Raw genomic sequence first — 56412 nt, 5'->3', positions numbered from 1 at the left:
GTCGACCGGGGGCCGCTGGTCGAACTCGTCCTCACTGAACAATGCGGCCTTGAGAGCGAGGTACGCGGCCCCCTCTCGTGGGCTCGCCGGAGCCTCCGGGAGCGGCACCCCCATCGACATACCCGCCGGGGCCTCCCAGGGCGTCCCCGTGGCTCCCGGGGGCATCGTCGGGGCCTCCGGGACGGGTGCCCACCAGGACGGACCGTCGAAGCCCCCGGGCCCCGGCCACAGGTCGGGGTGGTTGGCGAGCCGCCCCGCCGTCTTCGGGTACCACGACTCAGCCCGCAGCTTGTCCAGCTCCACCCGCTGCTCTCCCTCGTCCATGTCCTCGAACCCGGGCACCCAGCAGCCGAGCCACACCCGCTCGCCGGGGGTCGTGTCGTCCAGCCAGCAGAGCGGCTGCTGGCACCAGCAGACCGGGCCCTCGCAGTGGTGGCAGTCGGGGCAGTTCTCCGGGTCACTGCATCCCTGGCAGCCCGCGAAGGTGAAGACGTATTCGGTCCAGTGGGCTCCGACCTCGGTATCGGCGGTCGGCCGACTGGTCTCAGTGGTAAGGCTCATGATTGGCTGGCTCCTGTCTGATCCGCCCCTGCTCAGGGCTTTTGGTTGGGCGTCGGGCCCGGGTTGCCTCCCCGGGCCCGACGCATACCCGGGCTACTTCGGCTGTTGGCTGGCCGCCATCGCTTGTCGGACGAGGGCCAGCAGGGCGGCCACACTCGCCCGCACCTCGGCCATCCGCCGTTCGGCCCGGGTCACTGCTTGATCCGCAGTTCGGTCGCGAGCCGGTACCGGTTCAACAGCAGCCCGTCGGGCGTCCGGTAGTGCTCGACGCTGAGGTGGCCCTCGTCGGCGAGCCGCCCGAGTTCACGCTCGAACTCGGCCTGGCTGACACCGCTTCGGCGCATCGCCCCCCGCAGCGGGTGGTAGTCGATCAGCCCATCCGCCCGGACCATCCCGGCGTCGGCGAGCATGTGCACCAGGACGATCCGGGCATGGCTACTCCTGCGGACGCTCAACACCAACGGGCCCTTGCCCCGCCCGGTGCCCCGTTTGGTCCTCGGCTTGGTCCGCATCACGACACCCCCTCGACCAGCCGCCGGTAGTAGCTCTCGCTGACCCCAACCACCGAGACGATCCGGTCGGTGTCGAGCTGCTTGAACGGCACCCGGACGACCCGCAGGGGCTTCGCCTCGGGCTGGGCCTCGACCGCCTCGCTGGCTGCCGATTCGGGGTACTGGTCGGTCGGGATGGCGATCACCCCTCCGGCTTCCAGGACGAGGCGGCAGCGGTCGGCGAGGTCCTCGCAGAGGCAGAACACGCCGTGGTCGTTCTGGTCATGCCCGAGGAACGCGACCACCCGGTTGGCGGACAGAGCCCCGGGGACGAGGAATTCGACCGCGCACGCCTGGTAGAGGTCCCCGAGCCAGTTCGCCGGGGTGGCGACTCGGCGAATGTGCTGGCAGCTCACTCGGCACCACCCTCGGGCAGCGTGGCCGCCTTCCAACCCCCGTCGCCGTCCTCCGGCTCGGAGTCGTAGTCGTGGTGCGGGTCGAGGATCGCGAGGGCCCCGGGCTCGCCGACGACCGGGTACCAGCCGTCACCGTGCGGAGTGCCGACGATCGCGGCGAGGGTCGTCCCGTGCTCGTTCGGTCGGGTGAGTCGGGCGACCAGCTCGGGCGGCAGGTGGCAGGGGTCGACGACCAGCAGCCGACCGGAGTCGACCGGGACTCGCCCGAGGTCTTCGGCGCTCATGCGGCCACCCCCGCCGGGGTGATGCCGACGGCCGGAAGCAGTCGACGGATCCGCTCGACCTGCTCGGCGGTCGGGGCGGGGGCGGAGTTGATCAGGTCCTCAAGTGCCAGCTCGGCGCGGACGACCCGGACTTCGGTCCTGGCCGCCTGCGTCTCCGGCGCATCGGGTCCGAAGTGGGCGATCCGACTGCCGACGGTGGCCCCGGCCTTGGTGTGCCGGGCGTCACTGGTCCACGGGATCGAGCTTCTGGGCTTCGCCATCTCGACGGAAATCCTTCGTTCGAACGAATAGGATTTCCGCAGGGGTGTGGATGGCCCGGGGTGTCCCCCGTACCCCTCTAGTGGATCACACGGTTTATGCGCGGTGCCAGTTGATCCGGGCGAGCACCCGGTGAACACATGTCGGCTTGCGGCACTCGTCGCACCACCGGTTCGTCGTCACCTTGCCCACCCGAAGCTGCCCGACCAGGTCCGGCGACAGCACCTCCCGGGCGACCGCTCGACGGGCCGACATCGGGGCCGCCTCCAGCCGCTCCCGGATGTCGCCCCCGGCGTTGAGGAAGGCGGCCAGCGCGGGCGGGGTGGACAGCTCCCGCTCCTGCCGTACGAGCTGCTCCTCTTCGGCCATCCACTTTCGTTCGGCTGCGCCGGCCGCCTTGATGGTGATTCGTTCGGCTGCGAGGTCCGCCTCAAGCTCGACCAGGTTCCGCCGGACCTCCGCCAGCCGTGCCCGCACCCGTTCAAGCTCCGGACTGCCGCCCCGGCTGCGGGTCAACTCCTCGTAAACGTCGGGCCTGCTGAGGTACCCGACGATGACGTCAAACGCGATCCGGTCGAGCAGCTCCTCACTCACCTGAATCCCGCAGTTCGCGTGGCACCGGTAGTGCCAGGGCTCGCCCCCGCGCTGGGAGGTCGTCATCGGGGCAACGCACCGGTCACACATCGCGATCATGGACAGGAAATGCCGCCCCTGCCCGTCGCGGTTCGTCCTGCGGGCCGGGTTGTTCAGGATGCTCTGTACGGCGTCGAACTGCTCCGGCTTGACGATCGCTGGCCATGCGGCCTCGTAGACCTGGCCGCCCCTGCCGTTCGCAGCCCGGGTCGAGTGCCGACGGCGACCGGCGTAGGTGTCCCGGGTCGCCATGCCTCGGACGACCTGCTCGGACAGCGGGCGGCCAGCACGGGACCGCACCCCGGCGTCTCGCAGGTCGATCGTGACCGAGCGCAGGGTGTGCCCCGCCTCCAGCCGGTCGAAGATGTCCCGGATGACCTTCGCCTCGTCGGGGACGATGACCTGCCGCAGCAGCTTGCCCGTCTCGGGGTCGTACTCGCGGCGGTAGCCGTACGGGGCCTGCCCGTGCATCCACCCGGCTCGGGCCTTCTGGCGTACGGTCCGCTTGACCCGTCGGCTGGTTTGGGCCGACTCGTACTCGGCCCGCACTGCCCCGGTGAGCAGGGTCGCCCGGTCGTCGGGGTCGGCCGGGTCGTACATCTTCCCGACGTCGGATACCCAGACTCGCACGCTGGCCGCCTCCAGCAGCCGCAGGGCCGGGGCCCACTCATCGACCTGGCGGCTGAACCGGGACAGCTCCCACAGCCCGAGGATCGACGCGCCGAACGTGCCTGCCCGCAGGTCCGCCAGCAGCTTGGTGAAGTCGCCCCGGACTTTCTCGGCGTACTGGCTGGCCGAGATCCCGTCGTCGGCGTAGGGCTCGCCGAGCTGCCAGGCCCGCTCGCTCGCGTCCTCGTCCAGCTCGGCTAGCTGCTCCTTGACGGACTCGGACTGGCCACGTTTGTTGTCGCTGACTCGCAGGTAAGGCCGCATTACCTCGTCGGTAGGCATGATCGAATCTCATCACGGCGCTTAGCGGCTCTGGAAGACCCCCACCACGGGCGAAGCGCCGGAGTGCCGTCGCTGGTCGGCGGGGGCTCTGGGCTCGCCCGCCCGGGCGCGGTGTCGCTGGCCCATCGCGGGGTGCTGTTCCTCGACGAGGCACCGGAGTTCAGCAAGGGCGCCCTGGAGGCGCTGCGCCAGCCGCTGGAGCACGGCCGGGTCCAACTCGCGCGCAGCCGGGGCGGCACCGAGTACCCGGCACTGACACAACTGGTGCTGGCCGCCAACCCCTGCCCGTGCGCGAAGCCCGCCGGCGACGCGTACTGCGAGTGCAGCCCGCTCGCCCGACGGCGGTACCTCGGCCGGCTCTCCGGGCCGCTGCTGGACCGGATCGACGTCCAGGTGCAACTGCCGGCGGTACGGGCCGCCGAGCTGATGGCTGGTGAGGGAGACCGGGAGTCGTCGGCGGCGGTGGCACGCCGCGTGGCGACGGCCCGAGACGCGGCCGCCGAGCGGTGGGCCGGGCTCGGCCACCGACTCAACGGGCAGGTCCCCGGGCCGGACCTGCGCCGGCCACCGTGGCGGCTACCCGGGTCCGACACGGCGGAGTTGCGCGCCCGACTGGACTCCGGCTCGCTCTCGGCGCGGGGCTTCGACCGGGTCATCCGGCTGGCCTGGACCATCGCGGACCTCGACGGGCGCTCCCGGCCGGTCCGGGACGACGTGCTCGAGGCCATTCAACTGCGGACGGGAGATGCGACATGAGGGCGCAGATATTCGAGCCCGGTGCGGACGTGCCTGATGCCGGCACGCCGCGGATCGGAGTGCCGGCATGAGCGAGCGAATCATCGAGCTCGGTGCGGACCTGCGTCGTGCCGGCACGGCAGCTGAGCGTGGTGCCGGCACGAGCGAACGGGAGGAACGGACGCTGGCCCGGATCGCGCTGGCCTGGCTCACCGAGCCGGGCACCCGGTCGGTGTGTCAACTGGTGGAAGAGCTCGGCCCGGTGGCCGCGCTGGAGTTGCTTCTCGACGGTGGTGCGCCGGACCGGAAGCTGCGCGCCACGGTGGCCGCCCGGGTTGCCGGGGGCGACCCGCGCGCCGTCGCGGCCGAGGCGGTGCGACGCACGGAGCGACTCGGCGCGCGCATCGTCACGCCGGAGGACGAGGAGTGGCCGGCCCGCCTGGTCGATCTGCACCGCCTCCACCTGACCGAAGCCCAGCGCCGGGTGGACACGGAGACGGCGCCGCCGCTCTGCTTCTGGGTACGAGGCTCGTGGCCGCTGGCCGAGGCGCTGGATCGTTCGGTGGCGGTGGTAGGTGCCCGGGCCGCCACCGGCTACGGCACCCACGTCGCCACCGAGCTCGGCTACGGATTGGCGGACCGGGACTGGACGGTGGTCTCCGGTGGCGCGTTCGGTATCGACGCCGCCGCGCACCGGGGTGCGCTCAACGCCGGCGGCCTCACCGTGGCGGTGCTCGCCTGCGGCGTGGACCGGCCGTACCCGATGGGCAACGCGGCGCTCTTCGAGCGGATCGCCGACACCGGACTGTTGGTGAGCGAGTGGGCACCGGGTTCCGATCCGTTGCGGCCCCGGTTCCTCATCCGCAATCGGGTCATCGCCGCCGGGACGGTCGGGACGGTGGTCGTGGAGGCGTCGGCGCGCAGTGGCGCGACCCAGACCGCGCACCGGGCTCTCGCCATCGATCGGCCGACCATGGCGGTGCCGGGCCCGGTGACGTCGGCGATGTCCGTCGGCGCCCACGAGCTGCTGCGGGATCACCCGAAGACGCGCCTGGTCACCGGCGTGGCGCACGTGCTGGAGGAGGTGGGTCGGATCGGCGTGGACCTGGCTCCTCCGGCACGCGGGCCGGACCGCCCCATCGACACGCTCGACGACGACGCCGGGTCGGTGCTGGAGGCGATGCCCCGCCGCGGCACGGTCGGCGTGGAGCGGCTGGCGGCTCGGGCCGGCGTGGACGTCCGGACGGCGATGCGGAAGCTGTCCCTGCTCGAGGAGCTCGCCATGGTGGTCCGCCGCGATGACGGCTATGCGCTGGCTCGTCCGCTCCGGCCGACGGCTGACCGCCCCGCGGGCCCGTAGGCTGTGCGCCATGCCAGCCGACGATCGGCCCGCACCGAACGGTGGTGCCCCGCGCCGAGGTGGTGCGGCGGCGCAGAGCCGTGCGGCACGAGGCACCCGGGCGATCCATCAGGCGCTGCCGCCTCCGCTGCGGGACGCCGTCGACGAGTTCGCCGATCACCTGGCCCGGGTCCGTAACCGCTCCGCGCACACCGTGCGGGCGTACGTCACCGACGTGGTGTCGCTCCTCGACCACGCTGCGCGGATGGGTTGCGTCGACGTCGCGACCGTGGACCTGGCCGTGCTGCGCAGTTGGTTGGCGCGGCTCCGGACGGCCGGCGCGGCCCGCACCTCGCTGGCACGGCGGGCCGCCTCGGCCCGGGTGTTCAGCGCCTGGGCACACCGGTCCGGCCTGCTGCCGGCCGACGTGGGCGCCATGCTGGCCAGCCCGCGGGCGCACCGGGAGCTGCCCGGCGTGCTCCGCGCCGATCAGGCGGCCGCGCTGGTCGAGGCCCCCGGGCGACTCACCGGCGGTGACGGCGTCGATGATCCTCTGCTGTCGCGGGACCGGGCGCTGCTGGAGCTGCTCTACGGCACCGGCGTACGGGTCAGCGAGGCGTGCGGGCTGAACCTCGCCGACATCGACCACGGGCGCCGGGTGATCCGGGTGCTCGGCAAGGGCGGCCGGGAGCGGGCCGTGCCGTACGGGGTGCCGGCTCAACAGGCGCTCGACGACTGGGTACGCCACGGCCGCCCGACGCTGGCCGCACCACACTCGCAGGACGCGCTCTTCCTCGGCGCGCGCGGCGGTCGGCTCAACCCGACGACGGCCCGCCGGATCGTCGGCGGCTACGCGGAGGCGGCCGACCTTCCCCGGACCAGTCCGCACGGGCTGCGCCACTCGGCCGCCACCCATCTGCTGGAGGGCGGCGCGGACCTGCGTGCGGTGCAGGAGCTGCTTGGTCACTCCTCGCTGGCCAGCACACAGATCTACACGCACGTCTCGGTGGAGCGGCTGCGTTCCGCCTACCGCCAGGCCCACCCCCGCGCCTGACCGATCGTCGCCGTCGATGATCCACCCACCGTTACCATCACGGGGTGAGCGTCCCGCAGCCACCGGAGCCGATTCCGGGTGCCCGCCTGCTCTTCTCCCTGGATCCGGCGGTCAGTCACCTCAACCACGGCTCGTTCGGTGCGGTACCGATCAGCGTGCAACGCGCCCAGCAACGGCTGCGCGACGAGATGGAAGCCAACCCGCTGCGCTTCTTCACCCAGGGACTCGTCGATCGGGTGGCGCACACCCGCCGACACCTGGCCACCTTCATCGGCGCGGACCCCGACGGCACGGCGCTGGTCAGCAACGCCACCACCGGCGTCGCCGTGGTGCTCCAGTCGCTCGGGCTACGCCCCGACGACGAGATCCTGAGCACCGACCACGGCTACGGGGCTGTCGCGCTCTCCATCCAGCGGGAGTGCCGGCGTACCGGGGCGACGAGCCGGGTGCTGCCGGTTCCGCTGGCCGCGACGAACGAGGAGGTCGTCCAGGCCGTGCGGGACGCTCTGCGCCCCGGCCGGACGCGCCTGCTCGTCATCGACCAGCTCACCTCGTCGACCGCCCGGCTCTTTCCGGCCGCCGCGATCGTCGCGGTCGCGCACGAGCACGGGGTGCCGGTGCTGGTGGACGCGGCGCACGTGCCCGGGATGCTGCCCACTACCGTGACGAGCATCGGCGCCGACTTCTGGGTGGGCAACCTGCACAAGTGGGCGTTCGCGCCACGCGCCTCCGCCGTGCTGGTCGTGGCGCCTCAGTGGCGGGACCGGATCGAGCCGCTGGTGGTCTCCTGGGAGCAGGAGGCCGGCTTCCCGGACCGGTTGGAGTGGCAGGCGACGCAGGACTACACCGCGTGGCTGGCCGCCCCGGTGGGCGTATTCACGTTGCGTAGTCTCGGCGTCGAGCGGGTACGCGCCCACAACGCCCGGTTGGCGGCGTACGGCCAGCGGGTGGTCGGGGACGCCCTCGGGGTGGCGCCGGAGCTGCTGCCGGAGCCCGGCGGACCCGAGGTCGCCATGCGGCTCATCCCGCTGCCGCCCGCCCTGGCCACCACCATCGACGCGGCGCGGGCGCTGCAGCAGCACATCGCCGAGCGGCTCGCCACCGAGGTGGCGGTGATGTCCTGGAACGGCCGGGGCTGGCTGCGCCTCTGCGGGCAGGTGTACAACCGGGCCGACGAGTACGAGCGTCTGGCCGTCCGGCTACCACCGCTGCTCGCCCAGCGCTGAGGGCGTCCGCCGGCCACGTGCCGGTCGGCGGTCGTGCCAGTCGTGCCGGTCGTGCCGGTCGTGCCGGTCGTGCCGGTCGTGCCGGTCGGCGATCGTGACTCGTCGAGCGGAAGCAGCCGGACCGGCCCGAGGCCGAGCAACGCGAGCGGGTCGAGGTACTCCTCGCCGCGGCGCAGCCCCCAGTGCAGGCAGGCCGCAGCCGGACAACCTGCGTGACCGGCCTGCACGACGCCGAGCGGCGCACCGGCGCGGACCGGATCGCCGGCGGTGACCGTCGGCCGTACCGGCTCGTAGGTGGTCCGCAACCCGTCGGTGTGCCCGACGGTGACCACCGGTCGCCCGGCCACCATCCCGGCGAACAGCACGGTGCCGGGACCAGCGGCGCGCACCGGCGCACCCACCGCGACAGCGAGGTCGACGCCGCGATGCCCCGGCAGCCACGGCTGGGGCGGTGGGTCGAAACGCCGCACCGGCCGGGGTGGCCCGTCGACGGGCCACCCGAACCCGCCCGCCGCCGGCACCGGCGAACGGCTCGCCCGGACCGATCCGCCGCCCGGCGGGCCGTCGCGACCGGCGGACGGGGCGGCCGCGACCGGCGGCGTGACCAGGAGGAGCACGACGCTCACCGGTACCAGCAGCCAGCGTCGCGCGGTGGGGCCCCGCCGGCGGGGACGGCGCTGCGCCGGGTCCGCATGACCCGGCGGGGCGGTGCGGGGACCCACGGCGGTACGGGGCGGCGGAGGCGGTCGCATGGGTCGCAGCCTGCCCCACTGCCGGCGAGCAGCGCTTGCGCTCGTGCCTCCGCTGTGGACAACCGGACGTCCTGTGGACAGTGCCCGATCGTGTGGTCGCTGTGCTAGGTTTCGCGCTCGCCAAGGCTGGCGCGGTGACTCGGGACTGGTACGGCTGGCACGACGACTACGACCGACCCGGTTCGGCCCTCGCCCGGTGACTGACCGAGGCACGACGGCAGGTCCGCGACGCGCTGGACCAGGCCCCCGCCGGCCCGCCGCGCGCCGTCGGGCTCTCCGCCGGCCAGGGCGGGGACCTGATCCCCGTGCTCGCCGCCCGTCCACGCCGGGACGACGTGACGGCCCGCCTGGTCGAGCTGGATCCCCGCGACGCCGAGATCGCCGCCGCTGCGGCGCGGGCCGCCGGCCTGACCGGGCCGCAGGTGGTGGTGGACGACGCCGCGGCGCGAACGGGAGACGCGGCGGCCGGCACGGTTGTGTCGTCCACCACGCCCCGCACTGCTGCGGGTGTACTGCCGGGCGGCGACCCGTCCTAAGCTGGGGCGGGCACGGTGGAGCAGCCGCCGTGGGGACGGGGGTATCACCGTGACGGCCGTTGACGACCTGGATCTGCCGGCTGCGACCGAGGTCAGCGGTCCTTCCCGGCTCTCCGAACCCGGCGCGGGGATCAGCGCCGAGGAGCTGCAGCTGGCGGCCCGCAACCACGGCATCCCGCTGGAGGCGTTGCGCTACGACGTCACTCCGGCCGGGCTGCACTACCTGCTGATCCACTACGACATCCCGGAGCTGGATCCGGCGACGCACGCGCTCACCGTCGACGGCGCGGTGGACCGGCCGCTGACCGTGACCCTGGCCGAGCTGCGCGAGCGTCCCCGGGTCACCCGGCGGGTCACCCTGGAGTGCGCCGGCAACGGCCGGGCGTTGCTCGAGCCCCGGCCGGTGAGCCAGCCCTGGTTGGTGGAGGCGGTCGGCAACGCGGAATGGACCGGCACGCCGCTGGCTCCGCTGCTGCGCGAGGCGGGCGTCGCCGCGAACGCGGTCGACGTGGTGTTCACCGGCGCGGACCACGGCATCGAGCGCGGTGTCGAGCAGGATTTCCAGCGGGCGCTCCCGGTCGCGGACGCGCTGCGTGAGGAGGTGCTGCTGGCGTACGAGATGAACGGCGCTCCGCTGCTGCCGCAGCACGGCGCCCCGCTGCGGCTGATCGTGCCCGGCTGGTACGGGATGGCGCACGTCAAGTGGCTCCGTTCGATCAGCGTGGTGACCGAACCGTTCCAGGGTTACCAGAACGCGCAGGCGTACCGGCTGCGGCAGGACCCGGACGACCCGGGGGTGCCGGTGACCCGGATCGAGCCGCGCGCTCTGGTGCGCCCGCCCGGTTTCCCCGATTTCATGTCCCGCACCCGGGTGGTCCGGCCGGGACCGTGCACGGTGGACGGCCGGGCCTGGTCCGGTCACGCGCCGGTGGTGTCGGTCGAGGTGAGCACGGACGACGGTGCGACCTGGGCACCGGCCATTCTGGACGAGTCGACCGACGGGGATTTCGCCTGGCGGCGTTGGCACTACGAGTGGTCGCCGCAGCCGGGCCGGTACGTCCTGAGCGCGCGGGCGACGGACGCGTCGGGGCGTACCCAGCCGGTGGAGCAGCCGTGGAACCGGGGCGGCTTCGCCAACAACATGGTTCAGCGCGTCGAGGTGGCGGTAATTCCGGAGTAACCGCCCCCGACCGTCGATACGGTCGGCGGCGACCGGGTCCAACGGGGGCGGCCGTGGATCTGGCAGGCCGGCGGTGCCAGGCGAGATCGTCGGTCCGGCGTACGCGGCGGCGGGTGGGGACTCCGACGCTACGATGCCCGGCGGCGACCGTCGGTAGGGAACCCGCGGGTCAGCCGCCGAAGCCCGAGTCGGCGGGGAGCGAGATGTCCGGCTTCTCGAGCTCCTCGACGTTCACATCCTTGAACGTCATAACCCGCACGTTCTTGACAAACCGAGCGGGGCGGTACATGTCCCACACCCACGCGTCGTGCATCTCGACCTCGAAGTAGACCTCGCCGTCGGAGTTGCGCACGTGCAGGTCGACCTGGTTCGCCAGGTAGAAGCGGCGCTCGGTCTCCACGACGTAGGAAAACTGGCGGACAATGTCGCGGTACTCCCGGTAGAGCTGCAGCTCCATCTCGGTTTCGTACTTCTCGAGATCTTCCGCGCTCATCGCTCTCCGCCTTCCATGACCACATCTTCCCCCACCGGCGCCGACGGTCGAGGCCGCTCGCCCAACGCCACGCCGACGGTACTCCCTGCCGGGCAGGCGCGCTCCATCGGCTCGTCCGCCCCGTCGAGGAGCGCGGCCGGTCCCTCGCCTGAAGGTGCTCCCGAATCGTCGCCCAAAAGCGCTCGCGGCGCCTCCCGGAACACCACCGCGCCATCGCCGAGGAGCGGGCCCCCGCCGTCGCCGAAGAGTGTCTCGGGAGCTTCGCCGGTGGGCGCGCGGCGGCCGGCCGCCACCGGGCGACGGGCCCGTGGGGGGCTCCCGTCCCGACCCGACACGCTCGCCACGTTCACGTACGAGAAGCGGTGCTCGCGGCACGGGCCGTGTTCGCGCAGCGCGGCGGTGTGCTCCGGCGTGATGTAACCCTTGTGCTCCGCGAAGCCGTACGCCGGGTACGTCCCGCCCAACTCCACCATGATCCGGTCCCGGGTGACCTTCGCGAGCACGCTTGCCGCTGCCACGCAGGCCGCCACCCGGTCACCCTTCCAGACCGCCAGGCCCGGCACGTCCAGCCCGTCCACCCCGAACCCGTCGGTCAGCACGTACTCAGGTCGGGTGGTGAGCGACGCGAGCGCCCGGCGCATGGCGGCGACGTTGCACACGTGCAGCCCCCGGGCGTCGACCTCCTCGGCCGGGATGATCACCACGGCGTACGCGAGCGCCCGGGCGACCACCTCGTCGTAGACCCGCTCCCGGCTCGCCGGGGTGAGCAGCTTCGAGTCGGCCAGACCCTCGATCTCGCCACGCCGCCCCTCCGGAAGGATCGCCGCGGCGGCGACCAGCGGGCCGGCGCAGGCCCCCCGGCCGGCCTCGTCGGCTCCGGCCACGTGCTGGAAGCCACGCCGCTGCAGCGCCCGCTCCAACGCGTACAGCCCGGCCTCCCGGCGCACTATCGTGCGCGGCGGGGTCAGCATGGCGCGCCGTCCACCGGTCCGGCTGCGGAGGCCGCGCCCTCGGCGGTCGGGCTCGCCGGCTCGTCCGGGGTCCCGAGTACGCGGGACAGGATGGCGACCAGGTCCACCGGGTAGTACAGCTCGTCGCTCGCCGCCAGCTCGGCGGCCGACCACCAGCGGTGCCCGGTGACGCTGGCCTGCTCGACGTCGTCGAAGCCCGCCGTGTCCACCTCCCACGACGGCACCCGGACCAGGAAGAACTCCTGCTCCTGGCGGTACCAGACCCCGTCGAAGGGGTACTCGATCTCGTCCTGCCAGACCGGCTCACCCAGCTCGGCCGGGGTCAGCCGGAGCCCGGTCTCCTCGGCCAGCTCGCGCGCCGCGCCGGCGGCCGGGGGCTCGTCCGAGTCGAGCCCGCCGCCCGGGGTGAACCAGTACCGGTGCTCGGGGCGAGCCGGATCGAAGCCGGCGAAGAGCAGCACCCGGTCGTCCGCGTTGACCAGAAGCACCCGGGCCGCACGTCGAGGGGTGTAGACGGTCACCGCCCCAGCCTGCCAGACCGGCCGCCCATCGCCCACGCCCGCCCGGGGCTCAGGAGTTCGGGATCGAGTCGTACTGTTCCGGCACGCTCAACCACCTGGCCCGGTTGACGGGCCAGAAGATGGTGAAGGCCCGCCCGACGACCTCGTCCTCGTCGATGGTGGCCGCGGTGATGTCCTGGCCGGACTGCTGCCAGTGTTCGAGCGAATCGCCCGAGGCCGACCGGTGGTCGCCCATCACCCAGAGCCGGCCCTCGGGCACGGTGATGTCGAACTCCTGGTCCGCCGGCCTGTCCTGCTGCCCGTCCTTGGAGAAGATGTACGGCTCGACCAGCGAGTGGCCGTTGATCACCAGATGGTCCTGTTCGTCGCAGCAGACGACGTGGTCGCCGCCGACGCCGATGACCCGCTTGATGAAGTCCTCACCCTCCCGGCCGCTCCACTCGACCGGCGCCTTGAAGACCACGACCTCGCCGCGGTGCGGCGACCGGAAGTCGTACACCAGCTTGTTGACCAGCACCCGATCATCGATCTGGAGTGTGTTCTCCATGGACTGGGAGGGGATGAAGAAGGTCTGCAGCACGAAGAAGCGCACCAGCACCGCGACCAGGATGGCCACACCCAGCAGAATCGGCAGTTCCTTCCAGAAGGAGCTGCGCGGCTTGTCGGTCTGCTCGTCAATCACGCCAAGGAGCCTACGTCCCCCGGCTGAACGGCACCGACCGGAACGCGCGAGAACGGCCCAGCGCGACCGTGAGCGGCAGGATCAGCAGCACGCCACCGTCGGGGGTCGGCCGTACCGGAGGCGGACCGGACGGGGATGCGACAGCCGGGCCCGAGACGTCGCCGAACGTCGCCGGGACGGGAAGCGTGCTCCACCGCGACGACGGCCAGACCACCAGGAAGGCCCGCCCGATGACGTTGTCGATCGGCACCGGCCCCTGGCAGCGGGCGTCCTGGGACACCAGTCGGTGGTCGCCCATCACGAAGATCTGGCCCGGCGGGACCACCACCTCGTCGAAGCGCCGCGACCGGCACTCCTTGGGGTTGGGCGGGACGTCCAGCGGAGAATCCCGGATGACGTACGTCTCGTCCAGCGGCGTGCCGTTCACCGTGACCCGGCCCTGCTCGTCGCAGCACCTCACCCGGTCCCCCGGCACGCCGATGACCCGTTTGATGAAGTCCTTCTCGCCGGGGCGGCTCACCCCGACCAGGTCACCCACGGTGCGGCCGAGCTTGTCCACGAAGCCGATCTGCTGCTCCCCGTCGACCTGCGGCGCCCAGCGGTCGGTACCCCGGAAGACCACCACCTCGCCGCGCACCGGGTCGCGTACGTCGTAGACGACCTTGTTGACCAGCACCCGGTCGCCGACGAGCAGCGTGTCCTCCATGGAGCCGGAGGGGATGAAGAAGGCCTGGAGCAGGAAGGTGCGGATCAGCACCGCGAGGCAGAACGCGACGACGAGCAGCAGCGGCAACTCCTGCCAGAGCGGCATCTGGCGGCGGGTACGGCGGACCCGGCGGCGCCAGGGGTCGACCGTGCCGTCCTCGTCAATCGACTGCGCCACGCCACTCCCCAGTCCCCAGAAACGACACCACCGCCCGGGAGCCTCGGTGAGGCTCCCGGGCGGCAGTGAACGACTCCCCGCTGAGTCGCGGGGCGATGGCCTCGCTGCGCCCGCGCCGCCCAGGGTAGTGCGATGGGTCCGGCGTGGCATAGGTGCAGCTCAGGCGTGGCGAGCGGGAAGTCAGCTCGGCTGCTTCTCCCGCTTCTCCTTGATCTTGGCCTTCTTGCCCCGCAGCTCACGGAGGTAGTAGAGCTTGGCCCGGCGGACGTCACCGCGGGTCACGATCTCGATCCGGTCGATCGCCGGGCTGTTCAGCGGGTAGGTCCGCTCGACCCCGACGCCGAAGCTGATCTTGCGGACCGAGAAGGTCTCGCGCAGTCCGTCACCCTGGCGGCGGATGACCACGCCCTGGAAGATCTGGACACGGGACCGGTTACCCTCGACGACCCGCGCGTGCACCTTCACGGTGTCACCGGCGCGAAAGTCGGGAAGGTCGACCCGCTTCGACTGGGCGTCAAGGGCGTCCAGGATGTTCATCGCTGCGTCCTCGTAAGGCTCACGGCGCACCGTCAGTCGGTGCGCGAATGGGTGATTCTGATCCCCGGATGGCGGTCATGGAGCCGACCCCGGTCGAGGATCCTCGCAGCCGTCCGCGGCGCGGGCGACTGCGGCAACCCCTCTACTTTGCCACATCCCCCGGTGGCAGCTGAAATCCGGCCCGATCCAACGCGGCGCGGTCCCGTTTGTCCAGGTTCTCCGGGTCGATCGCGTCGAGCATGTCCGGACGGCGCGTGGCGGTACGCAGTAGCCCCTCCTCGCGCCGCCAGCGGGCGATCCGGCCGTGGTCGCCGGAGCGGAGCACCTCGGGCACGTCGTGCCCCCGCCAGCTCGGCGGCTTCGTGTAGACCGGCGCCTCCAGCAGCCCGTGGGCGTGCGACTCCTCGTCCAGCGACCCCGCGTTGCCGAGCACCCCGGGCAGCAGCCGGGTCACCGCCTCCAGGATCACCAGCACCGCGACCTCACCACCGAAGAGCACGTAGTCGCCGAGGGAGACCTCGGTGACCGGCATCCGCGTCGCCGCGTGGTCGAGTACCCGCTGGTCGATGCCCTCGTACCGCCCGCAGGCGAAGAGCAGGTGTTCCTCGGCGGCCAGTTCGTGCGCCATCGCCTGGGTGAAGGGTGCGCCGGCGGGCGAGGGCACCAGGAGCCGGGGCGGGGTCGCCTCCGGCGGCACGAGGGCGTCCAGCGCCTCGCCCCACGGTTCCGGTCGCATCACCATGCCCGGTCCGCCGCCGTACGGCGTGTCGTCGACCGTGCGGTGCACGTCGTGGGTCCAGGTGCGCAGGTCGTGCACGGCCAGCCGCAGCGTGCCGTTGGCCCGGGCCCTCCCGATGAGCGACAGCTCCAGCGGCGAGAAGTACTCCGGGAAGATCGACACGATGTCGACGCGCATGACGGGGTGCTCCAGCGGGTCCAGGGCCGGCTTCACGGCCCTTACAGGTCGAGCAGGCCGCCGGGCGGGTCGACGACGACGCGCCCCCCGGCGAGATCGACCTGGGGGACGATCGCCTTGACGAACGGGATGAGCGCCGTCTTCCCCTCGGGGCGACGCAGCACCAGCAGGTCGGAGGCGGGGGCATGGTCGATCCGGGCCACCTCGCCCAGCCGCTCGCCGGTCGGCGTTACCACGCTCAGCCCCACGAGCTGGTGGTCGTGGAACTCCTCCGGGTCCTCCGGCGGAGCGACCTCGGAACTCTCCACCCCGACGAGAGTGCCGCGCAGCGCCTCGGCGACATCACGGTCGAGCACACCCTCGAAGGCGACCAGGAGCCGCCCCTGGTGCCAACGCACCGACTCGACGACCAGCTCGGCCGGGACCCGGTACGGCACGCCCGGGCCGGATCCGGCCGGCGGACGGGGCGTCGCCCCAGGCTCGGTGCGCAGCACCGCACCTGGGGCGAACCGCGCATCCGGTTCGTCGGTCCGCACCTCCACGGTGACCTCACCGCGGATCCCGTGCGGCTTACCGATCCTGCCGACGATGAGCAGCATCAGTACGAGTCGACGATGTCGACGCGTACGCCGCGCCCGCCGATGGAGCCGATGACCTGGCGCAGCGCCTTGGCCGTCCGGCCGGACCGCCCGATCACCGTGCCGAGGTCCTCAGGGTGCACGCGGACCTCGAGCCGCTTACCCCGACGAGAGTCGACCAGCCGGACGCGCACGTCGTCCGGGTGGTCGACGATCCCCTTGACGAGGTGCTCCAACGCGGGACGCAGTGCCACGTCAGGCCTGCTCGCCGGAGTCCGCACCGGCCTGCTCCTCGGTCTGGGCCGGCGCCTCGGCGGCCTTGGCCGCCTTCTTCGCCGGCTTCGCCTCGGTCGTGCCCAGCCCGGCCGCGGCCTTCGCCTCAGCCTCGTAGGCCGCCGTCCGGTCAGCCTTCTCGGCGGCCACCTTCAGCGGCGGCGGCGCGGGGAGGCCCTTGAACTTCTGCCAGTCACCGGTCAGCTCCAGCAGCCGCTGCACCGCCTCGCTCGGCTGGGCGCCGACGGACAGCCAGTACTGGACCCGGTCCGACTTGACCTCGATCACCGAAGGGTCTTCCTTCGGCTGGTAGATCCCGACGAACTCGATCGCCCGCCCGTCACGCTTGGTGCGCGAGTCGGCGACGACGATGCGGTACTGCGGGTTGCGGATCTTGCCCATCCGCAGAAGCCGGATCTTTACGGCCACGGTTGTTTCGCTCCTGTTGCGATCTCACCGGCCCCGGTGGGGCGGTGTGCACGGGTGAGCGCCGACCGGCACAGTGGGGTTGGGCCGGAGACTACTCGGTGGACTGGCGACACGCCCGGGTTAGAGGGCGCCGGAGCGCGCGCCGGATACCAGCGTCCCATTCTGCCAGATCCGACGCCGATCTCTCACACCGGAGGCGTCACCGGCCCGCTCGCGCCGCCGGAGGGGGTGAGCCAAACCACGGTCAGCGCACCGGAGGCCGGTCCCAGCCGGCCGGCAGCGCGTCCGGCGCGACCCACTCGGCCGGCGGGCTGAAGTCGCACCACGTACCGTCGAACGGGAACTCCCCGGCCTCGGCGATGGCGATCACGCGCTTACCCTCGGCGCGCACTGCCGCCTCGTCGGCCACCCAGTAGTCGTCCGGATAGGCGAGCCGCTCGACGAACTCGTCCTCGTCCTTCCACTGCCAGCTGCGATCCGGGCGGACTACCACGTCCAGGTCCTGGTCGACCACGTCCACCCCGGCAACGGCGCCATCGTCCCAGCGCACGCCCGGTTCCTCCAGATTCACGTACCAATGGGCGAACTGGCCGTGCGCGTCCGAGAACCACCAGACCGAGTGGGCGGCACCGGCGGGCAGGAACTTCAGCAGCCCGGGACCGTTCCACCGGCCGAGCTTGAGCCGGTACGACGAGGTGATCCACTCGGCGAACGGCATCGCCCGCATGCCGCGCCCCGCCTCGGTGACCTCGTGGGCCACCGGCGAGTCCGGGGCGATCCAGACCAGCAGGCCCCGTTCGTCGTCGCTGACCACCCGTCCCGGTCGCACCCAGCCGATCCGGCCCCGTCGCACACTGCGGTGCATGATCAGCCGCCCGGTCTCGAAACGCACGTCGTCCAACCCCCGGCATTGACAGGGGCCCCTCCCGCCGCCGCAGGCGTCGGGAGGGGCCCTCGGTGAAACCTCAGTAGGAGCGGGCGAGGATGGCCACGAGGTCGGGCTCGTCCTGCGTGTCGGGAACCGAGCCGTCGGCCCGCAGCAGGCAGCGCACGGTGACGCCCTGACCGTTCGCCTCGGCCTCACCCTCGACGCCCACCGCGGACCAGGGCACCCGGGCCCAGCCGGTGCCGGCCGCCTCGATCGCCTCGGCGAGGGTGTTCACCTCGGTGGTGTGCGACTCCCGGAACGCCAGCGCCTGGTCGTGCAGCGCCTGCTGGTCGGCCGCGAGCGCGGCCAGCACCGCGGCGACCACGTCGGCGAGCGGCGTCGGCGCCTTCGAGCCGTCGGTACGGCGGACCACCACCGCGTTGCCCGCGGCCAGGTCGCGCGGGCCGACCTCGACGCGTACCGGGTAGCCGCGCAGCTCGGCATCCACGGCGCGGCGGCCGAACGGGGTGTCGGTGCGGTCGTCCAGCGCCACCCGGACGCCGGCGTCACGCAGCGCGTCGCGCAGCTTGGCCGCCGCTTCACCCACGCCCTCGCCGTCCTTGACCACCATGACGTACGCCTGCACCGGAGCCAGCTTCGGCGGCACCCGCAGTCCGTTGTCGTCGCCGTGGGCCATGATCAGGCCGCCGAGCATCCGGGTGGAGGTGCCCCAGGACGTCGTCCAGGCGTGCTCCCGGCCGCCCTCGGCGGAGGAGTAGCTGATGTCGAAGGCCTTGGCGAAGTTCTGCCCCAGCTCGTGGCTGGTGCCCATCTGGAGGGCCTTGCCGTCACCCATCATGCCTTCGCAGGTGTAGGTGGCGATCGCCCCGGCGAACCGCTCCCGGGTGGTCTTGAGCCCGACGACGACCGGGATGCCCAGCACGTTGACCATCAGATCCTCGTACGCCTCGTGCAGGATCCGCCGGGCGTAGGCGCGCGCGTCCTCCCGCGTCGCGTGCGCGGTGTGGCCCTCCTGCCAGAGGAACTCGCTGGTGCGCAGGAAGATCCGGGGGCGCAGCTCCCAGCGGACCACGTTGGCCCACTGGTTGAGCAGCAGCGGCAGGTCCCGGTACGAGTCGACCCACTTGGCCATGAACTCGCCGATCACGGTCTCGCTGGTGGGGCGCACTACCACCGGCTCGGCGAGCTGCTTGCCGCCACCGTGGGTGACCACCGCCAGCTCCGGCGAGAAGCCCTCGACGTGCTCGGCCTCGCGCTTGAGGTAGTTCTCCGGGATGAAGAGAGGGAAGTACGCGTTCTCCGCGCCGGCCGCCTTGATCCGGGCGTCCATCTCGTCCTGCATCCGCTCCCAGATGGCGTAGCCGGCCGGTCGGATCACCATGGTCCCCCGGACCGGGCCGTTGTCGGCCAGCTTCGCCTTGGCGATCAGGTCCTGGTACCAGCGGGGAAAGTCCTCCGCACGGGGAGTGAGCACGCGTGCCATGACCGCACATCCTATGCGCCACCGGCCGCGCCACCGCCCCCGGGAGCCCCACCACCCATTCGCGTCGTCCCCCGCCCCAGCCCACGCGATCAAGAGGTTTGCGTCGCCGTGGCAGCGATTCCTGACGCAAATCTCTTGATCAACGCAGCGGTCCCCGGGGTGGGGGGTCAGCGGAGGATGTGGCCGCGGAGGATGATGCGGGCGGGGGTACGGACGATGCGCAGGTCGCGGCGGGGGTCTTCGGGATAGACGGTCAGGTCGGCGAGGCCGCCCTCGACCAGGCCGGGGAAGCCCAGCCACTCCCGGGCGCGCCAGCTCGCGGCGGCGAGCACGTCCACGGGCGCCAGGCCGGCCTGCTCGTGCAGGAGCAGCATCTCCTCGGCGGCCAGCCCGTGGTCGATGCCGCCGCCCGCGTCGGTGCCCACGTAGATCGGCACGCCCGCCTCGTACGCCGACCGGACCACCTCCGGGAACCGGTCGCGCAGCGCGAGCATGTGGTCGGCGTAGCCGGGAAACTTGGCGCGCGCCTGGTCGGCGATCCCACCGAAGGTCCGAATGTTGATCATCGTGGGCACCAGCGCGGTCCCCTGCCGGGCCATCAGGTCGATCAGGTCGAGGCTGAGGCCGGTGCCGTGCTCGACCGAGTCCACCCCGGCCCGCACCATGATCTCCACGGCCGATTCGGAGAAGGTGTGCACGGCGGCGCGCGCGCCGGCGGCGTGGGCCGCCTCGACCGCGGCGGTCATCGTCTCCTCGTCCCAGGCCGGGGCGAGATCACCGATCCCCCGGTCGATCCAGTCGCCAACCAGCTTGACCCAGCCGTTGCCGGCGCCGGCCTGCTCGGCCACCGTGGCGGCCACCTCGCCGGCGCCGACCTCCACGCCGATGTCGCGCAGGTAGCGCTTGGGCGGGGCGACGTGCCGGCCGGCGCGGGCCAGTCGCGGCAGGTCCGGCTCGTCGTCGAGTTCCGGGTACGGGTACGGGGAGCCGGCGTCGCGGATGGCCAGCACCCCGGCGTCGCGGTCGACGCGGGCGAGCTCCCGGGCCTGGTCGAGCGAGGTGATCGGGGCCCCGCCCCGGGCGATGCCGATGTGGCAGTGCGCGTCGGTGAGCCCGGGCAGGACGAACCCGCCGTCGACCACGGTCTCCGCGCCGTGCACCGGCTCGAAGGTCACCCGGTCACCGACCAGCCAGAGATCCCGGACCTCGTCGTCGGGAAGGAGCACACCGCGCACATGCAGAGCCATGTGCACAGTCCTACCGGATCGCCGCGCAATACGCCTCACCGCACCCGCCCTGCCGCAGCGCCGGCCCGGCTCGTCGCGCCTCGAAACGCGGGCGCGTCACCGGCTCCGGCACGGACGGGACTACTCCTCCTCGGCGGCCCGCAGGCCGTTGCGCCGGGACGTCAGGGCCGGCAGGTCGACGGAGACCTTCCACGGCCGCTCGGTGACGAACAGATCCTCGGTGTGGGCGACCTGCTCGTACTCGCGGTTGGCGCCGAGCGCGTACTCGGTCAGCGTGATCCGCTCCGGTAGCGGATCCAGCACCCAGTAGGAGCGGACTCCGGCGTGCGCGTAGACCCTCGCCTTGTCGTACAGGTCGCGGAAGGTGGAGGTCGGCGAGACCACCTCGACGGCGAGCAGCGCGTCCTCGACCGGCACGGGCGACCGGTCGGCGTGCCGACGGCGGATGACCACCACGTCCGGGCGCGGCTCGTTGTGCCGGTCGACCCGCATCGACAGGTCGATGCTGACCAGGTACTCCGGTGCGCAGTTGACCCGTAGAGCCAGCAGGAGTTCCACACACAGTTCTTGGTGCACGGCAGTCGGCGACGGCACGATCAACCTTCCGTTGATCAGTTCGTACGGAAGGTCCTTCGGCAGTTCGCCGAGGTCGTCGACCGTCCACTCATGCCGTTCCGGCAAGATCGGTGCCGCGGTCATGACATCTCCTTCCAGGGGGCGACATCACCCTAAGCAGCGGTGCGGTCGCCGCCCGTCACCGACACGCGCTCAACCGCGCTTGTCCCCCTTGCCGAGCTTGTTGAAGTCGATCTTCGGCAGCTTGAAGCCGGGCGGGAGTCCCTGGCCGGCCAGGTCGTTCGGGTCCATCCCGGCCGGCAGCTGCGGCATGCCGCCCGGGAAGCCACCGGGCAGCCCGGCCCCGGCACGGGGACGCCCGCCGCCCTTCGTGCCCTTGCGCTTGTTCTTCGGGGACTTGGTCGCCTTGCGGCGGCCGCCGGGCAGGCCCATCATGCCGCCCATCTGCTTCATCATCTTCTGCGCGTCGGCGAAGCGGTTGAGCAGCTGGTTGACGTCCATCACCGTGACCCCGGAGCCGTTGGCGATACGCGCCCGGCGCGAGCCGTTGATGATCTTCGGGTTGGTGCGCTCGGACGGGGTCATCGACCGAATGATCGCGGTGACCCGGTCGAAGTGCTTGTCGTCCAGCTCGGCGAGCTGGTCCTTCATCTGCCCCATGCCGGGCATCATGGCCAGCACGTTGGCGATCGGGCCCATCCGGCGGACCGCGATGAGCTGGTCGAGGAAGTCCTCCAGGGTGAACTGCTCGCCGCCCATCAGCTTGGCGGTCATCTTCTCCTTCTGATCGGCGTCGAAGGCCTGTTCGGCCTGCTCGATCAGAGTGAGGACGTCGCCCATGCCGAGGATCCGGCTGGCCATCCGGTCCGGGTAGAAGATGTCGAAGTCTTCCAGCTTCTCGCCGGTGGAGGCGAAGAGGATCGGCTGGCCGGTGACCTCGCGGACGGAGAGGGCCGCGCCACCGCGGGCGTCACCGTCGAGCTTCGACAGGACGACACCGGTGATGCCCACACCGTCGCGGAACGCCTCGGCGGTACGCACGGCGTCCTGACCGACCATCGCGTCGATGACGAAGATGACCTCGTCGGGGTCGACCGCGTCGCGGATGTCGGCGGCCTGCTGCATCATCTCGGCGTCGATACCGAGCCGGCCGGCGGTGTCGACGATGACGATGTCCCGGGCCGCCCGCCGGGCGTGCTCGATCGAGTCCCGGGCCACCTGGACCGGGTTGCCGACGCCGTTGCCGGGCTCCGGGGCGTACACCTCGACGCCGGCGCGACCACCGAGCACCTGGAGCTGCCCCACGGCGTTGGGACGCTGGAGGTCGGCGGCCACGAGCAGCGGCTGATGCCCCTGGGCCTTGAGCCAGCGGGCCAGCTTGCCCGCGAGGGTGGTCTTACCGGAACCCTGGAGGCCGGCCAGCATGATCACGGTCGGCGGCTGCTTGGCGAACTGGAGCCGCCGCCCCTCGCCACCGAGGACGCTGATCAGCTCCTCGTTGACGATCTTGACGATCTGCTGGGCGGGGTTGAGGGCCTGCGAGACCTCCGCGCCGCGGGCCCGCTCCTTGACGTTGGCGATGAAGCCCTTGACGACCGGCAGCGCGACGTCCGCCTCCAGCAGCGCGAGACGGATCTCGCGCGCGGTGGCGTCGATGTCGGCGTCGGTGAGCCGACCCTTGCCGCGGAGCTTGGTGAAGATCCCGGAGAGGCGGTCACTCAAGGTGTCAAACACGCGAACATCCCGTTTGTCAGTGTTCCGGCGGGCACATGGCGGCCGACACGCACAAGGCCGGCCACCGCAAGGGTAACCGTCCCACCTCCCGGGTGCTTCCCACCGGCCCAGCCCCGCGCTCCGCGCCCCGCGCCGCGCGCCCCGCGCCTGCGCCGCGCGCCAAGATCGTGCTGTTTCCTGGAAGTAGTGGCATCCATCGCCCGGCGAGGCCACTACATCCAGGTTCGAGCGCGATCTCGGCGGATGGAGCAACGGTCGACGATCACGACTGCACCAGGCCCGACTGGTACGCGAAGACGACCAGCTGGGCACGGTCTCGCGCCGATAGCTTGACCATCGCCCGGCTCACGTGGGTACGCGCCGTGGCCGGGCTGACCACCAGCCGCCCGGCGATCTCCTCGTTGCTCAACCCCTCACCGACCAGCCCCACCACCTCACGTTCCCGGTCGGTGAGCGTGCCGAGCCGAGGGTGCGGGCGGGGCACCCGCGACGGCCGGGTGGCGAACTCCTGCACCACCCGCCGGGTCACCGAGGGCGAGAGCAGGGCCTCCCCCTCGGCCACCAGCCGGATCGCCCGGAGCAACTCGGCCGGCCGGGTGTCCTTGGTGAGGAACCCGCTCGCCCCGTGGCGCAACGCGTCGAAGACGTACTCGTCCAGCTCGAAGGTGGTCAGCACGATCACCCGGGTGCCGGACAGCTCCGGGTCGGCCACGATCCGGCGGGTCGCCTCGATGCCGTCCACCCCGGGCATCCGGACGTCCATCAGCACCACGTCGGGGCGCTCCCGCCGGGCGACCTCCACGGCGGCCAGCCCGTCCGCGGCCTCCCCCACGAGGGTCAGGCCCTCCTCGCTCTCCACCAGGGCCTGCAGCCCGAGCCGCACCAGGTCCTGGTCGTCGGCGATCAACACCTTGATCATGGGCGCTCCTCCAGCGGCAGCCTCGCGTGGACCCGGAACCCACCGCCGGCGGCGGGACCGGACGCGAACGACCCGCCCAGCACGGTGACCCGCTCCCGCATGCCGGCCAGCCCGGAACCGATGGTGGCACGCCCGGCCTCGGCGACGCCACGACCCGTGTCGGTCACCTCCACCTCCACCTCGGTCGGGGCGTAACGGATCCGCACCGCGGCGGTCGCCGGGCCGGCATGCCGCAGCACATTGGTCAACGACTCCTGGACGACCCGGTACGCGGCCAGGTCCACCGCGACCGGCAGCGCGACCGGCTCCCCGTCGATCCGCACGGTGACCGGCAGCCCCGCGCCGGCCAGCCGGTCCCGCAGCGCCGGCACCTGGCCCAGGCCCGGCGCCGGCGCCCGCTCGGCCGGGCCGTCACCCCGGCGGACCACCGCCAATGTGACCCGCAGCTCGTCGAGCGCGGCCTTGCTGGTGCCGCTGATGGCGGCGAGCGCGGTCTGCGCCTGTTCGGGCCGCTTCTCCAGCAGGTGCAGCGCGATCTCGGCCTGCATGTGGATGGCGGCCAGGCCGTGCCCCACCACGTCGTGCACCTCCTGGGCCACCCGCAGTCGTTCCCCGTCGGCCACCCGGCGGGCCTCCTCGGCCCGGTTGCGGGCGGCAGCGTCCCGGGTGAGTCGCACGGTGGTCCCGACCGCGAAGGGCACCACCACCCACGCCGCGGCGGGCATCAGCCCGAGCAGGCCCGGCGGCCGGACACCGACGAAGACGTGCGCCGTCAGCAGCACGAGCACGGCGGCGCCGCCGGTGGCCGCCGGCCACAGGGTGCGGTGCGCGGCGACCGTGTAGACCGCGACGAGGAGCGTCAGCAGGATCGGCCCGTACGGGTAGCCGAGCATCAGGTACGCGGTCGCGGCCACGGCGGTCAACGCCAGCGTGACGAACGGCCACCGGCGCCGGACCGCCAGCGCCAGGGCGGCGACCGACATCAGCGCGTAGGCCCGCCCGTCGGCGGTGACACCCCGCTGCTCGGCGGACGGCCCGGTGCCGGCGATCCCGAGGCCGAGCAGCGCGAGGGCGAGGACGCCGTCGCCGACGGTCCTCCGCCACCCCGGCCGTTGCCGGTCCACGCCGTCCCTACCGTCGCTTCCCACCGTGTCCGCTCCGTCAGCTGATGTCCCGGCGGCGCAGCAGCACCGCGCCCGCCGCCGCGAACGCGACCAGGTAGGCCGCGACGACCAGGGCGCCCTGCCCACCACCGACCGTCGACAACACCCCGGGCGTGTCCGAGGAGGCGCCGAGTGCGGCGGCCAGCGAGCCGGCATTGGGACCGGGCAATCCCTTCTGGACCTGCGCCACCCAGTCCAGCAGGGGCGCGGCGATGGCGGTGAGCAGATTCTGCACCGCGAGCATCCACACCAGCCCCAACCCGACCGGCAGGGCCACGGCACGCAGCGCGACGGCCAACATGACACCGAGCATCGCCCACATCGTGGCGATGAGCCACCCCGCCCCGATCCCGATGAGCAGGTCGCCGAGCCCGGGCCAGTGCACCGGTTGCGCCTCGGCGGCCGCGATGAGCGCGCTGCTCAGCGCCCCGACGCCGAACACCGCCAGCACGACGACCAGGGCGGCCACGGCCAGCGTCAGCAGCTTGCCGGCGTAGACCGCGAGCCGGTACGGCCCCTGCGACAGCACCGTCTTCCAGGTGCCCCAGCCGTACTCGCCGCCGACCACCAGCACGCCGAGGATCAGCACGATCGCGCCGAGGAAGACCGGGAGTCCGCCCAGCGCGTTGCCCACCAACCGGTCGGGCAGCAACGCCGGCAGCCCCCGGCCGGTGTTCGGGCCGGCCGTGCCGGCGGCATAGCCGGCGTACGGGAAGACGTACGTGAAGAGCACCGCGAGCACCAGCGTGATGGCGAGCAGCAGCCACGCCGCCGGCCGCCGCACCAGTTTGACCAGCTCCGCCTGGAAGCTACCGGACATCAGCCGTCTCCTTCCCGATCAGCTCGAAGAACACCTGCTCCAGGTCCCGTTCCCGCGGGCGCAGCTCCCGCACCGCCACCCCGGCCCGGACGAGTTCGGTGTTCAGCCAGGCCGCCCGGTCCGGCTCGACGGCGAGCTCCAGCGCCCCGTCGACCACCCGCACCCGGTCCGCACCCACCAGCTCACGGGCCCGTTCGGCCGCCCCGTCCAGCGGCTCGGCCAGCACCCGCAGGCCGACGGTGCCGCGCAGGTCCGCCACGCTGCCCTCGGCGACCAGCCGGCCCTGGGACACCACCCCGACCCGGTCACAGACCTGCTCCACCTCGCCGAGCAGATGGCTGGAGAGCAGCAGCACCGTGCAGCCGGCGGCCCCCAGCCGGCGGATCAGCCGCCGCATGTCGGCCGTGCCGGACGGGTCCAGGCCGTTGGTGGGTTCGTCGAGGATGAGCAGGCGGGGGTCCTTGAGCAGGGCAGCGGCCACCCCGAGCCGCTGCTTCATGCCGAGCGAGTATCCGGCGTACCGATCGCCGGCACGGCCCGCCAGGTCGACCAGGTCGAGCACGAGCGGCACCCGCTCGGCCGGGGCGCCGGCGTAGCGCGCCAGCACCCGCAGGTTCTCGCGCCCGGAGAGGTACGGATAGAAGGCCGGTCCCTCGATCAGCGCGCCGACCTCGGCCAGCTGCCCGGCCCCCACCGGGCGGCCGAGCAGCCGGACGGTGCCGGCGGTGGGGCGGACCAGGCCGAGCAGCATCCGCAGGGTGGTGGTCTTGCCGGCGCCGTTGGGGCCGAGGAAGCCGTACACCTCGCCGGTCCGCACGGTCAGGTCGAGGTCCTGCACGGCGGTCAGGCCGCCGTACCGCTTGGTGAGTCCTACGGTCTGCACTGGCAGGTTCATGCCGTCGAGCGTTCCGCGTGCCGGTCCTGCGCACGTCGGCCGTCGCGCGGCTCTCCGACTACGCACCTGGACGTAGCGGACGACCGGAGAGACCGGCGAGCGGCGGCCTCCGGCTCACACCGCGCCGAGTACGGCGGCCTCCAGGCTGGCCCGGGTCGTCTCGTCGGGCCAGCCCCCGACCAGGTAGAAGGTGTCGACCACGTCCCCGCCGAGGGTGGCGATGCGGGCGGCCCGGACCTGGGCGCCGGCCTCGGCGAGCGCCCGGGTCACCCGGTAGAGCAGCCCGGCGGCGTCCGCGGCGCGCAGTTCCAGCAGCACCGCGCCGGTGGCGGCCTCCCGATGCCAGACCACCCGCGCAGCGACGTCCGACGCGCGGGCCGCGAGGGCCCGGCCACGCAGGCGCTGGGTGACCGAGGCGTCGCCGGCGACGGCTCGGCGCAGGTCGGCGGCGACAGCGATCGGATCGGGCGCCAGGCCGTACCGTGGCTGCACCCGGCATTCGACCAGGGCCCGCCCGTCGACGGCCGTGGCGTCCGCCGCGACCACGTCCAGCCGGTGCAGGGCCAGGCAGCCGGCCACCGTGGCGAGCAGACCGCGGCGGTCCGGTGCGGCGACGGCCACCCGGTCATCGCTCACCCGTATCACCGGCAACGGTTCGGCCAGCAGCGCCCGGTCCGGCGCGGGTGGGGCCGGCAGGACGCCGGTGTCGAGCGCGGTCCCGACCCGGGCGACCAGCTCGGCGACGAGCCTGCCCTTCCACTGCGACCAGGCGGCGGGGCCGGTGGCCGCGGCGTCCGCGCGGACGAGGGCGTGCAGCAGGTCGAGGGTCGCGAGGTCACCGACGGCATCCGCCACCCCGGCGATGGTGACCGGGTCGGCGAGGTCGCGCCGGGTCGCCACGTCGGGCAGCAGCAGGTGCAGCCGGACCAGCCTGCCGATCAGCGCCACCTCCGACTCGCCCAGCCCGATCCGGGCCGCCACCGCCTCGGCGATCGGGGCGCCCACCGTGCTGTGGTCCTCGGCCTCCGTGGCGGGCCCCGATCCGGGCAGCCCCTTGGCGGCGTCGTGCAGCAGCGCGGCGAGCAGCAGCAGGTCGGGGCGGTCCACGTCCCGGATGTGCCGGCCCGCCTCGCACGCGGTCTGCACCAGGTGCCGGTCGAGGGTGAACCGGTGCACCGGATTGTGCTGGGGCAGGCTGCGCAACCGGGTCCACTCCGGCAGCCAGCGGTCGACCAGGCCGTACCTGTCGCAGGTCTCCCAGGCGGGCACCAGGCCGGGACCCGCGCCGAGCAGGGTGATCAGGGCGGCCCGGGCCTCGGCCGGCCAGGGCGCGGGCAGCGGCGGGCAGTACGCGGCCAGCCACTCGCAGGTGGCTCGGGCGATCGGCAGCCCGGTGGTGGCCGACGCGGCCGCCACCCTCAGCGACAGGCTCGGGTCCGGGCGGGCGCCGATGGCGGTGCGGGCCAGGACGAGTTCCCCGTCGTGCTCGACCACGTCGCGGCCCACCGGACGCCGTACCGGGCGGGCACCGCCGGGTCGCGACCGACCGGCCCGCAGCCGCTCGACCGCGCGGAACGCGTCGTCGAGGGCGTGGCTGACGGTACGAGCGTCGCCGGCCACCCGGCGCAGCAGCAGGTCACCGTCGTGCTCCACCCCCGCCGCGCCGAGCCGGGGTTGCCGCAGCCCGAGCCGCGCGGCCACGCCGTCGCGCTCCTGCGCGACCAGCCGGTCCACCCGGCGGCCGGCCTGCTCGTGCAGGGCGTCGCGGACGTCCAGCAGTCGCAGATGCGCGGCCCGTACGGCGGGGCGCAGCGCGTCGGTGACTCCGGCGGACGCGATGGCGTGCAGGACGCCCAGGTCGCGTAACCCACCGGCGGCCTCCTTGACGTCACCTTCGAGCAGGAAGGCCAGTTCGCCGTGGGCCCGCCAGCGTGCGGCGGTGATCTCCCGCAGGCTGGGCAGGCGGCGTACCGCCGTGCGCCGCCAGTGTTCGGCGGCGGCGCCGATGAGGGAGTCTGCGAGCGCCGCGTCCCCGGCGACCAGGCGGGCGTCGAGCAGGCCGAGGGCCACCTTGACGTCCTCCCGCGCGACCGAGAGCGCCTCGGCGACGGTACGCACCGAGTGGTCCAGCCGGAGGCCGGCGTCCCAGACGGGGTACCAGATGGAGGCGGCCAGCTCGTCGATGCCGGGAAGTCCGGCGTGCAGCAGCACCAGGTCGAGGTCGCCGTGCGGGGCGCACTGCCGCCGACCGAGCCCGCCGACGGCGATCAACGCGACCCCGGGACGTGGCGGCAGCAGCGCGGTGAGGAACTTGTCGTACCCGTCCGCGCGCTGCCGCCGCGCCTGCTCGCCGATGCCGGAGACGACCACCTCCTACACGGCGTCGAGGCCGCGCTCGCCGGTACGGACCCGGACGACCTCGTCCACCGAGGTGACCCAGACCTTCCCGTCACCGATCTTGCCGGTGCGAGCGGCCGCGACGATCGCGTCGACGATCTTCTCCACGTCGATCTCGTCGGTGAGCACCTCGACGCGGATCTTCGGTAGGAACTCGACCGTGTACTCGGCACCCCGGTAGACCTCGGTGTGCCCCTTCTGCCGCCCGTACCCCTGGACCTCGCTGACGGTCAGCCCGGCCACACCCAGGGCGTGCAGGGCCTCCTTCACCGCGTCCAGTTGGTACGGCTTGATTACCGCGGTCACCAGCTTCATGTCCAACCCCTCCATCCGAAAACGTTAACCGGCGACCTTCTCGCTGACCGGAGCGGCGGTCCCGCCGCCCGGCTCGGTGCCACCGGCCGCGGGCACGCCGATGCCGGCCATCGCGAACGCGCCGCCGCTGCCGCCGGCCGGGGAGAGGTCGTACGCGCTCTCCGCGTGCTCCGCGATGTCGATGCCGTCGGCCTCGGCCTCGGCGGCCACCCGGAACCCGATGGTCTTCTCGATCAGGAAGGCGAGGGCGTACGCGATCACGAAGGAGATGACGGTGACGATCAGAGCGCTCAGCGCCTGCACGCCGAGCTGGGTCGCCCCACCGCCGTAGAAGAGCCCCTCCCGGGAGACGAGGGAGCTGACCGAGCTGGTGCCGAAGAGCCCGATCCAGAGACAGCCGATCCAGCCACCGACGAAGTGCACGCCGACCACGTCGAGCGAGTCGTCGTAGCCGAGCTTGTACTTCAGGCCGATGGCGAGCGCGCAGACGGCACCGGCCACCAGGCCGAGCAGGACGGCGGCCCAGGGCGCGACGAACGCGCAGGCCGGCGTGATCGCGACCAGCCCGGCGATCGCGCCGGAGGAGGCCCCGACCAGCGTCGCCTTACCGTTGCGCAGCCACTCGACGATGATCCAGCCGAGGACTGCCGCGCCGGTGGCCACCTGGGTGTTGAGGAAGGCGATGGCCGTGGTCGAGTCGGCGGTCAGCTCCGAGCCGGCGTTGAAACCGAACCAGCCGAACCACAGCAGGCCGGCGCCGAGCGCCACCATCGGCACGTTGTGCGGCTTCATCGCGTCCCGGGGCCAGCCGGCCCGCTTGCCGAGCACCAGCGCCAGGGCGAGCGCGGCCGCGCCCGCGTTGATGTGGACCGCGGTACCGCCGGCGAAGTCGAGCGCGCCGAGCTTCGCGCCGATGAAGCCGCCGCCCCAGACCATGTGCGCGACCGGGAAGTAGACCAGCGTCGCCCAGCCGAAGGCGAACAGCAGCCAGCCGGAGAACTTCGCCCGGTCCGAGATGGCGCCGCTGATCAGCGCGACCGTGATGATCGCGAACATCATCTGGAAGGCCATGAAGACGTAGAGCGGGATGCCCGTCTCACCCCACAGGTCGGTCTCCGCCATGAACGTCTTGGTGCCGAGATACTGGCCCAGGTCACCCCAGATGCCGTTCTGATCGTCACCGAAGGCCACGGAGAAGCCGTAGAACAACCACAGGATGGAGATGAGCCCCATCGACGAGAAACTCATCATCATCATGTTCAGGACGCCCTTGGACCGGTTCAGCCCGCCGTAGAACAGCGCCAGCCCCGGCGTCATGAGCAGCACGATCGCGCTCGAGATCAGCAGCCACGCGGTGTTGCCGGTGTCGATCGTCGGTGCATCAGGCACGCTGGCCTCCTATAGGTGGAATTCCCTCCTTCGCGGCTTCCGGGGCAGCGTCGCCCGTACGCCGGCTGCCGAGAGCCTGATCGCCTGCTGTTTCACCTGGGGACTCCGGTGGGTTTCCGTTCCATGACGGGTTGTTTCGTACGTGTGACGGCCGGCATCCGCCCGGGAGGTATCGGCGGTGGTGGATCGGGCAGGGCTCGACCCACCACCGGAGGTTGCTCCCGGGGTGCGGCTCAGCGCAGCGCGTACTCCAGCGCGTGCCGCTCGTAGTCGAGCAGCCGCAGGTCCCGCATCGGCCGGCGCAGGTGCCCCTTGTGCACGATCCGCACGAACGCCGGGTCCCCGGCGGCGGCCATCCGGCGGATGCCTTCCACATGGTCGACGATCCGCTTGCGGATGGTGCGGATCAGCCGGTGCCGGTCGTGAGGGATCAGCCCGTACGCGTCGGCGAAGAGGCGCAGCCGGCGCGGCCGGTCCGGATTCCTCCAGCCGAGGGTGATCGAGTCCCGGTCGGCGAAGATGGGCACCCACGTCCAGGCCGCGTACGCGACGTCGTAGATCCGGGCACCCGGCGAGGCGAGGTCGAAGTCGATCAGTCCGAGCGTGCCGTCGGGTCGCCAGATGACGTTGTGCGGGGCGGCGTCGTGGTGGCAGATCACCTCGGTGTCCGGTGGTGGCGGCCCGAACGAGCGCCAGACGGCGTTCTGCGGCGGCACGAAGCCGTACTGAGCGTCGTGGAACATCCGCAGCATGGTGGCGACGGTCACCAGCGCCTCGTCGGTCACCCAGTGCGGGGCGAGCGGGTACTCCCCGCACTCCCCCTCCAGGTACGACAGGACCTCCCGGTTGCGCTCGTCCATGCCGAGCGCGCGGGGCGCCCCGGTGAACCCGACGTACTCCAGATGGCGCAGCAGGGCGTGCACCGAGGGGGTCCACGGTCCGGCGTTGCGCCGCACCGTGTCACCGACCCGGACGACGGTGCTCACGTTCCCGCCGTGCAGCGGGATCTCCTGTGACGTCACGTACGGTCTCCCCAGGCGCCGCGAGGAGTGGTTCGGGTCGCGCCAGTCCACGTATGCGCGATCGTCAGTGCCCACCCGAGCCTACGCGTCCCGTGCCGCGGGTTCGGTGCCGAGCAGCGCGTCGACGAACTGGGCCGGGTCGAACGGCGCCAGGTCGTCCGGCCCTTCGCCGAGGCCGACCAGCTTCACCGGGATGCCGAGCTTGCGCTGCACCGCGATCACGATGCCGCCCTTGGCGGTGCCGTCGAGCTTGGTGAGCACCACGCCCGTCACGTTGACCACCTCGGTGAACACCCGTGCCTGCTCGAGGCCGTTCTGCCCGGTGGTGGCGTCCAGGATGAGGATCGTCTCGTCGATCGGGCCGTGCTTCTCCACCACCCGCTTGACCTTGCCGAGCTCGTCCATGAGGCCGACCTTGTTCTGCAGACGCCCGGCCGTGTCGATGAGCACGGTGTCCACGCCGCTGTCGATGCCGCGCCGGACCGCGTCGAAGGCGACGCTGGCCGGGTCGGCGGCCTCCGGGCCGCGGACCGTCTCGGCGCCCACCCGGCTGCCCCACGTCTCAAGCTGGTCGGCGGCGGCGGCGCGGAAGGTGTCGGCCGCGCCGAGCAGCACGCTCCGGCCGTCGGCGACCAGCACCCGGGCGATCTTGCCGCAGGTGGTGGTCTTGCCCGCGCCGTTGACGCCGACCACCATCAGCACGGCCGGTACGCCGTCCTTGCGAGCGGTCCGCAGCGAACGGTCCAGCGTCGGGTCGAGTGCGTTGACCAGCTCGGCGGCGAGCAGCACCTGCAGTTCGCCGGCGGTACGCGTGCCCAGCACCCGGGTGCGCTCGCGCAGCCGGTCGACGATCTCGCGGGTGGCGTCGACGCCGACGTCGGCGGTGATCAGGCTGTCCTCGATCTCCTCCCAGGTGTCCTCGTCGAGGTGCTCCCGGCTGAGCAGGCCGAGCAGCCCCTTGCCGAAGACGGTCTGCGAACGGGACAGCCGGGTGCGCAACCGGACCAGGCGGCCGGCGGTCGGCTCCGGGATCTCCAGCACCGGCGCCGGAACCTCCACGACGGGCGGCGCCTCGACCAGCACTCCCGTGGAAAGGTCTGATTCCGCTGCCTCGACGGGCGGACCGGCCAGGTCCTCCTCGGCCCGGGTGTCGACCTCCGTCGTCGGCAGCGGTGGCTCCGGGCGGCGGCGCAGGCGCGGCACGACCAGCCCGAGTGCGCCGAGGACCAGCACACCGAGCAGCACGAGTGCGATGAGGAGGTAATCCGTCATGCCGAAATCCTGTCAGATGCCGGCGGCGACGTCCCAGCCACCGCACCCGGGACCCGTCCGGAGGCGGCGGTAGTCTCGGTCACAGCCAGCAGTGGTGCGACCGCCGGCCGGGTAGGGAAAGATGAAGTCCGCTCATCCCGGAGGTCCTGCCAATGCCTGCCCCCCACCTGCTCATAGGTCCGCTGCTGCGCCGGGTGGTAGGGACACGCGCCACCGTCTGGGTCGAGACCGCCGCGCCCGCCGTGGTCCGCGTCCGCACCGCCGACGGCGCCGGTGGCAGCGCGCACACCTTCACCGCGTACGACCACCACTACGCGCTCGTCGTCGTCGAGGGATTGGACCCGGACAGCGCCACGACGTACGAGGTGCTGGTCGACGACGAGGTGGTGTGGCCGGTGCCCGGTTCCGGATTCCCGCCGAGCGTGATCCGCACCCGGGCCGCCGACGACCGGGACCAGCCGGTGCGGTTGCTCTTCGGTTCCTGCCGGGAGACGACCCAGCACGCCACCGCGCGCAAGCTGCCCCCGGACGCGCTGGACGCGTACGCCCGCCGGTTGATGGCCGACTTCGAGCCGGCGGCGCTGCCCGATCTGCTGGTGCTCCTCGGCGACCAGGTCTACGCGGACGTCACGTCACCGACGGTGCGCCGGCTGCTGCGGCGGCGCCGTCGCCGCCCGCGGGGCGCTCCGGCCGACCAGGTGGTCAGCTTCGACGAGTACACCAAGCTCTATCTGGAGTCCTGGCGCGATCCGGAGATCCGCTGGCTGCTCTCCACCGTGCCGAGCGTCATGATCTTCGACGACCACGAGATCATCGACGACTGGAACACCTCGGCGTCCTGGCGGGCCGACGCCCGCCGGCAGCCGTGGTGGGCCGAACGGATCGGCAGCGGGCTCGCGTCGTACTGGGTCTACCAGCACCTCGGCAACCTCGCGCCCGACGAGATCGCCACCGACCCGCTGCTCGCCAAGATCCTCGCCGCCGAGGACGCCACCGGCGTGCTGCGCGAGTTCGGCGAGCGGGTCGACAAGGAGTCCGACCTCGCGCACGACACCGAGCGCTGGCGCGCGGTGCAGTACCAGTGGAGCTACGCGCTCGACCTGGGCCGGACCCGGCTGGTCATGCTGGACAACCGGTGCAGCCGGGTGCTGGAACCGACAAACCGGGCGATGTTGCCGCCCGGCGAGTGGTCCTGGTTCCTCGACCAGGCGCACGGCGTCTACGACCACCTGGTCGTCGGCGCCTCGCTGCCCTGGCTGCTGCCGCCGGGCATCCACCACGTCGAGGCGTGGAACGAGCGGCTGGCCGACTCCCGGCGGCCCTGGGTCGCCCGCGTCTCCGAGAAGCTGCGTCGCGGGCTGGACCTGGAGCACTGGGCCGCGTTCCGCCGGTCGTTCGAGGCCCTCGGCGCGACGTTCGCCCGGATCGGCAGCGGCAGCCCGGGCCGCACGGGTGACCGGGTGGGGGCCGGGCCGGCGTACGCCCCACCGGCGTCGATCAGCGTGCTCTCCGGCGACGTGCACCACTCGTACGTGGCGCGCGCCCGGTTCGACGATCCGTCGGTGACCACGCCGGTGCACCAGCTCACCTGCTCCCCGATCCACAACCAGGTGCCGGCCGCCATCCAGCCGCTGATGCGGATCGGCTGGTCCCCCGGCCCCGCCGGTGCGGCCTGGGCGCTGGCCCGTTCGGCGGGCGTACGCAGCCCGGGCGTGCGCTGGCGCAAGTTGGCCGGTCCGTACTTCGGCAATGCCATCGCCACGCTCGTGCACCAGGGGCGGGACGCCGAGGTGACGATCGAGGGCACGACGAGCGACGGTCACCTGCGACCGGTCATGCGCCGGCGGCTCACCGACGCGGCCTGACGGTCGGCCCCGTACCCTCTAGGCCGTGGACGAGCACCTGGAGACGCTGCGGGCGGTCGAGCACGAGCTGACCGCCCTGCTGCGGCGCGGCCGGGCGGTTTCCTGGGAGGTCGCCCGGGAGGTGCACCAGAATCTCGAGCCGAACGCCTACGGGCTGCTGCTCTGGCTGCGCCGGTGCGACTCGATCCGGCTCACCGACCTGGCCGGCCGGCTCGGCATCGGCAAGGGCACGTTGAGCCGGCAGATCCGGGCGCTGGAGGAGCTCGGTCTGGTGCGCCGTACGCCGGACCCGACCGACCGGCGGGCCTCTCAGCTGAGCCTGACCGAGGAGGGCCGGCAGCGCTTCGACGCGGCGCGGGCCGCGCGGATGGATCACATCCGGCGGGTGCTGGAGAGCTGGCCGGATCGGGACGTGGCGGAGTTCGGCCGGCTGCTCGGCCAGTTCAACGACGCCTGGTCCTGATTCCGCGGGAAGGGGAATATCGGATACGTCCGGTTAGTTGTTGCTCCAGGCAACCAAAAGTTGCCCCAGGCAACTCTCCTGCGGACCGGCCTCGGCGTCACCCCCGCCGAACGTCGTTCCCTCCCCTCGACCAGCCCGGAGGCTGCACGATGAGTCAGGCGACAGCGCCCCCACCAACGACCGCCCTGAACATGTCCCACCGGCAGGTGCTGGAGGCCCTCTCCGGCCTGCTGCTGGGCTTGTTCGTCGCGATCCTCTCCTCGACGGTCGTCTCGAACGCGCTGCCGCGGATCATCACCGACCTGGGCGGCGGTCAGTCCGCCTACACCTGGGTGATCACCGCCGCACTGCTCGCCACCACGGCCACCACCCCGATCTGGGGCAAACTGGCCGACCTGATGAGCAAGAAGGCGTTGATCCAGATCGCCTTGCTGATCTACGTACTCGGGTCGGTGCTCGCCGGCGCCGCCCAGGGCACGGGTGAACTCATCGCCTGTCGGGTGCTGCAGGGCGTGGGTGCCGGCGGTCTGACCGCCCTGGCCCAGGTGATCCTGGCGACGATCATCGCGCCGCGCGAGCGGGGCCGGTACAGCGGCTACCTCGGCGCCGTGATGGCCGCCGGCACGATCGGCGGCCCGCTCGTGGGCGGCGTGATCGTCGACACCTCGTGGCTCGGCTGGCGTTGGTGCTTCTACGTCGGAGTCCCGTTCGCCGTGGCCGCCCTCGTCGTGCTCCAGAAGACGTTGCGGCTGCCGGTGGTGAAGCGCAAGGCGCAGATCGACTGGTGGGGCGCCACACTGATCACCGCGGCCGTCTCGGTGCTGCTGATCTGGGTCTCCCTCGCCGGCGACCAGTTCGCGTGGATGTCCTGGGCGACCGTGGCGATGGTGGGCGGTGCGGTGGTGCTCGGCGCGCTCGCGATCCGGATCGAGACCCGCGCCGCCGAACCGATGATCCCGCCGCGCCTGTTCCGTTCCCGCACCATCGCCCTGGCCACCGTCGCCAGCGTCGCGGTCGGTGTCGGCATGTTCGGCGCCTCCGTCTTCCTCGGCCAGTACTTCCAGCTCAGCCGCGGAGAGAGCCCGACCATGGCCGGTCTGATGACCCTGCCGATGATCCTCGGCCTGGTGGTCTCCTCCACGCTCTCCGGTCGGGTGATCAGTCGGACCGGACGCTGGAAGCGGTACCTCGTCGCCGGCTCGGCGCTGCTCACCGTCGGCTTCGCGCTGCTGGGCACGCTCCGCGCCGACACGAACTTCGCGCTGCTCAGCTGCTACATGGCGCTGGTCGGCATCGGCCTGGGCATGACCATGCAGAACCTGGTGCTCGCCGTGCAGAACACCGTTCGCCCGCACGAGCTGGGCGCGGCCAGCAGCGTGGTCGCGTTCTTCCGCACCCTGGGCGGCGCCGTGGGCGTCTCCGCGCTCGGCGCGGTCCTCGCCCACAACGTGAAGGGCTACCTGGCCGACGGTCTCGCGCGGCGCGGGGTCCCGGCCGCCGGCTCGGGGGGCGGCGCCCTGCCGGACGTGCACGCGCTGCCCGCCCCGATCCGGGCGGTGGTGGAGGGCGCGTACGGCCACGGCGCCGGCGACATATTCCTCGCCGCCGCACCCTTCACCCTGCTCGCGCTGATCGCGGTGAGCTTCATCAAGGAGGTGCCCCTGCGCCGGCACAACGACGACGTGCCAGTTGTTGACATGGAGAGGAAACTGACGGTGGCCAGCGCCACGCGTACCGACGAGCAGAGGTGAGGGAGAGGTCATGAGCGTCGGAGCCCCCGACCGTGAGCAGTACGGCCCGCAAGCCCAACCGCGGCCGTTCGAACGCGGAACAGACGGCCCCCGGGTGGTGCTGGTCGGCGTGGACGGCACCCGCACCTCGGAGCGGGCCGGGTCGTACGCCGCCGGCCTGGCCCGGCGGCAGGGCGCCTCACTGGTGGTGGTCTTCGTCAACGCGCCGAACGGTCTCGTCTCGATGATGCCCGGCGTGGACGCCGCCGCGTTGCAGCGCACTCAGGACGACCTGAGGGCGGAGCTGCGCAAGGAGATCCAGCGGGCCGCTCAGGAACTGGGCCTGCCGATCACGTTCGAGTGCCGGCGCGGCGACCCGTACAACGAGCTGCGCGACGCCGCCGACGAGTACCAGGCCGACATGGTGGTCGTCGGCGCGTCCGAGCAGGCCGGCCACCGGCTGGTCGGCTCGGTCGCCACCCGACTCGTCCGCACCGGTCGCTGGCCCGTCGTCGTGGTGCCCTGACAAACCCGCTGGCCTGTTCTCAGGGGCCCGGGAAGGATGGCCGCCATGACTTGGACCGCACCGGCCGTCGTCCGGACCCCTGAGATCACCGTCGGCGACGAGCGCGCCATGCTCGAGAGCTGGCTCGACTACCACCGGCAGACACTGCTGCTCAAGTGCGCGGGACTGACCGCCGAGCAACTGCGCACGGCAAGCGTCGAACCCTCCGGGCTGACCCTGCTGGGGCTGGTCCGCCATTTGGCCGAGGTGGAGGCCTGGTGGTTCCGGGAGAACTTCGCCGGCGAGACGGTGGACTACCCCTACTTCACTCCGGACAACCCGGACGCCGACCACGACGTGCGCCGCGCCGACGCCGAGGCCGACCTCGCCACGTTCCACCGCGAGGTCGAGCTGGCCCGGGCCGCCGTGGCCGGCCGGACGCTCGACGAGACCTTCACCGAGGTGGGCCCGAAGCGGCGCACGTTCAACCTGCGGTGGGTCTACCTGCACATGATCGAGGAGTACGCCCGGCACAACGGGCACGCCGACCTGATCCGCGAGCGGATCGACGGCGTCACCGGCGACTGAGGCCGGCGGTCACCGGGCGTGGCCGGCCCGTAGCAACTGCTCGCCCAGCGGGGTGAGCGTGTGGCGGACACTGACCCCGTCGCGATGCGACGTGATCAGGCCGGCCGCCCGCAGCGTCGACGTGTGCTGGCTGGCCGAGGCGACCGAGATGTCGAGCGACCGGGCGATCTGCGAGGTGCTGAGCGCGTCGACGGTCAGCCCCAGCACCGCGGCCCGGGTACGCCCGAGCAGGTTCGCCAGGGATTCCCGGCTGGCCGGCTCGCGACGGGGCGGGCGCACCGGGTACGCGAGGATGAGCGGACCGCCCGGATCGTCGAGGACGCTCGGGTGCGGAAGGAAGTAGCTCGGGACGAGCGTTACGCCACGGCCGTCCGGCACCACATCCGATTCGATGCCGAACGCGCACCGGTAGGACAGTTCATACCTGGCCCCGGCGGACCGCCACGACAGGTAGGGACCGAGGTTGCGCAGAACCCCGTCGATTCCGGTCTCGGCCAGGGCCTGCGCCCGGACCGTCCGCTCGGCCTGCACGGCTCCCGAGAGCGTCGCCCAGTACGGCGCCACCGCCACCTCGTGGAACGCCCGCATCGCTGCCAGCAGCTGCTCCCGGGCGGCCGGTTCCGCGCGAGCCAGCGCACCGACCCGGGCCGGTACCTCACCAGCCTCGACACGGGGGCCGAGTTCCATCGCGAGCCGAGCGGGCGGCGTCTCGGCCAGATCGCGCAGCGCAACCTCGAACACGCTGCCGAGGCTCGGTGGGGTGAGGAAATCCGGCAGCCACCCCGGTAGGCGGCACAGGTCGAGGTAGGGACGCATGGAGGGGCGGAGCGCGGCACGCGTCCGCGCCCGCCACCGCACGAGATGCTCCGGCGCGTTCGGCTGGAGCAGGCGTTGACCCGCGGCCGCCAGCTCCAACAACACCGACGGCGCGGACCGCACCGTGGTTCGGCTGACGTCCGCCGCGTTCAGGTGCAGGGTCACCATGGCGCAGACCGTAGCCAGCTTCAGCCTGGACCGAAAGGGTGTGGCGACGAAGGCACGGTGCACGCACCCTCCGCGTATGAACAGCCTCATCGCGGCGGCCACCGCCGCTCTCAGCCTCCTGACTGTCGCGGCCGGACATCCCGTCGGCGCCCTCGACGGACGCCCGGACACCTACGTCGTCTCCCGGGAGGAGGGGGTGCTGCCCGAGGGCATCACGGTCACCGCCGAGGGCGTCATGTACGTCAGCAGCGCCGCCACCGGAGCGGTTTACCGGGGCGACGTCCGCCGATCGGAGCTGCGACCGTTCCTACCGGCCGGCTCGGACGGTCGTACCAGCGCCGCCGGGATCCACACGGACCGGCGCGGCCGGCTCCACATCGCCGGTTGGGACACCGGCACCCTCTTCGTGTACGCCCCGGACGGCGTGCTGCTAGCCCGGCGGACGGCTCCCGCCGCCGCCCTCAACGACCTGGTGGTCACCGACGACGCCGTGTACGTCACCGACTCGGCCACCGGGACCCTGTGGCGCGCGGCAGTCGACGGCACCAGGATCGGCAACCTCACCCCGTGGCTCACCGCGCACGACTTTCCCACCACTCCCGGTTTCCTGAACGGCATCGTGGCCACGCCGGACGGGCGACTCGCCCTCGTCGCCGATCAGGGCACGGGTGTTCCCGGCAGCGAACGCCTCTACCGGGTGGACCTACCACGGCGTACGGCCACCGTCGTCGACGTGCGCGGCGGTCAACTGGGCGCCGACGGCCTGCTGCTGCACGGCGACCGGCTGTACGGGGTGGTGAACTTCCCCGACGGGCGGGGCAACTGGCTCTTCGCCGTGAACGTGGCGGTCCTCGACCCCGGCGGGCGCGTCGCGCGGGTGATCGGTCAGTCCCGAACCGCGCCGCTGGCGCAGTCGCCGACCACCCTGGCGCGGGACGCGGATCGCCTGCTCTGGGTCAACAGCCAGCTCAACGCCGCCGTGCCCACACCGCCGTTCACCGTGACGGAGGTGCCGGGACTGGGCTGATCCGGGCCGGCACGAACCGGCTCCGCGGTCGGGTCGGTTCAGTAGGCCAGCGCGGCTCGCAGGTAGCGCAGGTCACCGGGGCCGGTCCAGCGATGGGCGGAGAGCCCGGCCGCGCGGGCGCCGCGTACGGACCAGTCCTCGTCGTCGATGAAGAGCACCCGGTCGGGCGGGGTGGCGACGGCCTGGCAGGCGGCCTGGAAGTACTCCTTGGCCGGCTTGTTCACGCCGAGCCGGTACGAGCTGACCACCGCGTCGAACTCGCCGGCCAGATCGAGCACGGCGAGGTCCTCCTCCAGCCGGTCCGTCGCGTTGGTGGCCAGACCGACGCGGATGCCGCCGGCCCGGGCCTCGCGGACGAAGTCGAGCAGGTCGTTGTCCACCTCGCCCCGATAGCTCTGCCACTCTTCGACCGCGGCCCGGGCGCGCTCCGCGCCGCCGGCGGGTTCCGTCAGCGCGTCGGCGACGCTGGTCATCCAGTCCGCGTGGCTGACCTGCCCGGTGAGCACCGGCTGGAGCCGCCCCCACTGCATGGCGATCTCGAGGAGCACGCCCCCGGCCAGTCCGTAGCGCTGCTCCACCCCGGCGGCGACCGCCGGATCCCAGCGCCGCAGTACGCCGTCGAAATCCACCAGGAGCGCTGTCGCGCGTTCCCGACTCACCCGTTCTCCTCCTGCCCGTCGTCGGCCCGATTGAGCCGCTGGCTGATCACCTGGGTCACGCCGCCGCGCATGGTCACGCCGTAGAGCGCGTCGGCGATCTCCATGGTCCGCTTCTGGTGCGTGATCACGATCAGCTGGCTCTTCTCCCGCAGCTGGGCGAGGAGCGTGATCAGCCGGCCGAGGTTCACGTCGTCGAGGGCGGCCTCCACCTCGTCCATGATGTAGAACGGGCTGGGCCGGGCCCGGAAGATCGCCACGAGCATGGCCACCGCGGTCAGGGACCGCTCACCGCCGGAGAGCAGCGAGAGCCGCTTGATCTTCTTGCCCGGCGGCCGGGCCTCCACCTCCACGCCGGTGGTGAGCAGGTCCTCCGGTTCGGTGAGCACCAGTCGGCCCTCGCCGCCGGGGAAGAGCACCTCGAAGACCTGCTCGAACTCGCGGGCGGTGTCCGCGAACGCGCTGGCGAAGACCTCCAGGATCCGGTCGTCGACGTCCTTGACCACGGTGAGCAGGTCCCGGCGGGTCGCCTTGAGGTCCTCCAACTGTTCCGAGAGGAACTTGTAGCGCTCCTCAAGCGCCGCGAACTCCTCCAGGGCCAGCGGGTTCACCTTGCCGAGCAGGGCCAGCTCGCGCTCCGCCTTGGCCGCCCGCTTCTCCTGCACCGGGCGCTCGTAACGGACCGGCTCCGGTACTGGCAGGCCGTCCCGCTCGGCGGCGGCCACGTCGGCCTGGGTGGGCGGGACGAGCTGCCCCGGCCCGTACTCGGCGACCAGGGTCTCCACGTCCAGGCCGAAATCCTCCGCCGCCTTCGCCTCCAGCTGCTCGATGCGCAGCCGCTGCTCGGCGCGGGCCACCTCGTCCCGGTGCACCTGGCTGGTCAGCCGTTCCAGCTCGGCGCCGAGCCGCTTGGCCGCGCCGCGTACCTCCTGAAGCTCTGCCTCCCGCGCGGCCCGCTCCCGCGCCACCTCGTCGCGCTGCTCCTCGGCCGCGGCGATCGAGGTGGTCAGCTGGACGAGGGCCGCACGCGCGCCCCCGGCGACCGCCCGCGCGATCGCCGCACCCCGGGTCCGGGCGGCACGGCGGGCCGCGGCCCGCTCCCGCGCCGCCCGCTCCGCCGTGGCCTGCCGGAACAACGAGTCGGCCCGTCCGGCGATCGAGGCGACCCGCTCCTCGGCGGTACGCACCGCCAGCCGGACCTCCATCTCGTTCTGCCGCGCCTGGGGCACCATCGCGGCGAGCTGGTCCCGCTCCTCGGTGGAAGGCTCGGCGTCGAGCGGGGTCTCCTCGGCCAGCCGGAGCCGCTCCTCGAGCTCGGCAAGGGCCGACAGGTCCCGCTCCCGGGCCGCCTCGGCGCGGGCCCGGGACTCGCCGAGGCGCTCGCATTCCGCCTTCGCCGAACGGGCCGCCGCGCCCAACTCGGCCAGCCGCCGCGCGGCGGCGTTGCGGTGGCTCTCCGCCTCCCGCTTGGCGGCGGCGGCGTGCTGCACCACCTCCTTGGCGGCAGCCACCTCGGTCCGCGCCTCCGTCAGCTGGTCGCGCAGCTCGGCCGCGGTCTGTTCGGCGACCGTCCGGTTCGCCCGGGCCTCCTCGACGGCGGCCTGCACCTCGATGTAGCTGGGCGCCTTCGCCGACCCGCCCGCCGCCGCGTACGCACCGACCACGTCACCGTCGGGTGTGACCGCGCGCAGCTCCGGATTCTCGGCGACCAGCTCGGCGGCCGCGGCGAGGTCGTCGACCAGCACCACGTCGCGCAGCGCCCGGTGCACCGCCGGCCGCAGCTGTTCGGCGCACTCGACCAGGTCCGGCGCCCAACGCGCGCCGTCCGGAAGCTTCGGGCGCAGCGCGTCAGCCGGGCCGTCCATGCCCGGTCCGGCGGGACTGCCGACCAGCAGGCCGGCCCGACCGGCGTCGGAGATCTTCAGCAGCCGCATCGCCTCCACGGCCTCGTCGACACCGGTCACCGCGACCGCGTCGGCCAGTCCGCCCAGTGCGGCGGCGAGCGCGGCCTCGTGGCCCGGCGCGACGGTGAGCAGGCCGGAGAGGCTACCGAGCAGGCCCGGCACGTCGCCGGCCCGGGCGAGCAGGGCACCCGCTCCGTCCTTGCGTCGCAGGCCGAGAGCGAGCGCCTCCTCGCGTGCCTTCCAGGTGGCGGCGTCCTTCTCCGCGGCGCGCTCGGCGTCGGTCAGGGCACGTACGGCCGCCTGGGCCCGCTCGTGTGCGGTCACCGCTTCGGCGTGCCGCTCGTCGAGGTCGGCGTTGTCCCGGTCCGCCTCGGTGGACTGGGCGGCCACCGCGTCCAGGTCGGCCTGGGCCTTCTCGGCCCGGCCCAGCGCGTCGGCATGGGCGGCGGCGAGTCGGTCGATCTCCTCGCCGCCGCTGGTGGTCCGGGCCCGGGCGGAGTTGACCTGGCCCGTCAGCCGCGCCAGTCCCTCCCGCCGATCCGCGATCGCCTTGGCGGCCGCGACCAGTTCCCGCTCGGCGGCGGCGAGCTGCCGCTCCAGCTCCTGCCGGTGCTCGACGGCCTCGGCGAGCCGGATCTGGTCGTCGGTGAGCGCGGCGCGCAGCTCCTCCTCCTGCTCGCGTACCCGCTCCGCCTCCGCCTCGAGCTGGTCCGGGTCACGGCCCGGGCGTTCGTCGTCGGGGGTCGCGCTCAGGTGCCGCAACCGCTCCAGAGCCAGCTGCTCGATCGACCGGAACCGTTCCTGGAGCGCGGAGAGCTTGTACCAGGTGTCCTGCGCGGAGGCCAGCAGCGGCGCATCCTCGGCGAGGGCCGCCTCCAGTTCACCGAGGCGTCGCTGCACCTCGGTGTGTTCGGCCTCGACGTGCTCGCGCCGATCACGCAACGCGGTCTCGTCGGCGATCTCCTTGTCGAGGGTGGTGCGGAGCGTGGCGAGGTCGTCGGCGAGCAGCCGCAGCCGGGCGTCGCGCAGGTTGGCCTGGATGGCGGCGGCGCGCCGGGCCACCTCGGCCTGCCGGCCCAGCGGCTTGAGCTGACGGCGCAGCTCGGTGGTGAGGTCGGTGAGCCGGTTGAGGTTGGTCTGCATCGCGTCGAGCTTCCGCAGCGCCTTCTCCTTGCGCTTGCGGTGCTTGAGTACGCCGGCCGCCTCCTCGATGAAGGCCCGCCGATCCTCCGGCTTGGCGTGCAGCATGCCGTCGAGCCGGCCCTGACCGACGATGATGTGCATCTCCCGGCCGATGCCGGAGTCGGAGAGCAACTCCTGGATGTCGAGCAGGCGGCACGAGTCGCCGTTGATCTCGTATTCGCTCTCGCCGGAGCGGAACATCCGGCGGGTGATGGAGACCTCGGTGTACTCGATCGGCAGGGCGCCGTCGGTGTTGTCGATGGTCAGTGTGACCTCGGCCCGGCCCAGCGGCGCCCGCCCGGCGGTGCCGGCGAAGATGACGTCCTCCATCTTGCCGCCGCGGAGCGCCTTCGCGCCCTGCTCGCCGAGCACCCAGGCGATGGCGTCGACGACGTTGGACTTGCCGGAGCCGTTCGGACCGACCACGCAGGTGATCCCCGGCTCCAGCTTGAGCGTCGTCGCGGAGGCGAAGGACTTGAATCCCTTCACCGTCAGGCTCTTGAGATACACCTTCTCGATCCTCGTCCGGTGGCCGCCGTACCGTCGCCGGCTGCGCGGACCTGGTGAACTCGCAGACTAACCCGGCAGACCCGAGGCCCCGCTACGCGACCCGCCCCCGACGTCGCCGTGCGGGCCCGGGTCCGCTCCCGCGCACCGGGATCCTCCGGCCACCCGGCACCCCTCGCATCTGTCGACAAACACAAACGTTATTCGCGGCGGGGCGGAATCGGCGCACCGTTTCCCTCGGTGATGATCGCGCCACTCAGCGGAACGGCGACAAGATCGAACAATGGGCGGCCGGGAAAGACGTGGAGACAAAGCTGCGCGCCGGCACGGATGTGTCGGCGCGCTTTTTGCGTGGTGCGATTCAGTTTTCCGACGCGATGATCAGGTGAGCGCGGGCTCGGCGAGCCGAAGCAGATCGTCCGCCTCGTTCGCCGCGGCGGCGAGCCGATCATTCTCGGCACGCAGACGCGTGAGCTCGAACTCCAGTGCCTGAACCCTGGCACGCAGTCGGGTGACCTCGTCGAGCAGACGCCGGTCGGGCGCTGCACCTACGTGGCCGTAGAGGGCCTTCGCCATGTTGACTCCTTGATATGCGCTGCCGGAAAGGCCGGCCAACGCGCGCCCATGTGTTCGCGACTACCATTCCAGGCTGTATCTGGGCATGGCCGGGCGCGACTGGCGACACCTATATATTGAGCCGCAAACCCCCTTGTCGTCAAGTTTTCGCAGGCCGTAGATCATCTCCACGTCGGCCTGTCCACTCGCTGGGGGGCTGCCACGAGGCACGGACACGCTCTGTCCGGACGCGTTAACAGTACGCCCGCGATGGTGGGAAGTGCGCCCCCGGGTGTCCGCTATCCCCTTAACTCTTTCTTAGCCACGTTGCCGCAGGTCGCAGGGCACCCGTAGCGTCAGCGCGGCCCGCAACCGACCCGTGGAGGCGACAGGCGTGTACGGCTGGACCGACCCGAACGACCCGGACGGCGCGAAGCGGCGCCCGGAGCCACCCACCGGCGAACCGGCCTGGCTCACCGACCGTCCCGCCCCCCGGTCGGCCTACCTGTTCGGCGACGACCCGGAGGCACCGGCCGACACCCGGCACGACGACCGCCCGACGGACACCTGGCGTAACGATCAGCCGACGAGCGGATGGCGCGACGAGCCCGTGGACCGCTCCGGCGGGGCGATCGACGGCTGGTCCCCGGGGTACGCCGCCGAGCAGCCGGCGTACGGCGTACGACCGGACCGGTGGGACGCCGATCCGACGACCGGCCCACAGCGGCCCGCCGTCGACGACACCGCCCAGCTGTACCCGGCCGGCACGGACGAGACCGACGGCCGGCCGCGCAACGCCCCCGGGCGGACGGCTCCCGGGGGGCGGCACCGGTCCCGGCGTCGGCTTCCCCGGCCGCTGCTCATCGGTGGCGCCGCGGCAGCCGCCACCCTGGTGGTCAGCCTCGGCGTCGGCGCGATCGCGCTACCCGGTGGCGGCGGTGGCGAGGTCGACGCGACAGCGGTGGACGACACCGTCGCCGCCGCGCCGGTCGTACCCACCGACGCGGCGCCGGCTCCGGCGACCACCTCCGCCTCCCCGACCGCCTCGCCGAGCACGGTGCGGCCCACACCCTCGGCCAGCCGGACGACCCGGCCCACCCCGTCGCAGGCACGGACCACCGCACCATCGCGGCGCAGCGTCGAGCGCAGCAGCGCACCGAGCGGCGGCGGTGCCACGAACGCCCCGAGCGGCAACGTCAGCGCCCAGGCACGCGAGGTGGTCGACCTGGTCAACGCCGAGCGCGCCAAGGCGGGCTGCAAGGCGCTGACCATCGACGACAAGCTGATGACGGCGGCCCAGCGGCACAGCCAGGACCAGGCCGACCACGAGAACATGTCGCACACGGGCAGCGACGGCAGCGACCCGGGCGACCGGATCGACCGGGTGGGCTACCAGTGGCGCACCTACGGCGAGAACGTGGCCTGGAACCAGAAGACCCCGGCCGCCGTGATGGACGCCTGGATGAACAGCCCCGGACACCGGGCCAACATCCTGAACTGCGCCTTCACCGAGATCGGCGTGGGGATCGCGACAAGCAACGGACCGTACTGGACGCAGGACTTCGCCGCGCCGCGCTGACCGCCGGAGGGACTGCGCGCGACGCTCCGCCCGGCCGGGTGGGTGGGGCGTCGCCGCGCGAACCGGCGAGTCGTCCTCGGGTCCGTGCTCGTTCACCGGGTGAGGTACGCCGACATGGGGCGGCGTACCGGAGCGGGCGGCGAGGGCGCCGTCCGGGACCCGGGAGCTGTCGATGCGGATCCGGCTGCGACGAGGCGCCGTCCGACTGCGCCGAGTACTGTCCACCGGCGCCGCGCTTGTCCTGCTGGTGCCGATGTGTGCCTGCCGGATCGAGCTGGCCCCGCCCGGCTCACCGACCCCCTGGCCGGCCGCGTCGGCTCGCCACTGGCAGTGGCAGTGGCAGCTCAGCGGGCCGGTCGACCCGGACGTGGACGCCGACGTCTTCCTGCTCGACGCGGTGCGCACCACCTCGGCGGAGACCGCCGAGCTGCGCGCGCGTGACCGCCGCCTGATCTGCCAGGTGCACGTCGGCTCGGTGGACACCGGCGACCCGGACGCCAGCCGCTTCCCGGCGGGCGTCCAGGGCGCGACCGGCCACCGCCCGCAGAGCCGCTGGCTGGACGTACGACGGTGGGACGTGCTCGAACCGGCGCTGGCCGACCGGTTCCGGCTCTGCCGCGGCAAGGGCTTCGGCGCGGTGGCGCTGGCCGACGCGGACGGCTACCTGTACCGGTCGGGTTTCCCTCTCGAATTCGACGACCAGCTGCAATTCAACCGCCGGGTGGCCGGGCTCGCCCGCTCGCTGGACCTCTCCCCCGGGCTGATGAACGACGTGCCCCAGCTCGCCGCGCTCGCCCCGGACTTCGACTTCGCCGTCAACGAGGAGTGCGTACGGCTGGCCCAGTGCGGGAAGCTGCTGCCGTTCGTCGACGCCGGCAAGCCGGTCTTCCACGTCGAGTACACCGGCACGACCGGGGCGTTCTGCGTCACCACCGTCGGCTACGGCTTCGCCTCGATGCGCAAGCAGCGGACCCTCGACGCCTGGCGCGAACCCTGCGCGCTGCCCTGACAGCTGGGCCTGGCGCCGGACCCGCCGCTCCCACCGACCGCCGTGGTCAGCCGCGCAGTGCCGTCCGGGGCCGCGGCTGGCAGCGCGGGCAACTGTACGAGGACCGGTTCATGAACGGTTCACGGCGGATCGGGGTGCCGCAGCGCCGGCACGGCTCGCCCTCGCGTCCGTAGACGTTGAGCGACCTGTCGAAGTAGCCGCTCTCGCCGTTCACGTTGACGTAGAGCGCGTCGAAGCTGGTGCCGCCCGAGGCGATCGCCTCACCCAGCACGTCGCGGACGTGCCCGAGCAGCCGTTGCGCGGCCGGGCCGGTCAGCGCGTCGGTGGGCCGGGCCCCGTGCAACCGGGCGCGCCACAGCGCCTCGTCGGCGTAGATGTTGCCGACACCGGAGATCAGCGTCTGGTCGAGCAGGGCGCGCTTCACCTCGGTGTGCCGGCGGCGCAGCGCGGCCACGAACGCCGCGTCGGAGAAGAGCGGGTCCATCGGGTCCCGGGCGATGTGCGCGATCTCGGCCGGCAGTTCCGCCCCACCCTCGCTCACCGCCAGCCCGCCGAACGTACGCTGGTCCACGAAGCGCAGCTCCGGGCCATCGTCGGCGAACCGGAACCGGACCCGCAGATGCGTCTCGTCGGGCGCGTCGGCGGGCTGCAGCAGCAGCTGACCGGACATGCCGAGATGCCCCACCACCGCGTCGCCGCTGTCCAGCGGCAGCCACAGGTACTTACCCCGGCGCCGTACGTCCAGCACGGTCCGGCCGGCCAGCACGTCGGCGAAGTGCACACCGCCCAGGACGTGCCGGCGTACCGCCCGCGGGTGGCGTACCTCGACGGAGCTGATCCGGCGTCCGGTCACCCACTGCGCGAGCCCCTGCCGGATGGTCTCGACCTCGGGCAGTTCAGGCACGGATCGGGTCCGACCCGGCGGCGTCTCCGCCCCGCGTACCGTCCGGGCCATCCGATCCGCCGGTCACGCCGGCTTCGGAGTCGACCTGCCCGTCCTGCTCCGCCTGCTCGGTGAGGGTCCGCCAGGCCGCCTCCGCGGCCCGCTGCTCGGCCTCCTTCTTGCTCCGCCCCTCGGCACCGCCGTACCGGTTGCCGGCGACCACCACCCAGGCGGTGAACGTCTTCAGGTGATCCGGCCCGGTGCCCTCGATCCGGTATTCAGGTACGCCCAGCCCGAGCGCCGCCGTGAGCTCCTGCAGGCTGGTCTTCCAGTCGAGCGCGGCACCCCGTCCGGCCGACTCGGCCATGAGCGGGTCGAAGAGCTTGTGGATGACGGTGGCGGCGGTGTCCAGGCCGTACTGGAGGTAGATCGCGCCGAGCAACGCCTCCAGCGTGTCGGCGAGGATGCTCGCCTTGTCCCGGCCACCGGTGGTCTCCTCGCCCTTGCCGAGCAGCAGGTAGGCACCGAGCCCCTCGGGACCGAGGCCACGGGCCACGTCGGCCAGGGCCCGCATGTTGACCACGCTCGCCCGCAGCTTGGCCAGCTGGCCCTCGGGCAGGTCGGGATGGTTGTGGAAGAGCGCCGTGGTGATCACCACGCCGAGGACCGAGTCACCGAGGAACTCCAGCCGCTCGTTCGTGGGCAGGCCACCGTTCTCGTACGCGTAGGAGCGGTGGGTCAGTGCGCGCTCCAGCAGCTCCGGGTCCAACGAGATGCCGAACGCGGCCTCGAGGTGCCCGACGGACGCCCGTCGCCGCTTGTCGTTGCTCATGGTGTGGTTACCTCGGTGTCGATGATGTGGTCGTGGCCCTTCCAGGCGTGCCCGGCGAGCAACGCGGCCATCTGGTCGGTGGCGCGGTGCCGCCACAGGTGGGCGGCGAGTGCGATGCCGGACGCGACGTCGGCGGCGACTGCCGCACCGTGGCAGACCACCACCGTGCCGGAGACGCCGAGCAGGGCCGCGGCCCGGGGAACGCCGCCGCCAGCCGGCGGGCCGCCGGCCATCGCGTACGCGCCCTCGACCGCCTTGAGCAGCACGTTACCGGTGAACCCGTCGGTGACCACGACGTCGGCACGCGCGCCGGACGAGACGTCGTACCCCTCGACGAGACCGACGTAGCGGGCATTGCAGGGCAGCGGTTCGGCGGCGAGCACCGGATCGGCGGTGCGCCGGGCCCGGTCGCCCTTGCCTGCCTCGGTGCCGACGGAGAGCAGTCCGACCCGAGGTGCGTCGATCGCGTGCGCCACTGCGGCGTACGCGGCCCCGAGCACGGCGTGCCGGGCGAGGATGCCCGCGCGGGGCTCCAGGGAGCCACCCACGTCGAGCAGCACCACGGGACCGCCGACCGCCGGCAGGGTCGCGACGAGAGCCGGGTTACGAATCGTCGGCCAGCGGCCGAGACCGAGCGCGGCGGCGGTGACGGTGGCGCCGGTCGAACCGGCGGACACCATGGCGTCGGCGGTACCGTCGCGTACCGCGGCGACGGCGTCGCGAACGGTGCTCGCCTCGCGTGCGGCGCTGGGGTGGTCGGACATCCGGACCGCGTCGCGGACCGGGCGCACCGTGATCCGGGCCCGGTCCACCGGGTCCAGGGCGGCGATCACCGCGTCGGCGGCCTCGGACGGGCCGACGAGCAGCAGATTCAGGTCCGGATCAGCGCGTACGGCCCGCAGAGCGCCGTCAACCACGACGGCGGGAGCGTCGTCCCCGCCGAGGAGGTCAACGGCGATCCGCACGGTGCCCGGCTCCATCGGAACGCCGGCCGGAACGGACCGGCCGGCGTCGGAGGGAGCCGGGGCACCGGGCGATTGCCAGGGCGCGCGCGCCGCCCGACCAGGGGTCGGGGGCGTCACTCGGCGTCCAGGTCAGACCTCGAGGACCTGACGGCCGTTGTACGTGCCGCAGACGGAGCAGGCGGCGTGCGGCAGCTTCGGGGACTTGCACTGCGGGCACGCCACGGTCGCGACCGCCGCGGTCTTCCACTGCGCCCGGCGGGACCGGGTGTTGCTGCGCGACATCTTGCGCTTGGGGACGGCCACGGTTCTTACTCCTCTTTACGGGTCAGTTGCGACAGGCTTGCCCATCGCGGGTCGATCTGCTGGTGGCTGTGGTCGGCCGGCAGATCGTCCCAATGCACCCCGCACTCGGGGCACAGGCCTGGGCAGTCCTCCCGGCAGAGCGGGTTGGTCGGCAGTGTGAGCACCACCGCGTCCCGCAACGCGGGTTCCAGGTCGATCAGATCGCCCTGCATCCGGCCCACCTCGTCCTCGTCGGTCGTGGTGTCCGTGGTGCTGTTCTCGTACGCGTACAGCTCCTGGATCCGCACGACCACCGAGTCGTTGATCTCGCGCAGGCAGCGGCTGCACTCGCCCCGGACCGGACCGCTCACGGTCCCCGAGACGAGCACACCCTCGGACACCGACTCCAACCTCAGGTCGAGGTCGAGGTCCGCGCCCTCCGGCACGCCGATCAGCTCTACGCCGAGGTCCTCCGGTGCCGGCACCACCTGCTTGACCGTACGCAACGCGCCAGGCCGACGCGGCAGGTCCCTCGTGTCGAGGACCAGCGGCGACCTGGGGTCGAGTGGGTTAGGCGTGTGTTTAGGCATAGTTAGACTCCGGCCGTACGAGGCCGACAAACGAGGTTACCTGGGCGACCGCCGGACCGTCGAACCGGGGGCGACGCCCACCCCGCGTACCGGCTGGCTGTGGTGCCGCTCAGAAGGGTAGCGGGCGCTCCGCCTCGTCACCGCCGAAGGTTCCGATCTCACGCAGCGCATGCATCTTGTCACGGCCGCGCTCGATCGAGGCGAGCGCCCGGGTGAGGAACTGCTCGAAGTTGGCCAGGGCGGTGTCGACGTAGTCGTCGACCTCCTCGCGCAGCCGCTGGGCCTCGGCCCGCGCCTCCGCGATGATCCGCGCGCCCTCGTGCTCGGCGGAGACCGTGATCTCGTTCACCGAGACCAGGCGGGCGTGTTCCGCCTCACCCTCGCTGATGATCCGGTCGGCCTCTCGCTTGCCGGCTTCCATGATCTTGTCGCGCTCGTCCAGCAGCGCGGCGGCCCGACGCAGGTCGGCGGGGAGTTCGGCGCGCAGCTCGTCGAGGGCGGCGATCATCTCGCCGCGGTCGACCATGCAGTTGTTCCGCGACATCGGGACGGACCGCGCCGTATCCACCATGGCGATCAGTTCGTCGATGCGATCGAGCGGGTCCACCGGTACCTCACTCCTGTCGTTCGTCGGCCGATCTCCATGATGCGGGCTACGGCCAGTTTCCTGCTCCACCCATCATCCCGCGCGGCGCGGCCCGACCGCTTCCCCCGGCGACCCGGCGAGTCGAGCCACCCGGGCGGTCCGGACGATTCGCGGCACTTCCCCGCCGGTCGCCCGCGAAAGGCAGACGACCGGCCCCGGCCGTCGAACCGGGGGTCAGGGACGGGCGGGCGGGGAGAGGCGGGCGAGAAGCTCGGAGCGGACCCGGTCGGGGACGTGCGCGGAGACGTCGCCGCCCCACTTGGCCACGTCCTTCACCAGGCTGGAGGAGAGGAAGGAGTAGAGCGGGTTGGTCGGCATGAAGAGCGTCTCGACCCCGGCCAGCCCCATGTTCATCTGCGCCATCTGGAGCTCGTAGTCGAAGTCGCTGACCGCCCGCAGACCCTTCACCAGCACGCTCGCGTGCTGCGCGCGGCAGAAGTCGACGAGCAGCCCGCGGAAGGACTCCACCCGGACGTTGTCGTACGAGGCGGTCACCTCGCGGAGCATGTCGATCCGCTCCTCGACGGTGAACAGGCCACTCTTCGACTGGTTCACCAACACCCCGACGATCACCTCGTCGAAGAGCCGGCTCGCTCGGCCGATGATGTCGAGGTGTCCGTTCGTGACCGGGTCGAAGGAGCCGGGGCACACCGCACGTCTCATGATCGGCGACCGTACCAAAGAGTGGTCTCCCCGTAACGACGACTGCGCTCGCCGGTGACACCCGGCACCCAGCCCAGCGGGGCGCTCCGGCTGGACCGTTCCACCACCACCAGCGCGTCCGGCGCCAGCCAGTCGTGCTCCACGAGGGCGGTCAGCATCGCCGTGATCTCCTCGTCCGACACGGCGTACGGCGGGTCGGCGAAGACCACGTCGTACGGCTCACCCCCCGGCCCGCCGGCCAGCACCGTGGCCACCCGGCCGGTGACCAGGCGGACGGCGGGGCCGGCGCCGAGGGCGGCGATGTTGTCCCGGATCACCCGGGCCGCCCGGGCGTCCGCCTCCACCAGCAGGACGTGCTCGGCGCCCCGGGAGAGCGCCTCCAGTCCGACGGCTCCGGAGCCGGCGTAGAGATCAGCGACGCGTGCGCCGCCCAGGTCGACCTCGGTCTGCACCGCGCTGAACAGCGCCTCCCGCACGCGGTCGGAGGTCGGCCGGGTGCCCGCTCCGGGCGGCGCGGCGATCCGCCGCCCGCCGAACGTCCCCGCCACGATCCGGGTCACGGTCTCCCCCTGTCCATACCCAGGACGCTACGCGACGGCCGGCGCGCGGCGGACGCAGCGGGTCCGGCGTACGGACCCGCGCGGAAGACCATCGCCGACATCGATACGGAGTCGCGGCATGACTACTCGTTCATCTAAGATCACGGATCTACAACATCATCCTTAAGGATCGCTGAGCGCTGTAACGCGCCGTGCCGGGTCGCTATGGTCTGCCGGGTGTCGGGCACGGCGTGAAGACTCCGCCCCGCCCGACACGATCTCCTACCTCCAACCCCCCAGTCATGGAGTAGACGTGAATCGTCTGAGCTTCCGACGCGCCGTGGCGGTAGCCGCCGGCGCGCTGCTCGGCATTGGCGGCGTCGCCACGTTCGCCGCCCCAGCCAGCGCTCACCACAGCGAGCTCAAGGTCACCGCCGAGTGCGACAGCGCCACCGGTGAGTGGGTCACGACCTGGACGGTCGGGACGGTCGCCCCCGCGGGTGTACGGAACTACAAGCTGATCCAGGCCGACGCCGTGAGCACGGGCGGCGAGAACGCCGGCCAGTTCACCATCGACGGCATCCAGGCCGGCGCCGTGGAGGGCAAGGAGTACCCGTACACGGTGGGCGAGCCCGTGGTGGGTCAGGCCCGGCTGGCGAACGACGTCACCGAGGCGTCGCTGACCGTCCGCGCCGAGTGGGACAACAAGTTCAAGGAAACCGAGGCGAAGAGCACCTCCATCAAGTTCAGCGAGAGCTGCGACAAGGTCGTCACCCCGCCGCCGGCCACCGCCAGCCCCAAGGCCACGGTGACCGCCGACTGCACGGGCGACGTCGCGGTCAAGCTGGAGAACGGCGAGGAGGCGACCAAGCCGGCCTCGTTCACCGTCACCGGCACCGACGGCTTCAGCGAGAAGGCGACCGTCGAGCCGGGCAAGGACAAGACGATCAAGGTCCCGGCCAAGAACGCCGGCAAGATCACCGTCACCGAGGAGGACCAGGAAGAGCCCCTCTTCGACGACAAGCCCGCCGCGGCCGAGGGCTGCGTCAAGCCCGGCGAGCCGTCGGGCGGCTACCTGTCGACCTGCGACGAGCTGATCTTCGAGATCTCGAACCCGGCCGACGGCGAGACGGTCACCATCACCTTCACCCCGAACAAGGGTGAGGCCAAGACGCTGACCGTCGAGCCGGGCAAGACCGGCACCGTCGCCTTCAAGGCCGAGGAGGGTCTGACCGTGACCCCGACCGGCGAGGGCCTCGACGAGACCGAGCCGATCGCCTGGGAGAAGCCCGAGGAGTGCGACACTCCGGCTCCGGGCCAGGGTGGCGGCGAGGACGAGCCGACGCTGCCGCTGACCGGTGCCGCCACCAGCGCCATCATCGCCGGTGCGGCCGTGCTGCTGGCCGCCGGCGTGGTGCTGTTCCTGGTGGCGCGTCGCCGCAAGGTGCGCTTCACCGCCTGAGCACGACTGAACTGAACCGAGGGGGCGCGTCGACCATCCGGTCGGCGCGCCCTCGGCGTACGTGCACGCCCTCGCCGCGCCCCGCCGGCCATCCGGTCGGGCCGCGTCAGCCCTTCTCCAGGTATTCCGCCCGTTCCTCGTCGACCAGGGCGGCCACCGAGGCGGCCAGCGCCGGATGCGCGGTCAACTCCGGATCCTCCTCGACCAGGGCGATCGCCTCGGCCCGCGCATCCCGGATCAGATCCGCGTCGCGCAGCAGGGACAGCAGACGCAGATGCGATCGGCGCCCGGACTGGGTCGCGCCGAGCACGTCGCCCTCCCGGCGCTGCTCCAGGTCGAGCTCGGCGAGCTTGAAGCCGTCGGTGGTGGAAGCCACCGCGTCGAGCCGTTCCCGGGCGGGACTGCCCTCCAGCGCCTCGGTGACCAGCAGGCACAGCCCGGCCGCCGAACCCCGGCCGACCCGACCTCGCAGCTGGTGAAGCTGAGACACGCCGAACCGGTCGGCGTCCAGCACGATCATCACGGTGGCGTTCGGCACGTTGACCCCGACCTCCACCACGGTGGTGGCGACCAGCACGTCGAGCTCCCCGGCGGCGAACGCCCGCATCACCGCGTCCTTCTCGTCGGCGGGCAGGCGCCCGTGCAGCACGCCGATCCGGAGCCCGTGCAGCGGTCCCTCGGCCAGCAGCGGCGCCACCTCGGTCACCGCCAACGGCGGACGCCGCCCGGAGTCGTCCTCCCGGGGCGCCGCCTCCTCCGCGACCGACCCGGGTTCGAAGTCCGGCGCCTCCGCGCTGGCCGCTCCGGCCCCGGACCTCGAATCACCGATTCGCGGGCACACCACGTACGCCTGGTGCCCGGCCGCGACCTCCTCGCGCAGCCGACGCCAGGCGCGGTCGAGGAAGGCCGGCTTCTCGGCGGCCGGCACCACGTGCGAGGCGATCGGCGAGCGCCCCTGCGGAAGCTGGGAGAGGGTGGAGATCTCCAGGTCGCCGTAGACGGTCATCGCCACGGTGCGCGGGATCGGAGTCGCCGTCATGACCAGCACGTGTGGCGGCTGGTCGGCCTTGGCCCGCAACGCGTCCCGCTGCTCCACCCCGAAGCGGTGCTGCTCGTCGACCACCACCAGCCCCAGGTCGGCGAAGTCGACTCCTTCGTAGAGCAGGGCGTGCGTGCCGATCACGACGCCGGCGCGTCCCTGCGCCACCTCGGCGAGCGCTCGGCGTCGGGCCGCCGCGCCGAGCGAGCCGGTGACCAGCTCCACCCGGGTCGCGTCGGGTGCGGCGTCCAGCTCCCCGGCCCGACCGAGCGGACCGAGCAGGTCGAGGATGCCCCGGTAGTGCTGGGCGGCCAGCACCTCGGTCGGCGCGAGCAGCGCGGCCTGCCCACCGGCGTCGACGACCTGGAGCATCGCGCGCAGCGCGACCACGGTTTTGCCGGAGCCGACCTCGCCCTGGAGCAGCCGGTGCATCGGGTGCGCGGTGGCCAGGTCGGCGGCGATCTCCCGGCCGACGGTCTGCTGCCCGGAGGTCAGCTCGTACGGCAGCCGGGCGTCGAACGCGTCCCGCAGGCCGCCCGCACGCGGCTCCCGGGCCTTCGCCGGCCAGTCGGCGGCCCGATGCTTGCGCTGCACCAGCGTCAGCTGCACGGCGAACGCCTCGTCCCACTTGAGCCGGCGCCGGGCGCGGTAGAGCTCCTCCTTGCTGGTGGGCCGGTGGATCTCCCGCAGCGCGGGCCCGATGCCCACCAGGTTGCGGCTGCCCCGTACCGCCGCCGGTAGCGGATCCTCCGGCGGGGTGAACGTGTCCAGGACCACCCGGACGCACCGGGCGATCACCCAGGTCGGCACCGCCGCGGCCGCCGGGTAGACCGGGATCAGCGCACCGGCGAACTCCTCGACCTCCTCATTGGCCGCAGCCTCGCCCTCGCCCCCCTCACCGAGCAGGACGTACTCCGGGCCGTTGAGCTGCCGCTTGCCCCGGAACTCGGTGACCTTGCCGGCGAAGAGCCCCCACCGCCCCGGACGCAGCTCCCGCTCGCGCCAGGCCTGGTTGCCGAAGAAGGTGAGGGTGAGAACCCCGCCGGAGCCGTCACCGACCGTCACCTCGAGCAGGTTGCCCCGGCGCTGGCGCATCGGCCGCACCGCGGTGCGCTGCACCTGGGCCAGCACCGTCAC

General features: G+C 72.6%; 56 protein-coding genes and 3 pseudogenes (2 of these 59 running past the window's edge). 15 read left to right on the top strand and 44 right to left on the bottom strand.

Annotation, left to right across the window (positions count from 1 at the left end):
• The 6 genes from BXA10_RS12830 to BXA10_RS12805 form a co-directional block, all read right to left on the bottom strand.
• On the bottom strand, positions 1 to 561 hold the start of the coding sequence (locus BXA10_RS12830) for an AAA family ATPase (RefSeq protein WP_076470532.1). It extends 855 nt beyond the left edge of the window; 561 of the gene's 1416 nt are visible here — the first part of the coding sequence; its start codon is at positions 559 to 561; its stop codon lies beyond the left edge, outside the window.
• A 191-nt stretch (positions 562 to 752) separates the two neighbouring features.
• Positions 753 to 1073, bottom strand: coding sequence for a hypothetical protein (locus tag BXA10_RS12825; RefSeq protein WP_139337971.1), 321 nt, complete (start codon positions 1071 to 1073; stop codon positions 753 to 755).
• Positions 1073 to 1468: a hypothetical protein gene (locus tag BXA10_RS12820; RefSeq protein ID WP_076470530.1), complete on the bottom strand. Its 396-nt coding sequence runs from the start codon at positions 1466 to 1468 to the stop codon at positions 1073 to 1075. Before BXA10_RS12820 ends, BXA10_RS12825 begins: the two co-directional genes overlap by 1 nt.
• The gene (locus tag BXA10_RS12815) at positions 1465 to 1752 is read right to left on the bottom strand and encodes a hypothetical protein (protein ID WP_076470529.1); all 288 of its coding nucleotides are present in this window, start codon (positions 1750 to 1752) and stop codon (positions 1465 to 1467) included. The genes BXA10_RS12820 and BXA10_RS12815 overlap by 4 nt, the downstream gene beginning before the upstream one ends.
• Positions 1749 to 2012 (bottom strand): hypothetical protein, encoded by a 264-nt coding sequence (locus tag BXA10_RS12810; RefSeq protein ID WP_076470528.1) that lies wholly within the window; start codon positions 2010 to 2012, stop codon positions 1749 to 1751. The genes BXA10_RS12815 and BXA10_RS12810 overlap by 4 nt, the downstream gene beginning before the upstream one ends.
• 94 nt (positions 2013 to 2106) lie before the next feature.
• Entirely contained in the window at positions 2107 to 3594 is a 1488-nt protein-coding gene (locus BXA10_RS12805; protein ID WP_084752661.1) for a recombinase family protein, read from the bottom strand.
• An 18-nt stretch (positions 3595 to 3612) separates the two neighbouring features.
• Here BXA10_RS12805 and BXA10_RS12800 point away from each other — a divergent pair.
• From BXA10_RS12800 to BXA10_RS12785, 4 genes and pseudogenes are all read left to right on the top strand, one after another.
• A pseudogene (locus tag BXA10_RS12800) lies at positions 3613 to 4350 on the top strand (ATP-binding protein); the annotation flags it as partial.
• 79 nt (positions 4351 to 4429) lie between these two features.
• On the top strand, positions 4430 to 5689 hold the full coding sequence (locus BXA10_RS12795; RefSeq protein ID WP_425436061.1) for a DNA-processing protein DprA: 1260 nt from the start codon (positions 4430 to 4432) through the stop codon (positions 5687 to 5689).
• Between the two features lie 10 nt (positions 5690 to 5699).
• Positions 5700 to 6722 (top strand): tyrosine recombinase XerC, encoded by a 1023-nt coding sequence (locus tag BXA10_RS12790; RefSeq protein ID WP_084752684.1) that lies wholly within the window; start codon positions 5700 to 5702, stop codon positions 6720 to 6722.
• A gap of 44 nt (positions 6723 to 6766) precedes the next feature.
• A complete protein-coding gene (locus BXA10_RS12785) occupies positions 6767 to 7948 on the top strand; it encodes an aminotransferase class V-fold PLP-dependent enzyme (protein ID WP_076470526.1) in 1182 nt (393 codons plus the stop codon).
• A gap of 101 nt (positions 7949 to 8049) precedes the next feature.
• On the opposite strand, the pseudogene BXA10_RS30410 reads toward BXA10_RS12785, so the two are convergent.
• Positions 8050 to 8700: pseudogene (locus BXA10_RS30410) on the bottom strand (murein hydrolase activator EnvC family protein); the annotation flags it as partial.
• Between the two features lie 305 nt (positions 8701 to 9005).
• On the opposite strand from BXA10_RS30410, the gene BXA10_RS12775 reads away from it, so the two are divergent.
• Positions 9006 to 9236: a hypothetical protein gene (locus tag BXA10_RS12775; protein ID WP_076470525.1), complete on the top strand. Its 231-nt coding sequence runs from the start codon at positions 9006 to 9008 to the stop codon at positions 9234 to 9236.
• Positions 9237 to 9285: 49 nt separating this feature from the next.
• Positions 9286 to 10416 carry a sulfite oxidase gene (locus BXA10_RS12770; RefSeq protein WP_076470524.1) on the top strand — a complete coding sequence of 377 codons (1131 nt, stop codon included), beginning with the start codon at positions 9286 to 9288 and terminating at the stop codon, positions 10414 to 10416.
• A gap of 169 nt (positions 10417 to 10585) precedes the next feature.
• On the opposite strand, the gene BXA10_RS12765 is transcribed toward BXA10_RS12770, so the two are convergent.
• The 24 genes and pseudogenes from BXA10_RS12765 to ftsY all read right to left on the bottom strand — a co-directional run bounded on the left by BXA10_RS12765 (position 10586) and on the right by ftsY (position 32820).
• Complete coding sequence (locus BXA10_RS12765; protein ID WP_007075222.1) at positions 10586 to 10909, bottom strand: DUF2469 domain-containing protein; 324 nt, start codon at positions 10907 to 10909, stop codon at positions 10586 to 10588.
• On the bottom strand, positions 10906 to 11880 hold the full coding sequence (locus tag BXA10_RS12760; RefSeq protein ID WP_076470523.1) for a ribonuclease HII: 975 nt from the start codon (positions 11878 to 11880) through the stop codon (positions 10906 to 10908). Before BXA10_RS12760 ends, BXA10_RS12765 begins: the two co-directional genes overlap by 4 nt.
• Complete coding sequence (locus tag BXA10_RS12755; RefSeq protein ID WP_076470588.1) at positions 11874 to 12401, bottom strand: NUDIX hydrolase; 528 nt, start codon at positions 12399 to 12401, stop codon at positions 11874 to 11876. Before BXA10_RS12755 ends, BXA10_RS12760 begins: the two co-directional genes overlap by 7 nt.
• A gap of 49 nt (positions 12402 to 12450) precedes the next feature.
• Positions 12451 to 13083: a signal peptidase I gene (gene lepB, locus BXA10_RS12750; protein ID WP_076470522.1), complete on the bottom strand. Its 633-nt coding sequence runs from the start codon at positions 13081 to 13083 to the stop codon at positions 12451 to 12453.
• 10 nt (positions 13084 to 13093) lie between these two features.
• A complete protein-coding gene (gene lepB / locus BXA10_RS12745; RefSeq protein WP_076470521.1) occupies positions 13094 to 13966 on the bottom strand; it encodes a signal peptidase I in 873 nt (290 codons plus the stop codon).
• 180 nt (positions 13967 to 14146) lie between these two features.
• The gene (gene rplS / locus BXA10_RS12740; protein ID WP_076470520.1) at positions 14147 to 14503 is read right to left on the bottom strand and encodes a 50S ribosomal protein L19; all 357 of its coding nucleotides are present in this window, start codon (positions 14501 to 14503) and stop codon (positions 14147 to 14149) included.
• Between the two features lie 142 nt (positions 14504 to 14645).
• Positions 14646 to 15419, bottom strand: coding sequence for a tRNA (guanosine(37)-N1)-methyltransferase TrmD (trmD, locus tag BXA10_RS12735; RefSeq protein ID WP_076470587.1), 774 nt, complete (start codon positions 15417 to 15419; stop codon positions 14646 to 14648).
• A gap of 41 nt (positions 15420 to 15460) precedes the next feature.
• Positions 15461 to 16015, bottom strand: a complete 555-nt coding sequence (gene rimM / locus BXA10_RS12730; RefSeq protein WP_175649196.1) for a ribosome maturation factor RimM — start codon at positions 16013 to 16015, stop codon at positions 15461 to 15463.
• Between the two features lie 2 nt (positions 16016 to 16017).
• Entirely contained in the window at positions 16018 to 16278 is a 261-nt protein-coding gene (locus BXA10_RS12725) for an RNA-binding protein (RefSeq protein ID WP_174242547.1), read from the bottom strand.
• Positions 16253 to 16699 (bottom strand): 30S ribosomal protein S16, encoded by a 447-nt coding sequence (rpsP, locus tag BXA10_RS12720; protein ID WP_076470517.1) that lies wholly within the window; start codon positions 16697 to 16699, stop codon positions 16253 to 16255. The genes BXA10_RS12725 and rpsP overlap by 26 nt, the downstream gene beginning before the upstream one ends.
• 244 nt (positions 16700 to 16943) lie before the next feature.
• Positions 16944 to 17591, bottom strand: a complete 648-nt coding sequence (locus BXA10_RS12715; RefSeq protein WP_076470516.1) for a ribonuclease FAU-1 family protein — start codon at positions 17589 to 17591, stop codon at positions 16944 to 16946.
• Between the two features lie 73 nt (positions 17592 to 17664).
• On the bottom strand, positions 17665 to 19071 hold the full coding sequence (proS, locus tag BXA10_RS12710) for a proline--tRNA ligase (RefSeq protein ID WP_076470515.1): 1407 nt from the start codon (positions 19069 to 19071) through the stop codon (positions 17665 to 17667).
• Positions 19072 to 19238: 167 nt separating this feature from the next.
• Entirely contained in the window at positions 19239 to 20318 is a 1080-nt protein-coding gene (locus BXA10_RS12705) for an amidohydrolase family protein (RefSeq protein ID WP_076470514.1), read from the bottom strand.
• A 120-nt stretch (positions 20319 to 20438) separates the two neighbouring features.
• The gene (locus BXA10_RS12700; RefSeq protein WP_076470513.1) at positions 20439 to 21017 is read right to left on the bottom strand and encodes a Uma2 family endonuclease; all 579 of its coding nucleotides are present in this window, start codon (positions 21015 to 21017) and stop codon (positions 20439 to 20441) included.
• Between the two features lie 69 nt (positions 21018 to 21086).
• Complete coding sequence (gene ffh / locus BXA10_RS12695) at positions 21087 to 22628, bottom strand: signal recognition particle protein (RefSeq protein ID WP_076470512.1); 1542 nt, start codon at positions 22626 to 22628, stop codon at positions 21087 to 21089.
• 262 nt (positions 22629 to 22890) lie between these two features.
• Positions 22891 to 23547, bottom strand: a complete 657-nt coding sequence (locus tag BXA10_RS12690; protein ID WP_076470511.1) for a response regulator transcription factor — start codon at positions 23545 to 23547, stop codon at positions 22891 to 22893.
• Positions 23544 to 24695, bottom strand: coding sequence for a sensor histidine kinase (locus BXA10_RS32425; RefSeq protein WP_281251430.1), 1152 nt, complete (start codon positions 24693 to 24695; stop codon positions 23544 to 23546). The genes BXA10_RS12690 and BXA10_RS32425 overlap by 4 nt, the downstream gene beginning before the upstream one ends.
• Before the next feature lie 13 nt (positions 24696 to 24708).
• Positions 24709 to 25530 carry an ABC transporter permease gene (locus BXA10_RS12680; RefSeq protein WP_076470509.1) on the bottom strand — a complete coding sequence of 274 codons (822 nt, stop codon included), beginning with the start codon at positions 25528 to 25530 and terminating at the stop codon, positions 24709 to 24711.
• Positions 25520 to 26425, bottom strand: a complete 906-nt coding sequence (locus BXA10_RS32420; protein WP_076470508.1) for an ABC transporter ATP-binding protein — start codon at positions 26423 to 26425, stop codon at positions 25520 to 25522. Before BXA10_RS32420 ends, BXA10_RS12680 begins: the two co-directional genes overlap by 11 nt.
• Before the next feature lie 114 nt (positions 26426 to 26539).
• Positions 26540 to 28783 (bottom strand): annotated as a pseudogene (locus tag BXA10_RS12670) ([protein-PII] uridylyltransferase); the annotation flags it as partial.
• 15 nt (positions 28784 to 28798) lie between these two features.
• Positions 28799 to 29137 (bottom strand): P-II family nitrogen regulator, encoded by a 339-nt coding sequence (locus BXA10_RS12665; RefSeq protein ID WP_076470586.1) that lies wholly within the window; start codon positions 29135 to 29137, stop codon positions 28799 to 28801.
• A 24-nt stretch (positions 29138 to 29161) separates the two neighbouring features.
• Entirely contained in the window at positions 29162 to 30526 is a 1365-nt protein-coding gene (locus BXA10_RS12660) for an ammonium transporter (RefSeq protein ID WP_076470506.1), read from the bottom strand.
• Between the two features lie 233 nt (positions 30527 to 30759).
• Positions 30760 to 31599, bottom strand: a complete 840-nt coding sequence (locus BXA10_RS12655; RefSeq protein ID WP_217696765.1) for a phosphotransferase — start codon at positions 31597 to 31599, stop codon at positions 30760 to 30762.
• A 30-nt stretch (positions 31600 to 31629) separates the two neighbouring features.
• The gene (gene ftsY, locus BXA10_RS12650; protein WP_076470505.1) at positions 31630 to 32820 is read right to left on the bottom strand and encodes a signal recognition particle-docking protein FtsY; all 1191 of its coding nucleotides are present in this window, start codon (positions 32818 to 32820) and stop codon (positions 31630 to 31632) included.
• A gap of 152 nt (positions 32821 to 32972) precedes the next feature.
• Between ftsY and BXA10_RS12645 the strand changes: the two genes are divergently transcribed.
• The 5 genes from BXA10_RS12645 (at position 32973) to BXA10_RS12625 (ending at position 37971) form a co-directional block, all read left to right on the top strand.
• A complete protein-coding gene (locus BXA10_RS12645; RefSeq protein WP_076470504.1) occupies positions 32973 to 34685 on the top strand; it encodes an alkaline phosphatase D family protein in 1713 nt (570 codons plus the stop codon).
• Between the two features lie 25 nt (positions 34686 to 34710).
• Positions 34711 to 35148: a MarR family winged helix-turn-helix transcriptional regulator gene (locus BXA10_RS12640; protein WP_076470503.1), complete on the top strand. Its 438-nt coding sequence runs from the start codon at positions 34711 to 34713 to the stop codon at positions 35146 to 35148.
• Between the two features lie 149 nt (positions 35149 to 35297).
• Positions 35298 to 36899 carry an MDR family MFS transporter gene (locus tag BXA10_RS12635; RefSeq protein ID WP_076470502.1) on the top strand — a complete coding sequence of 534 codons (1602 nt, stop codon included), beginning with the start codon at positions 35298 to 35300 and terminating at the stop codon, positions 36897 to 36899.
• Between the two features lie 10 nt (positions 36900 to 36909).
• Positions 36910 to 37404, top strand: a complete 495-nt coding sequence (locus BXA10_RS12630) for a universal stress protein (RefSeq protein ID WP_076470501.1) — start codon at positions 36910 to 36912, stop codon at positions 37402 to 37404.
• A 45-nt stretch (positions 37405 to 37449) separates the two neighbouring features.
• Complete coding sequence (locus BXA10_RS12625; protein WP_076470500.1) at positions 37450 to 37971, top strand: DinB family protein; 522 nt, start codon at positions 37450 to 37452, stop codon at positions 37969 to 37971.
• A gap of 9 nt (positions 37972 to 37980) precedes the next feature.
• Here the strand turns inward: BXA10_RS12625 and BXA10_RS12620 are convergent, their stop codons facing one another.
• The gene (locus BXA10_RS12620; RefSeq protein WP_076470499.1) at positions 37981 to 38955 is read right to left on the bottom strand and encodes an ArsR family transcriptional regulator; all 975 of its coding nucleotides are present in this window, start codon (positions 38953 to 38955) and stop codon (positions 37981 to 37983) included.
• Between the two features lie 76 nt (positions 38956 to 39031).
• Here BXA10_RS12620 and BXA10_RS12615 point away from each other — a divergent pair, with 76 nt between their 5' ends.
• Positions 39032 to 39982 (top strand): SMP-30/gluconolactonase/LRE family protein, encoded by a 951-nt coding sequence (locus BXA10_RS12615; protein WP_076470498.1) that lies wholly within the window; start codon positions 39032 to 39034, stop codon positions 39980 to 39982.
• Positions 39983 to 40020: 38 nt separating this feature from the next.
• Here the strand turns inward: BXA10_RS12615 and BXA10_RS12610 are convergent, their stop codons facing one another.
• The 3 genes from BXA10_RS12610 to BXA10_RS12600 all read right to left on the bottom strand — a co-directional run bounded on the left by BXA10_RS12610 (position 40021) and on the right by BXA10_RS12600 (position 44807).
• Positions 40021 to 40641 carry an HAD family hydrolase gene (locus BXA10_RS12610; protein ID WP_076470497.1) on the bottom strand — a complete coding sequence of 207 codons (621 nt, stop codon included), beginning with the start codon at positions 40639 to 40641 and terminating at the stop codon, positions 40021 to 40023.
• A complete protein-coding gene (smc, locus tag BXA10_RS12605) occupies positions 40638 to 44234 on the bottom strand; it encodes a chromosome segregation protein SMC (RefSeq protein ID WP_076470496.1) in 3597 nt (1198 codons plus the stop codon). Before smc ends, BXA10_RS12610 begins: the two co-directional genes overlap by 4 nt.
• A 378-nt stretch (positions 44235 to 44612) precedes the next feature.
• Positions 44613 to 44807 carry a hypothetical protein gene (locus tag BXA10_RS12600; protein WP_076470495.1) on the bottom strand — a complete coding sequence of 65 codons (195 nt, stop codon included), beginning with the start codon at positions 44805 to 44807 and terminating at the stop codon, positions 44613 to 44615.
• Between the two features lie 373 nt (positions 44808 to 45180).
• Here BXA10_RS12600 and BXA10_RS12595 point away from each other — a divergent pair, with 373 nt between their 5' ends.
• A complete protein-coding gene (locus BXA10_RS12595) occupies positions 45181 to 46365 on the top strand; it encodes a CAP domain-containing protein (RefSeq protein ID WP_084752655.1) in 1185 nt (394 codons plus the stop codon).
• A 172-nt stretch (positions 46366 to 46537) separates the two neighbouring features.
• Entirely contained in the window at positions 46538 to 47374 is an 837-nt protein-coding gene (locus BXA10_RS12590) for an endo alpha-1,4 polygalactosaminidase (protein WP_076470493.1), read from the top strand.
• A gap of 46 nt (positions 47375 to 47420) precedes the next feature.
• Here BXA10_RS12590 and mutM read toward each other — a convergent pair whose 3' ends face one another.
• The 8 genes from mutM to rsmD form a co-directional block, all read right to left on the bottom strand.
• Positions 47421 to 48278: a bifunctional DNA-formamidopyrimidine glycosylase/DNA-(apurinic or apyrimidinic site) lyase gene (gene mutM, locus BXA10_RS12585; RefSeq protein WP_076470584.1), complete on the bottom strand. Its 858-nt coding sequence runs from the start codon at positions 48276 to 48278 to the stop codon at positions 47421 to 47423.
• Positions 48271 to 49089, bottom strand: coding sequence for a ribonuclease III (gene rnc, locus BXA10_RS12580; protein WP_076470492.1), 819 nt, complete (start codon positions 49087 to 49089; stop codon positions 48271 to 48273). The genes mutM and rnc overlap by 8 nt, the downstream gene beginning before the upstream one ends.
• The gene (locus BXA10_RS12575; protein ID WP_076470491.1) at positions 49086 to 50069 is read right to left on the bottom strand and encodes a phosphate acyltransferase PlsX; all 984 of its coding nucleotides are present in this window, start codon (positions 50067 to 50069) and stop codon (positions 49086 to 49088) included. The genes rnc and BXA10_RS12575 overlap by 4 nt, the downstream gene beginning before the upstream one ends.
• Before the next feature lie 114 nt (positions 50070 to 50183).
• Positions 50184 to 50357: a 50S ribosomal protein L32 gene (gene rpmF, locus BXA10_RS12570; protein ID WP_076470490.1), complete on the bottom strand. Its 174-nt coding sequence runs from the start codon at positions 50355 to 50357 to the stop codon at positions 50184 to 50186.
• Between the two features lie 5 nt (positions 50358 to 50362).
• Complete coding sequence (locus tag BXA10_RS12565) at positions 50363 to 50926, bottom strand: YceD family protein (protein ID WP_076470489.1); 564 nt, start codon at positions 50924 to 50926, stop codon at positions 50363 to 50365.
• Between the two features lie 109 nt (positions 50927 to 51035).
• Positions 51036 to 51533 carry an SPFH domain-containing protein gene (locus tag BXA10_RS12560; protein WP_076470488.1) on the bottom strand — a complete coding sequence of 166 codons (498 nt, stop codon included), beginning with the start codon at positions 51531 to 51533 and terminating at the stop codon, positions 51036 to 51038.
• A gap of 213 nt (positions 51534 to 51746) precedes the next feature.
• Complete coding sequence (gene coaD / locus BXA10_RS12555) at positions 51747 to 52235, bottom strand: pantetheine-phosphate adenylyltransferase (protein ID WP_076470487.1); 489 nt, start codon at positions 52233 to 52235, stop codon at positions 51747 to 51749.
• Entirely contained in the window at positions 52232 to 52795 is a 564-nt protein-coding gene (gene rsmD, locus BXA10_RS12550; RefSeq protein ID WP_076470486.1) for a 16S rRNA (guanine(966)-N(2))-methyltransferase RsmD, read from the bottom strand. The genes coaD and rsmD overlap by 4 nt, the downstream gene beginning before the upstream one ends.
• A 292-nt stretch (positions 52796 to 53087) precedes the next feature.
• On the opposite strand from rsmD, the gene BXA10_RS12545 reads away from it, so the two are divergent.
• A complete protein-coding gene (locus BXA10_RS12545) occupies positions 53088 to 54236 on the top strand; it encodes an LPXTG cell wall anchor domain-containing protein (RefSeq protein WP_076470485.1) in 1149 nt (382 codons plus the stop codon).
• Between the two features lie 106 nt (positions 54237 to 54342).
• On the opposite strand, the gene recG is transcribed toward BXA10_RS12545, so the two are convergent.
• Positions 54343 to 56412, bottom strand: the 3' portion of a protein-coding gene (recG, locus tag BXA10_RS12540) for an ATP-dependent DNA helicase RecG (RefSeq protein ID WP_076470484.1). 180 nt of this gene lie beyond the right edge of the window; only the last 2070 of its 2250 coding nucleotides appear in the window; its start codon lies beyond the right edge, outside the window — the gene reads right to left on this strand; it ends in the stop codon at positions 54343 to 54345.

Origin of the sequence: Micromonospora avicenniae, assembly GCF_900156065.1 — a bacterium.
GTDB lineage: Bacteria > Actinomycetota > Actinomycetes > Mycobacteriales > Micromonosporaceae > Micromonospora > Micromonospora avicenniae.
This window is presented reverse-complemented; position numbering and strand designations above follow the sequence as displayed.

Excerpts from the sequence above, each read along its gene's own strand:
- BXA10_RS12825 (WP_139337971.1), bottom strand. The coding sequence starts at position 1,073 with ATGCGGACCAAGCCGAGGACCAAACGGGGCACCGGGCGGGGCAAGGGC.
- BXA10_RS12815 (WP_076470529.1), bottom strand. The coding sequence starts at position 1,752 with ATGAGCGCCGAAGACCTCGGGCGAGTCCCGGTCGACTCCGGTCGGCTG.
- BXA10_RS12810 (WP_076470528.1), bottom strand. The coding sequence starts at position 2,012 with ATGGCGAAGCCCAGAAGCTCGATCCCGTGGACCAGTGACGCCCGGCAC.
- BXA10_RS12805 (WP_084752661.1), bottom strand. The coding sequence starts at position 3,594 with ATGCCTACCGACGAGGTAATGCGGCCTTACCTGCGAGTCAGCGACAAC.
- BXA10_RS12790 (WP_084752684.1), top strand. The coding sequence starts at position 5,700 with ATGCCAGCCGACGATCGGCCCGCACCGAACGGTGGTGCCCCGCGCCGA.
- BXA10_RS12765 (WP_007075222.1), bottom strand. The coding sequence starts at position 10,909 with ATGAGCGCGGAAGATCTCGAGAAGTACGAAACCGAGATGGAGCTGCAG.
- BXA10_RS12760 (WP_076470523.1), bottom strand. The coding sequence starts at position 11,880 with ATGCTGACCCCGCCGCGCACGATAGTGCGCCGGGAGGCCGGGCTGTAC.
- rplS (WP_076470520.1), bottom strand. The coding sequence starts at position 14,503 with ATGAACATCCTGGACGCCCTTGACGCCCAGTCGAAGCGGGTCGACCTT.
- trmD (WP_076470587.1), bottom strand. The coding sequence starts at position 15,419 with ATGCGCGTCGACATCGTGTCGATCTTCCCGGAGTACTTCTCGCCGCTG.
- proS (WP_076470515.1), bottom strand. The coding sequence starts at position 19,071 with ATGGCACGCGTGCTCACTCCCCGTGCGGAGGACTTTCCCCGCTGGTAC.
- BXA10_RS12705 (WP_076470514.1), bottom strand. The coding sequence starts at position 20,318 with ATGGCTCTGCATGTGCGCGGTGTGCTCCTTCCCGACGACGAGGTCCGG.
- BXA10_RS12700 (WP_076470513.1), bottom strand. The coding sequence starts at position 21,017 with ATGACCGCGGCACCGATCTTGCCGGAACGGCATGAGTGGACGGTCGAC.
- BXA10_RS12690 (WP_076470511.1), bottom strand. The coding sequence starts at position 23,547 with ATGATCAAGGTGTTGATCGCCGACGACCAGGACCTGGTGCGGCTCGGG.
- BXA10_RS12680 (WP_076470509.1), bottom strand. The coding sequence starts at position 25,530 with ATGTCCGGTAGCTTCCAGGCGGAGCTGGTCAAACTGGTGCGGCGGCCG.
- BXA10_RS32420 (WP_076470508.1), bottom strand. The coding sequence starts at position 26,425 with ATGAACCTGCCAGTGCAGACCGTAGGACTCACCAAGCGGTACGGCGGC.
- BXA10_RS12665 (WP_076470586.1), bottom strand. The coding sequence starts at position 29,137 with ATGAAGCTGGTGACCGCGGTAATCAAGCCGTACCAACTGGACGCGGTG.
- ftsY (WP_076470505.1), bottom strand. The coding sequence starts at position 32,820 with ATGACGGATTACCTCCTCATCGCACTCGTGCTGCTCGGTGTGCTGGTC.
- BXA10_RS12645 (WP_076470504.1), top strand. The coding sequence starts at position 32,973 with ATGCCTGCCCCCCACCTGCTCATAGGTCCGCTGCTGCGCCGGGTGGTA.
- BXA10_RS12635 (WP_076470502.1), top strand. The coding sequence starts at position 35,298 with ATGAGTCAGGCGACAGCGCCCCCACCAACGACCGCCCTGAACATGTCC.
- BXA10_RS12630 (WP_076470501.1), top strand. The coding sequence starts at position 36,910 with ATGAGCGTCGGAGCCCCCGACCGTGAGCAGTACGGCCCGCAAGCCCAA.
- BXA10_RS12625 (WP_076470500.1), top strand. The coding sequence starts at position 37,450 with ATGACTTGGACCGCACCGGCCGTCGTCCGGACCCCTGAGATCACCGTC.
- BXA10_RS12620 (WP_076470499.1), bottom strand. The coding sequence starts at position 38,955 with ATGGTGACCCTGCACCTGAACGCGGCGGACGTCAGCCGAACCACGGTG.
- BXA10_RS12615 (WP_076470498.1), top strand. The coding sequence starts at position 39,032 with ATGAACAGCCTCATCGCGGCGGCCACCGCCGCTCTCAGCCTCCTGACT.
- BXA10_RS12600 (WP_076470495.1), bottom strand. The coding sequence starts at position 44,807 with ATGGCGAAGGCCCTCTACGGCCACGTAGGTGCAGCGCCCGACCGGCGT.
- BXA10_RS12590 (WP_076470493.1), top strand. The coding sequence starts at position 46,538 with ATGCGGATCCGGCTGCGACGAGGCGCCGTCCGACTGCGCCGAGTACTG.
- rnc (WP_076470492.1), bottom strand. The coding sequence starts at position 49,089 with ATGAGCAACGACAAGCGGCGACGGGCGTCCGTCGGGCACCTCGAGGCC.
- BXA10_RS12575 (WP_076470491.1), bottom strand. The coding sequence starts at position 50,069 with ATGGAGCCGGGCACCGTGCGGATCGCCGTTGACCTCCTCGGCGGGGAC.
- BXA10_RS12565 (WP_076470489.1), bottom strand. The coding sequence starts at position 50,926 with ATGCCTAAACACACGCCTAACCCACTCGACCCCAGGTCGCCGCTGGTC.
- coaD (WP_076470487.1), bottom strand. The coding sequence starts at position 52,235 with ATGAGACGTGCGGTGTGCCCCGGCTCCTTCGACCCGGTCACGAACGGA.